The following is a 55,109-nucleotide window of genomic DNA, read 5'->3' as shown; positions in this document are numbered from 1 at the left end:
GCAACACCAGCGTCGCCGCATTCACGAAGCCGCGCAGTTCGAGATAGCGGTTGGTGATCGCCTGGAACACCCGGTCGGCCCCGCTGCTGGCGGCGGTGCCAGCGGCCATGCGTACCGAGTCGAGATAGCTTTGCAGTTCGGGCGCCGAAAGGCGGTCGAAAGAGGACGGCAGTTCGCGCGTCAGCTGGCTGCGCGTGAGGTCGTCGGCGAAGATGGCGTAGGCTACGGCGATCAGCAGCACAGGCACAACGGTGCACATCGCCACGTAGTAACCGTGATAATTGGGGCGCGAATGCATCCGCCCGATCGACGTCTCAAGCAGACGCTCCGCGCGGGTACGCCCGAGGAAGAAAGCTGCAGAACCGAAAACTGCGATCAGCGCGATCAGCAGCCAGCCCATCGGCAGTTGGCCAAGCTGTTGCAACATGACGAACCCTGTGGCCACTTAAGTGACCCCATAAAAGCAGCGTGCGACAGTTATGTGACAGTAACGTCACAATTCCGCATACCGCTGCAGTCCCTTGCGTAAAATACGCAACTCCCCCACTTTCAGACCCATGACAACGCAAGAAAATTCCGGCCTGGGCTGGCATGGCACGACCGTACTCGCCGTGCGCAAGGGCAACAAGATCGTGATGCTCTCAGACGGCCAGGTCTCGATGGGGGCCACCATCATGAAGGGCAACGCCCGCAAGGTGCGTCGAATCGCCGACGGCAAGATCCTCGCCGGCTTCGCAGGCGCCACCGCCGATGCGTTTACCCTGTTCGAGCGGCTCGAACAGAAACTGGAGCGCTTCCCCGGCCAGCTGCAGCGCGCAGCGGTCGAATTGGCGAAGGACTGGCGCACCGAACGCTACCTCCAGAAGCTCGAAGCCCTGCTGATCGTGGCCGACAAGACCAGCACTCTGGTCATCACCGGCGCCGGCGATGTGCTGGAGCCCGAGCATCCGGTGGTCGCCATCGGCTCGGGCGGCAATTTTGCCCTCTCGGCGGCGCGGGGCCTTTATGAATACGAACAGGATGCCGAGGTGATCGGCCGCAAGGCGATGGAGATCGCGGCCGACATCTGCGTGTACACCAACGCGCACTTCACTATGGAAACCCTCGATGTTTGAGCCGTCCGACATCCGCGCCGCCGTCGAGGCGGGCATCCTCACCCGCGATCAGGCCACGCGCCTTGAAGCCTTCCTCGCCAGCCGCGCAATCCGCGACCCGCGCACCGCGGTCGCCACGGACGAGAACCTGCGCTTCCTCAACAATTTCAACGACATCTTCATCACCATCGGCATCGTCATCCTCGCGATGGGCCTGACCGGAATCACCGGCCTCTTCTTCGGTCCGAAGTTCTGGTCGATGGTCACCGGCGGTAATGCCGGCGCCTTCGGGGCGGTCATCCTGATGCCGGTCGCCGGCGTGATGTGGTTGCTGGCCGAGTATTTCGGCGGCCGCCGCCGGATGCTCCTGCCGACCATGGCCGCCGTCTCGGTCTTCACCCTGTATTCCGGCCTGTCGGTCGGAATGCTGCTGAGCGGCCTGACCGGCGCCAATCCCGAAACCGTCAGCAGCCTGAGCCAGGCCTGGGAGACGCTGGGCAATACCGGGATCAGCACCTTCCTCGGTTGCGGCGGCGCGGCGCTGGTCGCCTGGCTGCGCTTCCGCCTACCCTTCTGCATGTTCCTGATGGCGGTCTCGACCGCCGCGGCCGCCTACACCTTCGCCGGTTTCTTCGGCAGTGCGGGCCTCGTCATCGGCGGCCTGCTGTCGGTACTCATCGGCTTTGCCACGCTGGCCGCCGCGATCTGGTTCGACCAGCAGGATCCCGGCCGCATCACCCGCCTGTCGGACAATGCATTTTGGTTGCACGTCGCGGCAGCGCCGCAGATCATCCTCGGCCTGCGCGGCATTGTCATGGGCGCTCCGACTGCGACGCCCAGCACACCTGAAGCGATGACCTTACTCGCCTGCCTCGTGGGGCTGGGCTTCCTGTCGCTGGCGCTCAACCGTCGGGCGCTCGTCGTCTCCAGCCTCCTCAGCTTCTGGCTGGCGCTCGGCCAGGTCGTCGAGGCCGTGGGCGGCGGCGGCATGAACACGTTCATCGCCACCACGCTCCTGCTCGGCACCGGCATCATCGCGCTGGGCGGCGGCTGGCATTCGGCTCGGCGCTGGGTGCTGGGCTGGATGCCGAAGACCGGGATCGCCGCCCGAATTTTCCCGCCCGAGCCGGCCTGAAAAACCGCCCAGAAACTGTCCACAAACCGGCCGCGTAGCCCCTCCCGATTTATGGACTTTTCGATATCAATCCGAGCCCTTTCATGACCCAGCTTACCCCCCGCGAAATCGTTGCCGAACTCGACCGCCACATCGTTGGCCAGAACGCCGCCAAACGCGCGGTCGCCATCGCGCTGCGCAACCGGTGGCGGCGCAAGCAAGCCCCGGAAAGCCTGCGCGGCGAGATCACCCCGAAGAATATCCTGATGATCGGGCCGACCGGTGTCGGCAAGACGGAAGTCGCCCGCCGCCTCGCCCGGCTCGCCAACGCGCCCTTCCTGAAGGTCGAGGCGACGAAATTCACCGAAGTCGGTTATGTCGGCCGGGACGTCGAGCAGATCGTGCGCGATCTCGTGGAAGCGGCCGTCAACATGGTGCGCGAGCAGAAGCGCGCCGCGGTCAGCAAGGCAGCGCAGGACAAGGCCGAAGAGCGCCTGCTGGACGCGCTGGTCGGCGAGGAAGCACAAAGCTCGACGCGCGAAGTCTTCCGGAGGAAGCTGCGCGCCGGCGAACTCGACGACAAGGACGTCGACATCGACTTTTCCGAATCCGGCAGCAACCCGATGCAGATGTTCGACCTGCCCGGCCAGCAGGGCTCGATGAGCATGATCAACCTGTCCGAAATGCTCGGCAAGGCGATGGGCGGCAAAACGAAGCGTGTACGGACGACCGTCAAGGACGCCTACAAGCCGCTGCTGACCGAGGAAGCCGACAAGCTGGTCGATGAAGACGCCGTGGTGCGCGAGGCGCTCGCCGCGGTCGAAGAGGATGGTATCGTCTTCCTCGACGAGATCGATAAGATCGCTGCCCGCAAGGATCGCGGCGGCGCAGATGTCAGCCGCGAAGGCGTGCAGCGCGACCTGCTGCCGCTGATCGAGGGAACGACCGTTTCCACCAAACGCGGCGCGGTGAAGACGGATCATATTCTCTTTATCGCGTCAGGCGCCTTCCACGTATCCAAGCCATCGGACCTGCTGCCCGAACTGCAAGGACGCCTGCCGATCCGCGTCGAACTGGACGCGCTCACCCGCGACGACCTTCGCCGGATCATGGTGGAGCCCGAAGCCAGTCTGATCAAACAATACCAAGCGCTGATGGCGGCTGAAAACGTGACACTTGTCTTTGAGGACGCGGCGCTGGACCGTCTGGCAGACCTCGCCGAAGCGGTGAACAAGTCCGTCGAGAATATTGGTGCACGGAGATTGCAGACAGTGCTGGAACGCCTGCTGGACGAGATCAGCTTCGACGCACCGGACAAGGCCGGCGAGATCTTCACCATCACCGCCGCCCATGTCGACGAAAAGGTCGGCACGCTCGCGGGCGACGCGGACCTGTCGAAGTTCATTCTTTGAGATTATGTCTCTTTGGGCGAGGCCTCAAGCCTTCGCCTCGCGGCGCACGGGCATATGTTTCTTGCCCCAGTCCTTCATGATGCGCAGGGCCGGGCGGAGTTCCTCGCCCTTATCGGTCAGGACATAGTTGTAGCGCTTGGGCGCGCTGGAATAGAGCCGGCGTTCGAGCACGCCCTCTTCCACGAGGCGCTTCAGCCGCTCGGCCAGGATATGGCGCGTCATCCCGCTGGACTCGGCAAACTCCTCGAACTTCGATTTGCCCAGATAGGCATCGCGCAGGATCAGCAGCGTCCACCGGTCCCCCACCACAGAGAGGGTCCGGGCGACGGGGCACCAGTTATCCGAGAGTTCTGACCATTTCATGCGTGACACCTCTAAACCAGTTTGCAATAAGTTCCAAAACAAAACGCAGGGAACAGGGCCATGGCTGATTTCTTCGAGTTTTTCTTCGATTACACAAGCCCCACAGCCTATCTTGCCATGCCAGTGGCGCTGGGTGTCGAGGCGCGCACCGGCAAGGAAATGCTGCTGCGGCCGATGTTCCTTGGCGGCGTCATGCAGGGCACCGGCAACAAGCCCCCCGGCACTGTGCCCGCCAAGGGGAAATACCTCGCCCGGGACCTGCAACGCTGCGCCGCGCATATCGGCATCCCGATGCACATGAACCCCGCCTTCCCCATCAACACGCTGGCCGTCTTGCGCGCAACCACGGGCATGACCGACAAGGCCGAACAGCGCCGCTTCGTGATCACCCTGTTCAACGCCGGCTGGGGCCGGCCGGATCCGGTGGATCTGGGCGACATGGCGCAGGTAGGCGCGCTGTGCGAGGCGAACGGGTTCGACCCCGCCGTCATTGCACAGCTCGCGACCGATCCGGCCAACAAGGAAAAGCTGAAAGCCACAACGGACGAGGCGATCTCACGCGGCGTCTTCGGTGCGCCGAGCTTCTTCGTCGAGGACGATCTGTTCTTTGGTCATGACCGTCTGGACTATGTGGAGCGGGCGCTCTCTTAGACGTAAATACCGGCCGCCTCGGCCAGCGCTTTATAGGATTGCTCCGGGCGCGGACCGAAATGCGAGATGACTTCTGCGGCCGCGATATGGCCTAGCCGAGCACAGGTCGCCAGCGGCAGGCCCCGCGCGAGGCCGAACAGGAAGCCCGCCGCATACTGATCGCCCGCGCCGGTCGTATCGACCACCTTCTTCACCGGCTCGGCGGCCACCACAATCGGCTCGCCCTCCCCGATCACCACCGAGCCCTTGGCACTGCGTGTGACAGCGGCCACCGCGCAATCGGCATGCAGGGCGGACAGGGCCGCGTCGAAATCCGAAGTCTCGTACAGCGACAGCAGTTCGGCCTCATTGGCGAACACGATGTCGGCAAACCCCCTCACCAGCTGGCGGAAGCTCGCCCGATGACGGTCGACACAGAAACTGTCCGACATCGTCACGGCCACCTTGCGGCCCGCCGCCTTTGCGATCTCGGCAGCATGGACGAAGGCCGTCTTCGCCTCTTCCTTGTCGAACAGGTAGCCCTCCAGATAGAGGATCTGACCATTACGGACCATCGTCGTATCGACATCGTCTTTCGAGAAAAGCACCGAGGCGCCAAGGAAGGTGTTCATGCTGCGGTGGCCATCCTCAGTCACAAAGATGATCGAGCGGGCGGTGGCCGGTCCATGGGTCAGCGGGCGGGTATGGAAGGGCACGCCGGTCGCCATCATCTCGCGCATGAACTGGTGGCCGAGTTCATCGTCCGCGATCTTGCCGATATAGCCGGCCGAGCCACCGAAGCTGGCGAGGCCGGCAATCGTGTTGGCGCCGGAGCCGCCGGAGGTGATGACGGGGTTACGGGCTAGTTCGGTCAGCTGCTGGGCGCGCGGCTCCTCGATCAGCTGCATCGCGTCTTTCTCGATGCCCAGATCGGCGAGGAAGGCGTCGTCGGCGATGGCCAGGATGTCCACGATGGCGTTGCCGAGACCGACCACATCATATTTTGCGCTGCTCATGCCTGCTCGTTCCCTTGCCGTTGCAGAAGCCCCGCGCCTTGCCAGAGCAGGGCTGTAGACACAAGACCCGGACCTCATTAGAGCGCGCCGGATGACGAAAATCGCCTATCTTGCCAGCCGCGTGACCATCCCCGGCTCCCTCGTGCGCCGCACCGATGCGTTCGAGCACGACTTCATGATGGACGCCCTGCGCGGCCCCTTCGCCGAACGCGGCATGACGGTCGAGGATATCTCCTGGGACGACCCGAAAGCCGACTGGGCAAGCTACAGCGCGGTGTTGATCGGCACGACGTGGGACTATTGGGACCGGCTGGACGAATTCCTCGAAACGCTGCGCCGGATAGAAAGCGTGACGCTCTTGTTCAATCCGATCTCGCTGGTCACCTGGAACATCCGCAAGACCTACCTGCGCGAGCTGGAAACCAAGGGGGCAAAGCTGATCCCCACCGTCTGGCTCGACGTCGCGGATGAAGCCTCGGCCCGGGCCGCATTCGACACGCTGGGCGCCGATGACCTCGTGTTCAAACGCCAGATCGGGGCCGGCGCCAAGGGCCAGCACCGCCTCACGCGCGGCGAGCCGATCCCGGAGATGCCGCACCCGATGATGGTGCAGCCTTTCCTGCCGATGATCCAGACCGAGGGCGAACTCTCCTTCATCTTCATCGACGGCGAATTCAGCCATGCGCTTGTGAAGCGCGCCCAGCCCGGCGATTACCGCATCCAGTCCACTTATGGCGGACGCGAGGAAAAGATCACGCCGTCCACGGACGATCTGGCCGCTGCCCGCGCGATCATCGCCGCACTGGACGCGCCGCCGCTTTACGGCCGCGTCGACATGCTGCGCGGACCGGATGGAGGCCTGTTGTTGATGGAACTGGAAGTGCTGGAGCCGTACCTCTATCCGATCGAAGGCCCGGAACTGGGCGAGCGGATGGCGGCGGGTGTTGCGCGGCGGATTGGGTTTTAGCGCCCCACCCGAGGCCCGAGTCCGGCCACCTTGCCCGGGTCCGGCGTCTTCGGTTTGTATGCACACAGATGACGGATCGCGCACTGCCAGCATTCCGGCGTCCGCGCTTTGCAGACATAGCGCCCGTGCAGGATCAGCCAGTGGTGCGCGCCCTTCTTGAATTCTGGCGGCGTGACGCGCTCGAGGATGGCTTCCACCTGGTCGGGCGTTTTGCCGGGGGCAAGGCCGGTGCGGTTCGAGACGCGGAAGATATGGGTATCCACGGCAATCGTCGGCTCGCCGAAGGCCTCGTTCATAACGACGTTGGCGGTCTTGCGGCCGACGCCCGGTAGCGTGGTGAGTTCCTCGCGGGTGCGCGGCACCTCGCCGCCAAAATCGTCGAGGATTTTCCGGCTGAGCGCGATGACGTTCTTCGCCTTGTTGCGCCAGAGACCGATGGTCTTGATATGCCGGGCGACACCGTCCTCCCCGAGCGCGAGTATCTTCTCCGGCGTATCGGCCACGGCGAACAGCTTCTTCGTCGCCTTGTTCACCCCCACGTCCGTCGCCTGCGCGGAAAGTGCCACCGCGACGACCAGCGTGAAGGGATTGACGAAATCGAGTTCGGTGCGCGGGTCCGGCCGGTCGGCGGCGAGCGCGGCGAACAGTTCGGCCGCCTGAGCTCGCGTCATTTTCGAGCGCGGCGCGGCAGTTTTGCGGGGCTTGGCGGCTTGGGGCATGGACTGAGGCATAGAGCGCCCTTTTCCGGACGCAAGGGCATGCTACGTATTTCTCCGAATGCGCACCGCCTTCCGCCCGCACCGGCGAGAACGGTCACCCGTGCGTGACCCGGCAAGCAAACGAGAGGACGGCCTTGGACCACGGCGAAACCATCTACCTCGATGCGACGCTGACACCCAACCGGTCGCTCAGCGAACGCGGCTTCGCGATCGCCATGGCGGTGATTGCGGTGGTCTTCTTCCTGACGGGGCTGTTGTTCTACTCGATGGGGGCGGTGCCGATCCTCGGCTTCTTCGGGCTCGACATGTTCGCCGTGTGGCTCGCCTTCCGCCTGTCGTTCCGCAAGCTGCGGGAGCAGACGCGGGTCGTGGTGACCGCGCGCAGCATCCGGATGCACCACATCGACCCCAAGGGCCGCGAGAAGGAGGCCGAGGTGCCGTCTGCTTTCGCCCGGGTGGAACTGGCCGAACCGGTCACCCATGCCAGCTGGCTGCGAATCGAACACGGCCGCACGGCCTTCGTGATCGGCCGGTTCCTGACCCCGGAGGAGCGCCAGTCCTTCGCCGGCGCCCTGCGCAAGGCCCTTGCCGCTGCCCGTGCCGAGCGCCTTCCGGCCTGAATACAGCCCGTCATCAAAAAATGACGCAGGCGTCATGGTTTTTTGAAATCAGGTGTGCTAAATAATTTGCCGAACGTTCATTCGCCCCGCAGATGGGCCCGACTCCGGAGGAAAAATAATGGCTGCCGACACCTTCTCGTTCGAGAACCATCCCGCAATGGAACGCCCGAAGGTCACGCCGCGCGAGCCGATGCACCCGGGCTACACGGAAACCTATGGCCAGGTGAAACCGGCTTCCGAGCTGGATCTGGCGACCCTCGACGTGGTTGACCCCGAAGTCTGGCGTCAGGGCAAGTTCTGGGACCGCCTGGAGCGCCTGCGCAAGGAAGACCCGGTCCACTACACCCCGGACAGCTTCGTCGGCCCCTATTGGTCGGTCACCCTCTACGAAGACATCATGGCGGTCGACACTGACCACAAGCGCTTCTCCTCCTCCTGGGAGTATGGCGGCATCACCCTCGGGCCGCCGCTTGAAGACTTCGAGATGCCGATGTTCATCGCCATGGACGAGCCACGCCACTCCGAACAGCGCAAGACCGTCCAGCCGGCCGTCGCGCCGAACATGCTGAAGGAATACGAGCCGCTGATCCGTTCGCGCACACAGGCCGTGCTCGACAGCCTTCCGGTCGGCGAACCGTTCGACTGGGTGGACCGCGTGTCGATCGAACTGACCGGCATGATGCTGGCCACCCTGTTCGGCTACCCGCAAGAACGCCGCCGCGAGCTGACCCGCTGGTCGGACATCGCCACGAACATGCACAACCCTGATATCTGCCCCGGCGGCGAGGAGCAGTGGAAGCAGGAAATGATGCAGTGCCTGACCACCTTCATGGGCATTTTCCAGGAGCGCGGCGCGGAAGCGGAAAAAGGCGACCTGATCAGCCTGCTCGCCCACGGCGACAAGACCAAGAACATGACGCCGATGGAACTGCTCGGCAACGTCATCCTGCTGATCGTGGGCGGCAATGACACGAGCCGCAATACGATGTCGGCCTCGGTCTATGCGCTCAACAAGTATCCGGAACAGTATGCCAAGCTGAAAGCCGATCCGGAGCTGATCCCGAACATGGTGTCGGAAACGATCCGCTGGCAGACGCCGCTGTCCTTCATGCGCCGCACCGCGCTGGAAGATGTGGAGATCCGCGGCAAGACGATCAAGAAGGGCGAGCAGGTTGCCATGTGGTACGTCTCGGGCAACCGCGACACCAACTTCTGGAAGGAAGACCCGGAACTCTACGACATCGAGCGCAAGAACGCCCGGGCCCACCTCTCCTTCGGCTTCGGCATCCACCGCTGCGTGGGCAACCGCCTCGCCGAACTGCAGCTGAAGATCCTTTGGGAAGAACTGATGGCCCGTTTCGACCATATCGAAGTGCTGGCTGAGCCGTCATTCACCTCGGGCGCTTTCGTGCGCGGCTATACGTGGATGCCGGTCCTGCTTCACCCGAAGTAAGGTCTGGCGCTCCGGCGTAACCTGATTAGACCTCCTGTCAGGAATGACGGGAGGTTTTTTCATGGACGTTTCAAAGGCAGTCGCGCAGCGCATTTCCACCCGGGGCTTCCTGCCTGATCCGCTGGCGCTGGACGAGGTGAAGGCCTGGCTCACCGCCGCGCAGCGGGCGCCCTCGGGCGGCAACACGCAGCCCTGGCGCGTGATCGTCGTGACCGGCGCCGAAAAGGACCAGGTGATCGAGATTGCGGCCGCCAAACTGGCGACCAACCCCGCCGGCGAGCCGACGGATCGCCCCATCTATCCAAAGGACCTCTGGGAGCCGCACGAAGCCCGCCGCCGCCGCGTTGGCGAAATGCTGTACGAAGCCCTCGAAATTCCGCGGGAAGACCGCGCCGCGCGCCTGCGCTGGTTCTCGAACAATTTCCAATTCTTCAGCGCACCGCTCGCCGTCTTCATCGTCATCGACGAACGCATGGGCCACGGCCAGTGGGGCCATACCGGCATGTACCTGCAGACGCTGGCCCTGCTCGCCGAAGAGCGCGGATGGGGCACCTGCATGCAGGAATGCTGGGGCATCCTGCGCCCGACCCTGAAAGCCCATTTCGGCCTCGGCCCGACCGAGATGGTCTGGTGCGGCATGGCCGTCGGCAAGCCCGACCCGAACGAAAAAGCCAACCGTCTCTACGCCGAGCGCGCATCGATCGACGAGATCGCCGAGTTCAGAGGGTTCTGATTTCGGACAAAATCCTGCCGCAAGCGCGCGCTTTGATCGGCGCATGTGGACACGCCGTGCCTTATTCGCTTCCGCGCTCGCCTGGCCTCTGCTGCCGCCCTTGCCCCTGGTCGAGGCGGAGAACGCTTGGCCACGCAAGCTGATCAAGGCCGCGCGCAGGCAGATCGGCGTCACGGTCAGCTATGATCCTGCTTATGTGCGGCTCGACTATCCGGGCGGCGACGTGCCGCGCGAGGTGGGCGTGTGCACGGACGTGGTGATCCGCGCCTACCGCGATGCCTTCGACGTGGACCTGCAGGTTCTGGTGCACGACGACATGGCCGCCAATTTCAGCGCCTATCCGAAGACATGGGGCCTGACGCGCGCCGACAAGAACATCGACCATCGCCGCGTGCCGAACCTCGAACGCTATTTCGAACGTCAGGGCTATGAACGCGATGCGCCCGGCACGCGCGACGACTGGCAGGTAGGCGACCTCGTGACCATGCGCCTCGGTGGGCGTCTGCCGCATATCACCATCTTCTCAGGCTACGACCCGCTGACCGGCGCAGCGATGTACATCCACAACATCGGCGGCGGCACACGCGAAGATGAGCTGTACGCGGACTATGAGCAGCCACGGCGATTCCGGTTCCCGCCGCTAGGGGTGTAGCGGGCTTTCCTGTTTGCCTCGGCCCTACTCGTCGTCCCGCCAAGTATGCATGGGTTGTTGCGGCATACGGGTTTCGTTGCGCAGCTTGCGGACGGCGGCCTGCACGGCGTCGCGGTCGAAGGCGTCGGGGGCTTCCATGGGCTTCGGCGCCGGGCGCGTATAGGCGAAGACGCTGACGGCGCCGTCGTCATCGTCGTCGTCGTCGTCCACCTCTGCTTCGGCCATGTTCGCCGGCTCGGCTTCGGCCGGCGCGGCGACAACTTCCTCTTCCATGAAGTCGGTCACGAAGGCTTCGACATCCTCGAGGCTGCCGAGATCGTCGATCAACGTGTCGTCTTCCGACAGCGCCTCTTCGTCCGGCATCTGGAAGCCCGACGGGATAACGTCCGTGAGCAGACCTTCGGCCTCAAGGTCGGCCTTGCCCGGCAGTGTGTCGAGGCTTTCGAGGCCGAAATGTTCGAGGAACTTGTCGGTGGTGCCATAGGTGATCGGCAGTCCGGGCGTCTTGCGGCGGCCGCGCACACGTACCCAGCCTGTTTCCAGCAACGTGTCGATGACCGACTTCGCGACTGCCACCCCTCGCACGGCTTCGATTTCGGCGCGCGTGACCGGCTGGCCATAGGCGATGATCGCCAACGTTTCGAGCGCGGCCTGGCCGAGCTTCTTCTGCACCTGACGCTCTTCGACAAACAGGTAGGACAAATCCTGCGCCGTCTGGAACCGCCATTTGCCGGCGACTTCAACAAGGTTCACACCGCGCTTGGCATAAAGCGCGCGCAGGGCCATCAGCACTTCGCCGGCCTCGATTCCCTGCGGCAGGATCTCGGACACCTGCTCCGCAGACAGCGGTTCGCCGGCCGCGAACAGAACGGCTTCCGCACGGCGCACGCCTTCGGCCAGGGCCGCATCGCGACCACCGAGCAGATCCATCTCGGCGCGGGCTTGCGCGTCCGATAGCTGGCTCAGGGCGTCCCGGTGCGTTTCCGGCGTGTCGTGGGTCATCTGGAATTTCTCAAGCGGTTGCATCGAGGGCCTCCCCGGCGCGAGCGGCATTGCGAAGGTAGATCGGGGCGAAATGCGCGTCCTGGCGCATATCGACCTCGCCGTCGCGGGTCAATTCGAGCGCCGCAGAGAACACGCTGGCGGTCACGGAACGGCCGGGCACGTCCGGCGTGTTTTCCGACATGGCGGTGCGGATATCGTCGAGGCTCGACCATTGCTCGAGCTGTTTGCGAAGGCCGCGCAGTGAGTTTCGGGCCATTTCGAGCGGCATGACCGGCTGTTGCACGATCCGGTGGGGCGCTTCCTTTTCTTTCCGGTCACGGATGGTTCCGAACGCGGAGGTGAGATCGTAGAGCGAGGCCGTGTATTCGGTCAGCTTGACGACCTTCGGCTGCACTGGCGCACCGCGAAGGAAGACGACATTGCCGAGCACCGGGCCGGCTTCCAGTTCACGCACAGCCTGGCGCATCGCCTCGAGCCGCTTCAGGCGGAAGGACAGGCGCGCGGCCATTTCTTCGCCGCTTGGCGCGTCATCATCGAGCGCTTCCGGCTTCGGCAGCAGCAGGCGCGACTTCATGAAGGCGAGCCAGGATGCCATCAGCAGATAGTCCGCCGCCAGATCAATACGCTTGGCGCGCGCATCCTCGATGAAGTGCAGGTATTGCTCGGCCAGCTGAAGCATCGAGATCTGCAGCAAGTTCACCTTCTGGCGCCGGGCCAGTTCGAGCAGAAGATGGAGCGGGCCTTCATAGCCAGGCACGTCGACCGAAAAGACATTCACGCCATCGGCATCGGCCACGTCGGCCGACAGGGCATCGATGGAGATCGCGTCATTGCTCATGCCATCGCCTCCAGCTGCGGGAAGAGGTCGTGGAACCGGCGCCAGCCCTTGGCGGCTTCAAACGGTTCGCTGCGGCGGCCGATGGCGTCCGCTGCGGCGGCGCGCGCTTCGGCCTTGCCTTTGAGGACGGGCGCAGCCTTGGCCACTTCGGTCATCTCGGCGAGGATTTCGGCAGGGTCTTTCAGGAAGCCCGAACAGTGCAGCAGGACATCGCAGCCCGCCGCGATCGAGGCGTCCGCCCGCTCGGTCAAGGTGCCGCCCAACGCCTTCATCCCCAGATCGTCCGTCATCAGGAGGCCATCAAACCCGATTCGGCCCCGGATGACGTCTTGAATCATGATCCGCGAGACGGTGGCGGCCTTGCCGGCATCGAAAGCGTCGTAGGAAATGTGGGCCGTCATCGCCATCGGCGCGTGGGCCACCCGGGCGAAGGCGTCGAAATCCTTGGCGAGTTCGTTGTCGCCGGCGGTGACGCGCGGCAGTTCCAGATGGCTGTCGGCATAGGCGCGGCCATGGCCGGGGATGTGTTTGATAACGCCGGCAACGCCGCCATCGGCCAGGCCCTTCAGCGCGGCGGCGGCGAGGTCTGCAATGGCGACCGGCTCGGTGCCGAAGGCGCGGTCGCCGATGATGTCATGGGCGCCCGGCACAGACAGATCGACCACAGGCGAACAGTCGGCATGGATAGAGAGGCCGGCCAGTTCCGACGCGATCAGCCGGTGGCCCAGCCAGGCCGCTTCACGGCCCTTTTCGGGATCTGCTGAATGGACCGCCGCGTAGTCGGCACCGCGCGGGAAGAGCGGCCATTCGGGCGCTTTGAGGCGGGCGACCCGGCCCCCTTCCTGATCGATGAAGATCAGCGTCTCGCGGCCTGTGGCGTCCCAGATGTCGGCCACCAGGCGGCGCACCTGCATGCGGCTCAAACAGGACCGGCCCATGAGGATCACGCCCCAAGGATGTTCAGCCCGGAAAAGAGCCGCTTCGGCCGGCAGAAGCACCGGCCCGGACACGCTGAGAATGCAGGCTTTGACCACTATCCGTTCACCACGATGCAGTTGGCACCGGCTTCCTTGATCGCTTCACAGAAGGCCGAAGCCTCCGATCTGTCGGCAAAGGCGCCGACGCGCAACCGGTAAAACACACCCTCCGAACCGAGGTCGGCCCGCTGGATCACCTTGGTGGCACCGTAGTAGAGTTCCGGCGCCGAATTGGTCACCCGTTTCCAGGCCGTCTCGGCAGCCTCTTCAGACCGCAGCGCGGCGATCTGGACCAGGTAGTCACCGTTGGCGGTGAAGGCGAAGCGGGCACGCGGGCCTTGCGGCTGCGGCGTGGCCACAGGCTCGGCCACCTCGACGGGCGCATTGGACGGGGTCAGCACAGTGGTCTCTGCCGGCGCCGGCATGCCGGGCGTCTGGGTCAGGTCGGTCACCGGCTCGACCGGGCCGCGGCGCAGCTGGGTCGGCTCGCCGTCGCTGACGGCGCCGGCCCCGGCCAGTTCCAGCGGTGCGGCGGGCGGTGGCTCAGCCACTGGCTCGCGCGCGGTGGCGTCCATCTCGTCATAGAACCGCTTGTCGGTATTGGGCACTTCCACGCCGCCGGGATTGGCCGGCACCTGCTTGAACGGTTCGGCCTCGGCCAGCACACTGGGCAGGCCCTCGCCGTCCGGACGCACGCCCTGGCGGTAGGTGTTCCAGACGACCGCGCCGAAAATCAGCAGCACGCCGATGGCCAGCGTCAGGATCAGCGGGCCGCGCGCCGTTTCGTCCTCGCGCACATCGAAACCGCGATAGTCGTCGTCGAAAGGGGAATAGTCCTCACCGTGTGAGCTTGCTCGGCTCATGGGTCGCTCCCTGCTTAGAATCCGTGAGGTTAACAACTAGGCCCGTTTCCTTAACGAGCCTTGAAGACCGGCGATTTCGCCAGTTTTCGCTGTGTTTTCAGAGGTCAGACGAGGCTGCGCGAATCGAACAGTCGGCGGTGTTCCTCAAGGGCGTACGTGTCGGTCATCCCGGCGATATAATCGCACACGACGCGGGCGCGCTGATCCTCCGGAAGAGGGATTGCCAATCCGCTCCAGGGCGGAGGCAGGGTCTGCGGTTCGGTGAGGAACACACCGAACAGGTCCTCCAGCACCCGCTTGGCCTTCGAACGCATCCGGTTGACCTTGTAGTGCTTGTACATCCGCGCATACAGGAAGCTCCGCAGGGCCCGTTGCGGCCCCTCCAGCGCGTCCGAAAAGGCGATCAGGGGAGCGTCCATCGCCCTCACCTCTGCGGCCGATTTCGGCTTGTGCCGCTTCACCCGGGCGCGGGTCTCGCCGACGAGGTCATTTATCCACAGGCCAATCAGGCGGCGCACGGCCTCGTAGGAGACCATCCGGTCGTCGATTTCCGGAAATTCCAGCCGCACACCCCGGAACACATCCCCCACGACCGGCAGCGGCATCAGGTCCTCGACCGTGAACAGGCCGGCGGCGATGCCGTCGTCGATGTCGTGATTGTTGTAGGCGATGTCGTCCGACAGGGCGGCCACCTGGGCCTCGGGCCCGGCGAACTGGTCGATTTCCAGAGCAGCGAGATGCGGGAAGTCCCGGAAGGCGGCCGGAAGGTCGTTGATCGAGGTGTCCGGACCGGTCAGCGGACCGTTATGCTTGACCAGGCCTTCGAGGGTCTCCCAGGTCAGGTTCAGCCCGTCAAATTGCGGATAGCGCCGCTCCAGCCGGGTCACGATGCGCAAGGACTGGGCGTTGTGGTCGAAGCCGTCATAAGGGCGCATGCAGGCGTCGAGCTGGTCTTCGCCGGCATGGCCGAAGGGCGGATGGCCGAGATCGTGGCAGAGCGCGAGGGTTTCGGCGAGGTCCTCGTCGAGGCCCAACGTGCGGGAAATCGTGCGGGCAATCTGGGCCACTTCCAGCGAATGGGTCAGCCTTGTGCGGAAATGATCCCCCTCATGGGCCACGAAAACCTGGGTTTTCTGCTTCAGGCGGCGAAAAGCGGTGGCATGGATAATGCGGTCGCGATCCCGCTGGAACGGCGTGCGGGTCGCAGAAGGCGCCTCCTCGAAGAAGCGTCCGCGGCTCGCTTCGTGCCGGGTTGAGAACGGGGCTCTCTTTTCCATGGCCGGTTTCGTCCTTATGTTCTGCCCATGACCGAAGTTTCTACCCCGGATGTGACCCTTACAGCCTCGGCTGCGAAGCGGATTAACGCGATTCTCGCCAAACAGGACGGCGCGGCATTCCTGCGTGTTTCCGTCGAAGGTGGGGGCTGTTCCGGGTTTTCCTACAAGTTCGATTTCGCCCCCGAGGCGAATCCAGACGATCTCGTGGTCGAGCACGACGGCGCGCGGGTAGTGATCGACGAGATGAGCCTCGAATTCCTGAAAGGCGCCGAGATCGACTTCACGAACGAACTGATCGGCGCAGCCTTCAAGATCAAGAACCCGAATGCGACATCGGGATGCGGCTGCGGCACCAGCTTTTCGGTCTGAGCCCGCAGCAGTGGCGCCATTGCGGCGGCCATCGGCCACGGTAGTGTGTGACAAAACCGTAATCGAGGCTTCGCTATGTTCGGCAAGAAGAAATGCAACGCCGCTCCGGCTTTCGCCCCCATCGTGGCTCAGAATGCAGAGCAGGCGCGACAGGCCGTGTCGGCCTTGGTTTGCCCATCGGGCGCCGAGCTGACGCCGGGCGGGCTGCTTCCCCCCAATGCGGCGGAACTCGTGAAAGCCGCGCAGCGGCCTGACGCCGTCTGGATGTATGGACAGACGCTCGATTGCAGCCGCTGCAAGAAATCCTGCTCGGTGACGATCAGCTTGCCGGATGCCGGCACGCCTCCGAACGCGCAGGCTGTGCGCGCCAAGGCGCGACCTGATTTCTACGCACTTCAGCACGCCTTCCTGCCGGAGTGGTTCCTGAACAGACCGGCTGAAGCCATCGAGATCCTGTCGACCAGGCTAGATGGCTGGCAGGCCCAAACAATGAAACAGATCGCCGGGGTCGTGGCTCGCACGCCGGGCGAACCGATGCCGATTACAAGCATTCAGGTTGTCACAACACCCGGCGAGACGACGTCGCTGCTTGTCGACTTCATCACGCCTTGTGCGCCGATTGAAGCCCACTACGCCCTGCTCGTTGGCGGAGCTTTGCCGCGCTATCTGCTTTCAGAAAAGACACACCTCGGCGAAGACAAACCTGTGCCGGACATCGCAGGCCTCACAGAGTGGGCATTTGCGAATACCGCGCGGACCGACATGACGCACAAGGCGATCGATCTGCTACCGGACACGTCACGCAGCGCGTTTCTCTCGGCGGCCGTGAATCTGCTGAAGCGCCAGCTGGCCTGACCTACGGGCACGATTGCGCTTGGATCGCAGCGGCCTAAACTGCGCGCCATGACTCAACCACATCCTTTTACCATCAACATCCCCGACGAAAAACTCGCCGCCATCCGCGCACGGGTCGAAGCGTACAGATGGTTCCCTGCCCCGGCCAATGAGCAGGGCTTCGCCTATGGCATGTCGACACCGGTGATGCAGGACCTCCAACGCTACTGGCTGGACACGTATGACTGGCGTAAAGCCGAAGACGAGCTGAACCGCTGGCCGCACTTCACGGCAGAAGTTGACGGCCTATCCATCCATTTCGTGCATGTCCTCGGCGAGGCGAAGGGCAAGCGGCCCTTGCTGGTCACCCATGGCTGGCCCGGCAGCATCTACGAGTTCTGGCAGGTTATCGGACCGCTGGCCTTTCCATCGGAATACGGAGGAAGGCCGGAAGACGCATTCGATCTCGTGATTCCGTCACTGCCCGGTTATGCCTTCTCCGGCAAGCCGGCCTCGCCGCTCGGCCAGCGCGCGACGGCGACGCTGTGGGACAAGCTGATGCGCGACGTGCTCGGCTACGAGACCTATCTGGCGCAAGGCGGCGACTGGGGCTCGATGGTCACGTCCTGGCTCGGCAAGAACCATGGCACCGTGGATGGCAAGGGCGGCACACGGGCAATCCATCTCAACATGATGGCGCTGAGACCGACGCCGGCCCTTCCTCAGACCCCGGAGGAAGCCGCCTGGGCACAGGCTGCGCAAGCCATGATGCAGGCCGAGGGCGCCTACCTGATGCAACAGGCGACCAAGCCGCAGACGCTGGCCATGGCGCTGATGGATTCGCCGATGGGAACGGCCGCATGGATCCTCGAGAAGTTCCATGGCTGGAGCGATTTGTCCGAACGCGGACTTCTCGATGTCTACACGCGCGACCAGCTCCTGACCAATGTGATGCTCTATCTGGTGAACGATGCGATTGCGACCAGCGTGTGGTATTACAATGCGTTGTTCCAGGAGGGCGGGAATGCCCTTGCAGAGGGCGAACGGTGCGAGACGCCGACGGCCTTTGCCAGTTATCCGGGCGAGCGCTACCTCCTCGCGCCGCCGCAAAGCTGGGTGCGGCGCACCTACAACCTGACCCGCTGGACCGATATGCCGCGCGGCGGCCATTTCGCCGCGATGGAAGTGCCGGAGATCTATGTCGAAGACCTGCGCGCCTGGGCGCGCGAGGTTTGACGCTGCGCGGGCGCCCGGACGCTGGGTTCGGTTCTGGTCGGTGTTTTCAGGGTGCTCGAGTTTTCGAACCTCCGCTCATCTCGGCGAAAGCCGGAAGGACGGGCTTGGCTCAAGTCTGGGTCCGGGCTTTTGTGTTCGCCGGGATGAGCGGCAGGGGTTAAGTTCAAGCGGGCATAAAAAAGCCGGCTGGGGGACCCGGCCGGCTTTTGTCTGGAATGGGAGCAGATGGGCTCAGCCGGCGATGTCGGCTTCTGAGAAGAACTGAGCGATCTCGATTTCGGCATTCTCGGCCGAGTCCGAACCGTGGACCGAGTTTTCGCCGATCGACTTGGCGAAGAGCTTGCGGATGGTGCCTTCGGCGGCGTCGGCCGGGTTGGTGGCGCCCATCACTTCGCGGTATTTCGCGACCGCGTCGTCGCCGGAAAGGACCTGAACGACGACCGGTCCCGAGGTCATGAAGTCAACAAGTTCGCGGAAGAAGGGGCGCTCGCGGTGCACGCCGTAGAAGCGCTCGGCCTGGGCGGTGGTCATCTGGATGCGGCGCTGGCCGATGATGCGCAGGCCGGCCTTCTCGATAACAGCGTTAATGGCGCCGGTAAGGTTACGCTCGGTGGCGTCCGGCTTGATGATGGAAAAGGTGCGCTGCGCGGCCATGGGGGCTTCCTGACTGATTGGGTTGTGGGATTTGGGGGGCCTATAGCGGTCTGCCCCCCTCCCTGCAACAGGGCAGAGGCGGTGACCTGTCTCCCGAATGCAACGCCCGCCGGAAGGATTTCGTCCCTGAGGCGGGAACAATTGACAGCACAGAAGACCTGTGCATTTTCAACGACTGTTGAAAATCCTCAACATATGTTGAGGCACATAAAAGCTCACACACGAGTCCCGGGAGGACAATCAATGGCTGCTCACTTCAACAAACTGCTGTTTGCCGCAATGGCGGCAAGCGCTCTGACGCCGCTGACGGCGTATGCCCAGGAAGACACCGGCGCGGCGCCCGAAGCGACCGAAGAGCGCCGCTTTGGCGCAGTCGTCGTGACCGCTCAGCGCCGCGAGGAAAACCTGCTCGACGTGCCGCTGTCGGTTTCGGCCTTCAATGGCGACCTCCTGGCCGATCTCGGCGTCTCGACGCTGGATGAAGTCGCGAAGATCTCGCCCAACGTGACGCTGGAAGTGTCGCGCGGCACGAACAACACCCTTTCGGCCTTCATCCGCGGCGTCGGCCAGCAAGACCCGGTGGCCGGCTTTGAATCCGGCGTCGGCATCTATGTTGATGACGTTTACCTTAACCGCCCGCAGGGCGCCGTGCTCGAAGTCTATGACATCGACCGGATCGAGGTGCTGCGCGGCCCGCAGGGCACGCTGTACGGCCGCAACACGATCGGCGGCGCGGTGAAATATGTCACCAAGGGCCTGTCCGAAGACCCGACCTTCAAGGCGCGCGGCGCCTATGGTTCGTACAATCAGGCCGACATCGTGGCGTCTGCCTCGCTGCCGATCTCCGAAACGTTCCGCGTGGGCGGCGGTCTTGCCTTCTTCACGCGCGATGGCTTCGGCGAGAACATCATCACCGGCGAGGAAAACTACAACAAGGACGTGGCAGCCTATCGCCTGTCGGCCGAATGGGACGTGACGCCGGACTTCCAGCTGCGCCTGGCCGGGGACTATCTCTCCGATGAGTCGAACGCCCGCCAGGGTCACCGCCTGATCCCCGACCTTTTCCCGCCCTCGACCTACCCCGTCCTGCAGGATGTCTATGACACCCGCGCTGGCCTCGATGTCGTCGAGCAGAATGCCGAAGGCAAAGGTGTGTCGCTGGTCGGCGAATACACGCTGAACGACAGTTTCACGATCAAGAACATCGTTGCCTACCGCGAGGATTCGAGCACGACGCCGATCGACTTCGACTCACTGCCGGAAGCGGACGTCGACGTGCCTGCGATCTACGAGAACGATCAGTTCTCGGAAGAGTTCCAGGTCCTGTACTCGGGCGACCGCCTGAACGGTATTGTCGGCGCTTACTATCTCGACGCCAATGCCAGCACGGTGTTTGACGTGTTGCTCGGCACGACCGGCACGCTGCTGAACCTGCCGGGCCTCAACGCCCAGACCTATGGCGAGGTTGGCACCAAGACCTGGTCGATCTTCGGCGACTTCACCTATGACCTGACTGATCAGGTGTCGGTCACCGTGGGCGGCCGTTACACCGAAGACGAGCGTTCGTCCTACGTACTGCGCCGCACCTTCATCGGCGGCTTCTCCGACTTCTTCGGCGGCTCGGGTGTTCCGATTGCGACCACGTCGAACTTCCGCGGTTCGGAAACCTTCGACGATTTCAGCCCGCGCGCCTCGCTGACCTACAAGCCGGTGGACGAGCACACGCTGTATGTGACCTACTCGCAGGGCTTCAAGGGCGGCTCCTTCGACCCGCGCGGCTTGTCCACGGCGGCGCCGGACTTCGACCAGAGCGGCACCGTAACCGCAGACGAAGTCAAATCGTTCATGCTGTTCGAACCGGAAGAGGTCGACAGCTATGAAATCGGCTGGAAGTCGAATCTGTTCGACAGCCGCCTGCAATCGAGCCTGGCCGCGTTCTACATGGACTACAAGGACGTGCAGATCCCCGGTTCGGTCGGTGTTGATACCAACAATGACGGCGTGGCGGACACGTTTGCCGGCGTCACCACCAACGCCGGTGCAGCGACCATCTGGGGTCTCGAGTACGAGGGCAACGCCCTCCTCGGCGAAGAGATGTTCAACGACTCCGACACGCTGACCGGCGGTCTGTCCGTCGGCTACATCAACGCCAAGTATGACGAGTTCATCAACAACGTGGGCGTCGATGTCGCCAAGCAACGCAAGGTGCAGAACACGCCGGAACTGACCGGCAGCCTGCGCCTGACCTATGACACGCCGTTCGACCTGATGCTGAAAGAAGGCCGCCTGAAGATCAACGCGATGAGGTCCTATCGCAGCAAGACCTACCAGTTCGAGATCCCGAGCGCGCTTGACCAGCCTGGTTATGCGCTCGTCGACCTCGGCCTGCGCTGGCAGGAAAACGATAGCCCGTGGGGCTTCACGCTGACGGCCAAGAACCTGACCGACGAACAGTACAAGGTGTCGGGCTACAACTTCCTCAACGCGGCCGGCGGATCGACGCTGGGTCTCGAAGGAGTTCTGACGGCCTTCTACGGCGATCCGCGCACCTTTACGTTCGGGATCGACTACAACTTCTAGGGGCGCCTGGCGCGTTTCCTCCCAGGTCCTGCCGCAACAGTGGCAGGACCGCCGGGAGCCTCAAGACTGGGGCGGTGTCCAAGGGGCGTCGCCCCTTTTTCTTGGCGTGGAAGGTGCGATCAGTGGGCTGAGCTTTTGACGCGCGCGGCCTTGGCACGGGCCGGCGGAACGGCTTTCTTAGCCGCCTCGAAACCGGCGGTGATGAAGGGCACCATATGCTCACAGGCGTCTGCGAGATCTTCAGACCGCACGAAGCCGCCCGAAAGCTTGTCGATACGGCCCGTCTGGGCGAGGGCCAGCGTGAGCGCGCCGGAGAAGCAATGATAGCCCCAGTAGAGATCCTTCGGATCGATGCCGGGAATCGCGAGGCGCAAGGCATCCAGGAACTTGCGGATGAGCGGATCGAAATGCTCACCCATCAGCCGGCCGCCCCAGCCCGGCGCGTTGTTCACGTAGGCGACGAGGGCGTAATAGTATTTCCAGCCCGGCTCGGCGAGGTGCGGGCCTTTCAGCAGCGGCTCCAGATAGGCCCGCACGATGGCTTCTACGGTGGGCGCCTTTGGCCGGGCGGCATCGATGGCCGCAATCAGCGCCTCTTCGCGCCAGTCGTTCAGCATCTTCGCACGCCGGTCGAAGACCGCGACGAAGAGATTGTCCTTCGAGTCGAAGTAATAGTGCGGCAGCGCGACATCGACGCCCGCTCGCTTGGCGATGGTGCGCAGCGTGACGCCGTCGAAACCATGAGCGCTGAATTCGGCTTCGGCAGCATCGAGGATCGCGGCAGCCCGATCTGTCTTGGGCGGCGTGGGGGGCTTGCGAGCGCTCAGAGGCGTATCCTCATAATTGTTCTTGTGGGTGTTATGGACCCTTGCAGGCCGGAGAGTCAAAGTAGGCTGGGCTTCAGAAGCTTGCACGATTGTTCGTTTCCTGCAAAGTCCTCAACAGGCGTTGAAACGGACCGGAAGTGTCCGGAGCCAGGGAGAGAGATGCGATGAACCTTGAGGCAGAGGACATACACTGGACGTCTGAGGACGGCCTTTCTCTCTACGCGCGAGCCTATGGTCCCGGGACCGCGAAACTGACCGTGCTGTGCCTGCATGGCCTGACGCGTAACCATCAGGATTTCGAACCGATGATCGCCGCCTTGCCCCGGTCGTTCCGCTTCATAGCGGTGGACGTGCGCGGGCGTGGACGCTCGGCGCATGACCCGAACCCCGACAATTACGATCCGCGCGTTTATGCCAAGGACATGCGCCGCCTGCTTGACCAGCTGGGCCTGACCCGCGTGGCGCTGGTCGGCACATCCATGGGTGGCCTGATCTCGCTGCTGATGATGCGACAGATGCCTGAGAGGATCGCCGGCGTGGTGCTGAATGATGTCGGCCCGGTCGTCGAGAAAACCGGGATCACGCGCATCGCCGGCTATGCTGGCAAGGTTCGCCCGGTGACCGGATGGGAGAGCGCCGCCGAGGCCGTGAAAACCATCCAGGGCGCGGCCTTCCCCGACATGCCGGAGGCGCGCTGGATGGACTTCGCGCGGCGCACCTATCGCGAACTGCCCGATGGTCAGGTAGTGCTGGACTATGACCCGAACATTGCGCGTGGACTGGGCAAGGTGAAGCCGGGCGTCCTGGCGCACTTTGCGCTGTGGCGCCTGTTCGCAAGCCTGAAGAAGGCGCCGCTGCTGGTGGTGCGCGGCGGGATTTCCGATCTGCTATCCGACAAGACGGCACGCGAGATGGTGCGCCGGCATCCGGACGCGAAGCTCGTGACCGTGCCGCGCGTCGGCCATGCGCCGATCCTCGACGAGCCGGAGGCGGTTGCCGCCCTCCCCGAATTCCTCACACGCCTGGAGACCAAGGCATGATCTCAACAACGATTCCGACTGCGGCGCCGAAGATTTCCGGCCGGGCCTGGGTGCTGGCGGTGCTGACGCTGACCTATACGTTCAACCATGTGGACCGGCAGATTCTGGTGATCCTGCTGGAGCCGATCAAGAACGAACTCGGATTGCAGGACAGCCAGCTGGGCATGCTGACCGGGCTCGCCTTCGCGGCCTTCTATGCAACGCTCGGCATTCCAGTCGCGATGTGGGCGGACCGTGGCAACCGGCGCAACATCATCGCTCTGGCGCTGACGATCTGGTCTGCGATGACGGCGCTGTGCGGCCTGGCGCAGACGTTCTGGCACCTCCTGCTGGCGCGGATGGGCGTCGGCGTGGGGGAAGCGGGCGGCACGCCGCCGGCGACCTCGATGATTGCCGATCTCTATCCGCCGCAGGAACGCGCCACAGCGCTCGGCGTCTATACCAGCGGTATAGGCCTCGGCATCATGGCCGGCTTTGCACTGGGCGGCTATGTGTACGAACTCTGGGGCTGGCGGGCGGCTTTCTTCGTGGCGGGTATTCCGGGATTGCTCCTTGCCCTGACGGTCCGCTTTGCCATTCCTGAGCCGGTGCGCGGACTGGCGGACCAGCGCAAGGATGACGGACCGGCGCCAACGTTGGCGGAGACCGTGAAGTTCGTATTCGGCCAGTCGTCTTACCTCTGGCTGCTGGCGGGCTGCCTCTTGATCTGCATCTCGGCGAACGCCTTCCTCGTGTTCACCTCCAGCCACCTGCAGCGCACCTATGGACTTTCGCCGGGCCAGGTGTCGCTGCCGCTGGGCGTGCTGATTGGCGGTGTCGGCAGTATCGGCGCGGTTGTTCTGGGCCGAGTGTGTGACACGCTGTCGAAGAAAGACCTGCGTTGGCGGCCGCTGATCATTGCGATCTGCGCGGCGATCGCCCTGCCCTTTGCCTGGATGTTCCTGCGCGCGCCGAACGTGGAGATGGCCTATGCGTGGAACGTGGTGCCAAGCTTCATCGGCCTGATCTATGCGAGCGTGGCCTATACCGCCTCGCAGGAACTGGTGAAGCTCCGTATGCGGTCGTTCGCGTCGGCGTTCATGCTGTTCTGCCTGACGCTGATCGGCATCGGCTGCGGTCCTTGGATCGCGGGCCTGCTGTCGGATCATTTTGCGTCCACCGGCGCGGCACACCCACTAGCCCGGTCGCTGGAACTGATCCTGCTGTTCAACCTGGCCAGCATCGTCTGCCTCCTGATGGCGACGAAGAATTACCGCCGGGACGCAGCGCGGGCGGCGGAATAGCGCGCCTCAATTGACGTTGCTGGAACATTGCGCGGCGTCAGGCTTGTCTGCGGAACACGGCGAACGTAAGTTCTGAAAAAGAACGGAGTTTGCCGATGACCTATACTTTGCCTGACAGCGAGCTGACGCCGGAGCGGTTCAACACACGTGGCGCCGGAGCCTTGCCTGGCCATATCGGCATAGTGGTGACCCATGCCGCGCGCGACCGGTTCGAGGCGTATTTCGACATCCGGCCACATCATCATGCGCCGAACGGCTTCCTCCACGCCGGCGGTCTCGTGACGCTTGCCGACTCCCTTTGCGGCTATGGCACGGTCGCCAATATCAAAGACGGCGCGACGGGCTTCACGACGATCGAATTGAAGACCAACTTCTTTTCGACCGCGCTGGAAGGTCGCGTGCTTGCGGTGGCGACGCCGGTGCATATCGGCGGCTCGACGCAGGTGTGGGACTGCGAGGTGACCAGCGAGAAGGGCAAGCGGATGGCGCTGTTCCGCTGCTCGCAGATGGTCCTGCGGCCAAAGGTCTGAGGCCTTGCGCGTAGGCCGCGCGGCCGTTAGGCCAGCCTGCATGACCGACCTGCCACCCTGCCCCGAATGCGAATCCGTCCTCACCTATGAGGACGGCCCCCTGTTTATCTGTCCGGAGTGCGGGCATGAATGGGCGGCGGCGGCCAGCGCCCCTGCGGGCGAGAAGGTGATCCGGGATTCGGTGGGCAATCCGCTGGCCGATGGCGACACCGTCACGGTGATCAAGGACCTGAAGGTGAAGGGTAGCTCATTGGTGGTGAAGCGCGGCACCAAGGCGAAGAACATCCGCTTGGTGGACGGCGACCACGACATTGACTGCAAGATCGACGGCATCGGCGCGATGGGACTGAAGTCCGAGTTTGTGAAGAAGGCTTAGACGTCAAAGCCCCGCCAGCTCTTCTCCGCCGTCCCGCCGGACGAGCGCGGCCGGCAAGTCAGCATCAAACCCCGGCCTCTTTCCATCCGCCTGCGGAGGTTTGCTGAAAGTAGCGGGTGACGAGGCCGGAGTCCTTGGCGGCCTTGAACTGTTCGCGGGCCTTGGCGCGGGCGGCCTGGTCGCGGTCTTCGAACAAGACCATACAGCGCTTGAACGGCGCCTCGATGGGCGAGTCCGTACCGTCCATCAGGACGAGCGCATCCGCGTTGTTGGCGTTCTTGAGCTTGGCGCTGAGCAGGACCGGCTGGCGCGCGGCGTCGAGGCCGGGGGCTTCAGCCTGTCCGTGGGCCAGGAAGGAGGCCTCGTCAAAGGCCCAGAGCGCGGCGTCGAGCTTGGCGAGGCGCTCCATGTCCGGTGAGACCGCGAGAACCCGCCACCCCGCCTCGAGGCATTTCTGCATCAGAGGCGGCGCGGCGGCTTCAAGCGCGGTGCGCGAAAGATGGTAGAACCACCATTCGGGCCGGACCGTTTCACTCATAATTTTCCGTGATCCACTTGGTCAGGAGGCGCGGGCCGAAGCCGGACGCCCAGCTCGGATCGGTCGGGGCTTTTTCGCCTTCGACCCAGGCCACGCCGGCAATGTCGATATGGGCCCAGCGCACGCCATCCTTGACAAAGCGCTTCAGGAACTGCGCCGCCGTGATCGAGCCGGCTGCGCGGCCGCCGATGTTTCGCATGTCGGCGAACTTGGACTTGATCAGGGAGTCGTATTCCGGGCCGAGCGGCAGGCGCCACACGCGCTCGCCTTCGGCGAGGCCGGCCTTGGTCAGCTCCTCAGCGAGGTCGTCGCTGTTCGAGAAGAGGCCGGCATGGTGGTGGCCGAGCGAGATGACGATGGCGCCGGTAAGGGTGGCCAGATCGACGATCGCTTTCGGCTTGAAATGTTCCTGCGCGTACCAGAGCACGTCGCACAGGACGAGGCGGCCCTCAGCGTCGGTGTTCTGCACTTCGATGGTCTGGCCCGAAGCCGAGCGGAGGATATCACCCGGGCGGATGGCATTGCCGTCCGGCATGTTCTCGACAAGGCCGATCAGGCCGACGACATTGACCTTGGCTTTCGCCTGCGCGAGGGCGCGCATGGTGCCGGTCACGGCGGCTGCACCGCCCATGTCGCCGCGCATCTCTTCCATGCCCGGACCCGGCTTCAGCGAAATACCGCCGGTGTCGAAGCAGACGCCCTTGCCGACGAGGATGACGGGATCCTCGCCCGGCTTGCCGCCGTTCCATCTCATGATGCCGAGCTGGCTTTCCTTGACCGAGCCCTGCCCCACGCCAAGCAGCGCGCCCATGCCGAGCTTGGCCATCTGCTTTTCGCCGAGGACTTCGACTTCGACGCCGAGCGAAGCCAATTCCTGGATCTTCTCGGCGAACGAGGCCGGATAAAGGTCGTTCGGCGGCAGGTTCACGAGGTCGCGGGCGAGATAGGTGCCGTCGGTGGCCGCATCCAGCGGCGCATAGGCGGCCTTGGCGGCTTTCGGATCGGTCGAAAGAATTGTGAGGCCGGACAGGCTGGGCTTCTGGTCGGGCTTCAGTTTGGTGAAGTAGGTATCAAAACGATAGGCAGCGAGCTTGGCGCCGACCGCAACGCGCGCGGCTGATTCGGCATCGCCGGCCACGATCGAGGCCGACTTGAAGCCGCTGGAGCCGACGGCCTTGACCAGATTGGCGCCGATATTCTCCAGCCCGCGGCTGTCACGCTTCTTCGGTTTGCCGCCGCCGAGCAGGACGGCACGGCGTGCATCGAGGCCTTTCGGCAGCACTACCACGGCCTGCTGGCCGGTCTTGCCGTCGAACCGGCCGCCTTCCAGCGCCTCGGACAGGAGGCCGCCGGACGCCTTGTCCAGCGCAGCGGCCGCTTCCGGCAGCTTGTCGCCCTCATCAACGATGAATGCGGCGATATCGGCCTTGGCGCTTTCTGCGAATGTAATCTTCATATGTGGAAACTCCGTTGTGAGCGGAAACTAAGCATCGACGCGCCAAGCGCAACTCGTTAGCAAGGGAATTCGCACGTCCTAACTGCCTGTTTTTTACACGATAGAGTGTCGCACCCATCCGGACATGACCAAAATCCAGGCCCATCTCTTCCGTCAGGTACTGCAGGCGGTGGTAATCATCGTCGGCGGTCTCGTCATGATGGCGCTGCTGGCCCAAGGCCTGTCACGCACAGACCTGATCCTTGAGAACCGGCAGTCCGCGCTGACCTACTTCTATATTGTTATGCTTGGCTCGCCGCAGGTCGTGGCGCTGCTGACGCCGCTGGCCATCTTCGTTGGCGCGGTCTGGTCGCTGAACCGTATCCACAAGGATTCCGAGATTGTGGTGGCGCAGGCCGCCGGGATGACGCGTTGGCAGGTCGCCTCGCCGATCATGCGCCTGGCGGTGATGTGCGCCGTGCTGCACCTGGGCGTGAACCTTTGGGTCCAGCCGGCGGCGCAGCGCACGATGCGCGAAGCGGTGGCGATGGCACGCGCGGACCTTGCGGCGGCGCTGATCCGGCCCGGCCAGTTCACCACGAATGGGGAGCGCCTGACTTTCTATGCCCGCGAACAGGTAGGCGGCGAGCTGCGCGGCGTCCTGATCTCGGACATGACCGATCCGGACTACCCGACAGACATCCTGGCGCGCAGTGCCGCGCTGGTCAGCGTCGAGGGCAAACCCACGCTGCTGCTGCGCGACGCCCTCAGCCAGCAACTGGACTCGAACCAGCAGTTGTCGATCCTCGAATTCGACCAGTACATGTTCGACCTGACCGAGTTCATGAAGGAAGATTCCGAGCTGATCCTGAAGGCGTCCGACAAATATCTCTACGAACTCGTGTTCGTGGACCGGAAGAACTACTTTGAAAACAAGGAAGCCGACTCGTTCATGGCGGAAGCCAACGCCCGCCTGACGACACCGCTGCTGAACATCGTGATGGCACTGCTGGCCATTCTTGCGATCCTTGGTGGGGATTTCAGCCGGCAAGGCTATGGCCGCCGGATCGGCTATGCGACCGGTGCCGCAGCGTTGGTGCTGGTGGTGCAGCTGGCTCTGCAATCGGCGGCGGCGGATGACCCGGTCTTGAACATAGCCCAATGGGCGGTGCCGCTTGGGGTCATCAGCGCGCTGTCCTGGATCTATTTCAGGCGAGGGCGCCATATCGGCGGACGCTCGACACCGGGCGGCAGCCTAATCGACTCCCGACGTGAGGCGCTCGCCTGATGTCGCGCATCCAGATCTACATCCTGAAGCAATGTCTATCCGGCCTGGCCATCGTGCTCGGCCTGCTGGTGCTGGCGATCCTGCTGATCGACGTGGTGGAACAGCTGCGCACAGTCGGCGGCGATGTCAGCCTCAGCCTGCTCAGCGCCCTGCGCCTGTCACTGATGAAACTGCCACTGCTGATAGAGCAGACCCTGCCCTTTGCGCTGCTGGCGGCCTGCATGCTGGCTTTCATGCAGCTGAACCGGCGCTCGGAGCTGTCGATCATTCGAGCGAGCGGCCTATCGGCCTGGCGATTCCTGACGCCCGTGATGGTGCTTGCAGGAGGATTGGGGCTGTTTTCGGCGCTCGTACTAAACCCATTTGCGGCGCGCCTGACCCAATCTTTCGAATTTGAACGCGCCCGCCTGTTGCAGATCGGGCAGGAAACTCTGGCTGTGGCGGATACCGGCATCTGGCTGCGTCAGGGCGACGATACGAGCCAGTTCGTGATCCATGCCCGCAAGGTCGAGGATGCCGGCCGGACGCTGCTCGACGTGAAGCTGATCGAGGAACAGCGCCTCTATGTCGGCCGCAGGCCGACCAGCGACTTTGCCTTCGTCCGCCGCATCGATGCCGAACGTGCGACGCTGAATGACGGGTTCTGGCAGTTCGAGAACCTGGTCGAGAACCTGCCGAACCAACCGCCCGAGCGGAAGGAGAACCTGGCGATTCCGACCACGCTGGACGCCGTAACACTGCTGGATAAGTTCGCCTCGCCCAACACGATCGGCTTCTGGGCCCTGCCTGGCTTTATCCACGAAACGCGCAATGCCGGGCTCGATGCCTCGCGCTACACGATGCGCTGGTATGCCCTCACCGCGACGCCCATCCTGTTCATCGCCATGTCACTGATCGGGGCGCTCGCGTGCCTGAGACTGCAACGACTGGGGGGCACATCGCGACTTCTAGCCACCGGCGTTCTGGCCGCTGTAGGCCTCTATTTCTTCACCCAATTTTCGGCCAGTCTTGGAGCCACAGGCGCGGCCCCGCCGCCGATTGCAGCCTGGTCGCCCCCCCTGTTCGTGCTGTTCGCCGCCCTGGCCTTCATTGCCTACCGAGAAGACGGCTGACTCTGCGACGGCCTTGACATGGCCTCCCCGCCCGGACCATTCCTGCCGCCCTTAAAGAGGGAAACCGCATGAAACTTGTCGTCGTAGAGTCGCCCGCCAAGGCCAAAACGATCAACAAGTACCTGGGGAAGGACTATAAAGTCCTCGCGTCCTATGGGCATATCCGGGACCTTCCCTCGAAGAACGGATCGGTCGATCCCGACAATGACTTCGAGATGGTGTGGGAAGCGGATTCGAAATCTGCAAAGCGCATTTCCGATATCGCCAACGCCCTGAAGGACGCCGACACGCTCATCCTGGCGACTGACCCGGATCGCGAAGGCGAGGCCATCAGCTGGCACCTTGTCGAGGCGCTGAAGAAGCGCCGGGCCCTCAAGAAGGATACCCCGGTCGAGCGCGTGGTGTTCAACGCGATCACCAAGAACGCGGTGACGACCGCGATGGAAAACCCACGCCAGATCGATGCCGAACTGGTGGACGCCTACCTCGCCCGCCGGGCGCTGGACTATCTGGTGGGCTTCAATCTTTCGCCCGTGCTGTGGCGCAAGCTGCCGGGCTCGCGTTCGGCGGGGCGTGTGCAGTCGGTGGCGCTGCGGATCGTCTGCGACCGCGAGAACGAAATCGAGATGTTCCGCCCGCAGGAATACTGGAACATCGAGTGCGAGCTGCGCGCGCCCGATGGCACCGCCTTCACGGCGCGCCTCTACAGCCTCGACGGCGAGACCCTAAAAAAATTCACCCTTGGCAACAAGGGCGACGCAGACCGCGCGCTGGAGATCGTCAAGACCGGCGGCTATTCGGTGTCGAGCGTCGAGGCGAAGCCGGTGAAGCGCAACCCGCCGCCGCCATTCATCACATCGACGCTGCAGCAGGAAGCCAGCCGCAAGCTGGGCTTCGGCGCGAAGCGGACGATGCAGGCGGCGCAGAAACTCTACGAAGAAGGCCGCATCACCTACATGCGTACCGACGGCGTAAACATGGCCGAAGAGGCTTATGCCGCCGCCCGCCAGATGATCCAGTCGAACTATGGTGCGCGCTACTTGCCGGAAAACACGCGGCGATATTCCTCCAAAGCGAAGAACGCGCAGGAAGCGCACGAGGCGGTTCGCCCGACTGACTTCAACCTTCGTCCGGAAGAGTATCACGGCGACGGCGACCTGAAGAAACTCTACACGCTGATCTGGCGCCGCGCAGTGGCCTCGCAGATGGAGACAGCGCTGTTCGAGCGCACGACCATCGACCTTGCGTCGAAGGACAAGCGCGCCGCTCTGCGCGCGACCGGCCAGGTGCTGGTTTTCGACGGCTACATCAAGCTCTACACCGAAGGCCATGATGCCGGGGAGGATGATGACGACGCCGAAGGCCGGCTGCCGAAGATGGCGGAAGGTCAGCATGCGGATCTTATGAAGGCCGAAGCCAACCAGTCTTTCACGACCCCGCCGCCGCGCTATACCGAAGCATCGCTGGTGAAGCGGCTCGAAGAGCTCGGCATCGGCCGCCCGTCGACCTATGCATCGACCATGTCGACGCTGGAAGACCGCGGCTATGTCCGGCTCGACGGCAAGGCGCTGGTGCCGGAGGACAAGGGACGCCTGGTCACGGCGTTCCTGGAAAACTTCTTCGCGCGCTATGTGGAATACGATTTCACCGCCGGTCTCGAAGAGAAGCTGGACGTCATTTCGGACGGCAAACTGAACTGGAAGGAATTCCTGGCCGAGTTCTGGAGACAGTTTGCCGCCGATATCGACGGCACGAAGGACCTGCGCGTTTCAGCAGTGCTCGATGCGCTCAATGAAACCCTCGGCGCGCACGTGTTCCCGCGCAAGGATGCCGATGGCAATCCGATCGAGACCCCGCGCCTCTGCCCGCTGTGCAAGGAAGGCGAACTGTCGATGAAGCTCGGCAAGTTCGGCGCTTTTGTCGGCTGCTCACGTCATCCGGAGTGCAAGTACACCCGGCAATTCTCGTCCGAGGGCGGCGACAGCGCCGCGATCAACCCGGATGGCAACGAGATCGGTATTCACCCTGAGAAGGGCGTGATGATCCTCTTGAAGTCCGGCCGGTTCGGGCCGTATGTCGAGATGGAAAATGGCGACAAGCCGAAACGCGCGAGCCTAGGCAAGCAGGACAGCCCGGACACGCTGACGCTGGCGCGGGCGGTGGAGCTGCTGAGCCTGCCGCGCGAGATCGGTCCGCACCCGGAAGATGGCGAGATGATCCTCGCGAACTTCGGCCGGTTCGGCCCGTATGTTCAACATGGCAAGACCTACGCGAACCTCAAGGACCCGACCGAGGTGTTCTCGATCGGGATCAACCGCGCTGTGGACCTGATCGCCGAGAAGCGCGCGAAGGCGGCGGCGGGCGGCGGACGCGGCGGTGTGGCGGCGCTGAAAAGCCTTGGTGAACACCCGGACGGCGGGCCGGTGGAAGTGTTCGCTGGGCGCTATGGTCCGTATGTGAAGTGGGGCAAGGTCAACGCGACATTGCCCAAGGACATGGCGCCGGAGACGGTGAACCTGGAAGCGGCGCTGGAGCTGGTGAACGCCAAGGCCGGGTCCGGCACCGGCAAGAAGAAAGCCGCGCCGAAAAAGGCAGCCGCCAAGAAGCCAGCGGCCAAGAAAGCCCCTGCAAAGAAGAAAGCCGCTGCCAAGAAGCCGTCCGAAGCCTGAGGACCAGCCACATGACAGGCTTGTAAGCGCGCGGACGGATTGTCCGCTTGCAATCTTCACGCTACGTTAGGGCCTGTCTCTCAAAAGGCCCGCCATGCTGACGTTCAAGCCCTATCACGCGCTAACGGTTGCGGTCGCCTTCATTGCGGCGGCCTGTGCGACGACACAGGCGGTGAAGCCGACCCCAGCCGAGGCGCCGGTTTCCGTCCCCGAGCCTGCACCGGTCGGGAACGTGTTTCCGCTGACAATGTCTGTCTGCCCGGGCATGACGGTCGCGAACCGTCCGGCCACGGACGCAGACCTGATGATCACCGCTTTTAGCCCCTTCGTCCAGGTCAACGGCAAGGTGACGCTGGCGACCGCGCCGGTGCAGGCCGCGTGCTTCTCATCCGGATTCGGCGCGCGCAGCTTCGGCAACCACAAGGGTATCGACTTCTACAGCCCCGATGCGGTCGACATCTATGCCGCCGCAGCCGGCGTGGTGCGGGAAAAGACGTACCGGGACGATTTCGGCAACATGCTGGTGATCGACCATGGTGACGGCGTTTTCACGCGCTATGCTCACCTCAAGGATTTCACCACCGGCCTTGCTCAAGGCGCCATGGTGAAACCGGGCGACGTGATCGGCCATATGGGCCACACCTCGAAATACAATGTCGCCAACCATCTGCACTTTGAAGTGCTGACCGGGGAATGGGGCTCACAAGCCGGCTCCTTCGCGCTGACGCCCGTCGATCCGATGAAGTTGCCTGCGGCGAGCGCAAAGGCAAAGAGCTGAGGCCAACTCCAGAAAAACCCCAAGCATTCCGGCGCGAACTCGCCTATATGCCCGGTCATGAGCTTTCCAGACCGACAGACCGTCCTTGATTTCCTGAAGGAAAACCCCGCCGCCACCTCCAAAGCCGACATAGCCAAGGGGCTGAAGGTGAAGGGGCGCGAACGCGCAATCCTGCGCGAGGTTCTGGAAGAGCTGGAACGCGAGGGCCTCCTTGAGCGGACCGGCAAGCGCAGCTTTGCGCAGGCTGACCGCCCGCCCCCGACCGGCCTTGTGGAATTCACCCGCGTCACCCGCGACGGCGACCTGATCGGCCAGTGCGTCGGCGACAATGGCCTGTTCGGGCCCGAGCTGGTCTATGGCGGCCCGTCGGGCAAGAGCCGCAGCCGAGCGCCGGCCAAGGGCGACCGGGCGATGTGCAAGATTGCAGGGCGCAATGATGGCGAGTGGCGCGCCTATGTGGTGACGCTGCTGGAGAAGCGCGTCGCCGACAAGATCGTCGGGCTGTACAACAAGACGCCGCATGGCGGGCGGGTGACACCGGCGAGCCGAAAGGAGCGGCGCGAATTCCTGATCCAGGAAGCGGATCGCAAGGGCGCGAAGGATGGCGACCTCGTGGTGGCCATTCCAAAGCCGCAAGGGCGCCGCCAATATGGCCCAGCGCTCGGAGTGATCACCGAGGTGATCGGACACATCACGGATGCCCGCTCGGCCAGCCTGATCGCGATCCACGCCAACGACATTCCCTACGAGTTCCCCGATGCGGTGATCGAAGAGGCAAAGACGAAACAGCCGGCAGATGTGCAACGCACCGACCTGACCCGTGTGCCTCTGATCACCATCGATCCGCACGACGCGCGCGACCATGACGATGCCGTGTACGCAGAGGAACTGGACGATGGCTGGAAGGTCATCGTAGCGATTGCTGATGTGTCGGCCTACGTGACCGAAGGCTCCGCGCTCGACAAGGAAGCCGAAAAGCGGGGCAATTCGACTTATTTCCCGGACCGTGTGGTGCCGATGCTGCCGTTTGAACTGTCGGCAGACGCGTGCTCGCTGAAGGAAGGCGAGCTGCGCCCCTGCCTTGCGGTGGAAATGATCTTCGCCAAGGACGGGCACAAAAAGAGCCACCGCTTCCTGCGCGCCACGATGCGCTCAGCGGCGAAACTGGCCTACGAAGAGGCGCAGGCTGCCATCGACGGCAAGCCGGGCGGCAAGGCCGGCGAGCTACTGGACAATGTACTGAAACCACTTTGGGGCGCCTATGCCGCCGTTTCCCGCGCCCGCGACAAGCGCAGCCCGCTAGATCTGGACCTGCCCGAGCGGCGTATCCAGTTCGACGACAAGGGCGAGATCGTCGGCATCCTGACGAAGGAGCGCCTAGAAGCGCACCGGCTGATCGAGGAGTTCATGATCCAGGCCAACGTGGCCGCCGCCGAAACGCTGGAACAGAAGCAGAGCCCTGTCATGTACCGCGTGCACGACACACCATCGGATGCGAAGATCGCGGCGTTTGCGGATTTCCTGCAGACGCTGGACTTGAAATGGGGCATCGGGGAACGTCCGCAGACGCACAAGTTCAACAAGTTGCTCGCAGAAATCCGCGGGGGCGACTATGAGGGCATGATCCAGCAGATGGTGCTGCGTTCGCAAGCGCAGGCAATCTATTCAGAAGAGAACCTCGGCCATTTCGGCCTGAACCTTGAGCGCTACTCGCACTTCACTTCACCGATCCGGCGGTATGCGGATCTCGTGGTGCACCGCGCGCTGATCTCGGCGCATGGCTTTGGACCGGACGGTCTGTCGGAACGCTCTGCCGCGCGGCTGGAAGAGATTGCCGAGCACATCTCCACAACCGAGCGCCGGTCGATGACCGCCGAGCGGGACGCCACAGATCGATATCTCGCGATCTTCCTGGCCGACCGTGTCGGCGCGGAATTCGAAGGCCGGATCACCGGCGTCACACCGGCGGGGCTTTTCGTTGCGCTGGCGGGGTCGGGCGCGGATGGCTTCGTGCCGATCTCGTCGCTGTCGGACGAATACTGGGTGCACGATGCCGCCGCGATGGCGGTGTATGCGCGCGGGTCGGGCAAGACCTTCTCGCTTGGGCAGATCGTCCGTGTGCGGCTGCTGGAGGTGACCCCCCTTCAGGGTGGACTGCTGCTGGAAATGTTGTCTGAACCCCTGCCCGCCCCCAAAGGTCGGCTGGAAGCCCGCAAGGCGCTCACCCGCGAGTCGGGTGGATCGCGCGGTTACCGTGGCGGTGGTGGTGGCGGCGGCCAGGGCCCGCCCCGGCGCGGCAAGCCGAAATTCGACAAGCGGTCCCTGCCGCCGGGAGCCACGAAGAAGAAGCGCCGGAAATAGCAGGCTTCACGCAACGTCACCTTCACTGACGTCTTGCTTTCGTGGTTTTGGCACCAAAGATGCCATCCATGTTGAAGAAAGCATTCGATAAAGAAGAAGACGGCGACGTGCTGATCTCCGGTGGGCGCAGCCCCCGGCCACGCGACGCCGCAACCCTGATCCTCGTTCGCCGCGATGGCGCGCAGCCGCGCGTGTTGATGGGCAAGCGCGCCGGCGGCAGCGCGTTCATGCCCGACAAGTATGTATTCCCGGGCGGGCGCGTGGATCCGCATGACGGAAAAGCCATCGCCTGGGACGAGCTGCGCCCCGAGGTGGAGGCAAAGTTGCGCATCCAGTCGCGGCGTAATCCGCGTGCCTTCGCGCTGACCGCGATCCGCGAGACGTTCGAGGAGACCGGGCTGATCGTCGGGCGATCCGCCGAGATGCCGGCGGCCGGCCCTGCCGGCTGGGAAGAGTTCCATGCGCTGGATGTGGCGCCGGACCTCTCGCCGCTTGTGTTCATCGGCCGGGCGGTGACGCCGCCGTACCGGCCACGGCGGTTCGATGCGCGTTTCTTCATGGCGGAAGCCGAACTCGCCCTGATCGATGAACGGCCACCGGTCGACGGGGCGGAGCTGTCAGACCTGCAATGGGTAACGCTGGCCGATGCCATGAAGCTCGACCTGCCGTCGGTCACGCGGTTCATGCTGGGCGAAATCGGCGAACGCCTGGAAAAGCCCAGTGCACCGCTCAGCCCGCCCTTCCTGCGCTGGACCAGAACCGGGCATCAGACGGACCGGCTTTAGCCAGCCTATTCGGCCTTGTGCGCTTCGAGTTCGATCTCGATCATGAACTCGGGCAGCGCCAGACCCTTGACCTCAAGCCAGCTCCCGGTCGGAAAACGGTTGGGATAGATTGTGCTACGATAACCGGAGACTTCTAGAAATTTCGCCATGTCGGTGGTGAAAACGTTTTCGACCACAACGTCATCGAACGTGTAGCCATAGTGGGCGAGCACCTTTCCAAGGTCGGCATAAGCATTCTTCATCTGCTGGTCCAGGTCGCCAACCGCTGTGGGATTTCCCGCATCATCCATGCTCACCGCGCCGGAGATCTTGAGGTCGGCGCCGTTTTTAATGCATGGGTGTAGCCGTAGGCTTGTTCGACTGCCGGACGCAGCTCGAAAAACTGGGGTGCTTCCGCCATTGTTCGTGCATGCTGCATCTTTGCGATCATCTCAGCCATGTGAGCTTCGTGCATTTCCGGATCATGCATTTTCGGGCTCGGGCTCTGCAGGCTCGCGCAGCCAGATAGCGCTGCGAGCGACAGACAGGCCAGCGCCGCCAATGTGTTGGGTCTCGTGTTCATGGTCGTTTCCTCCGCGCTGGCATCCTCCAGCGTTAACGTCCTTCGTACGCCCCTGCCCCGGCTCTGGACAGCGCAAATCGGAACATGCGCGATCGTGCAGGCGAATGGCTTGACTTTGCCGGTCTGCCCCGCCAATAAGCGCCCTTTCGAGATACACCCTTAGCCCAAGCGAGCCGTCCCATGGCAAAACCCGCCACCATCAAGATCCGCCTGAATTCGACGGCAGATACCGGCTTTTTCTACGTGACGAAGAAAAACCCGCGCACCATGACCGAGAAAATGGTGAAGCGGAAATACGACCCGGTCGCGAAAAAGCACGTCGATTTCAAAGAAGGCAAGATCAAGTAAGATTTTGTTCCTTTTAGGAATTTAGAGAAACCCGCGCACGCAAGGCGCGGGTTTTTCCGTTCACGTGATCCGGGTCTTCGCGTCCTGATCCTCGTTCAGGTGCCGGATATCCCGCAGGCGGGGGAAAATAGCCAATGAGGCCGCTGCGACACCCATTGCCGCGAATCCCCCCAGCACCACGGTCGCCACGGGCCCGATTGCGGCCGCCATGAAGCCCGCCCGCGTCTCGCCGAGTTCGTTGGAGGCGCCGACAAAGATCGAATTCACAGCATTCACCCGGCCCCGCACGTCATCCGGCGTCCAGAGCTGAAGGATTATCTCGCGCACATAAACTGAGACCATGTCGAACCCGCCGACGCACATCAGGGCCAGGATGGACAACCAAGCGAGCGTTGACAGGCCGAATACGGCGGTCGCGAGCCCGAAGAAGATGACCGAAACGATCAGGATCCAGCCCGCATGATCGCGGATCGGAAAGGCCGTGATCAGGGCGATCCCGATGATTGCGCCGACGCCGGGCGCCGCGCGCAGCAGTCCAAGACCAAGCTCCCCGACTTGCAGGATGTCACGGGCATAGACCGGCATGAGCGCGACCGCGCCGCCGAGCAGAACCGCAAACAGGTCGAGCGAGACCGCGCCGAGAACAACCTTTTCCCGCCAGATATAACGAAAGCCGCCGAGAATACTGGACAGCGTGGGCGGCTCGCGGTTGATCTTCTGGGCTGGTTTCGGGATCGAGAAGATCAGGGCAGCGGCGAGCACGAAGAGGCTCGTGGCAGTGCCATAGGCGGCCTGAGGCGCGAGCCCGTAGAGCAGCGAGCCGACAACCGGCCCCGCGATGCTGGCGAGCTGCCAGGACGACGTGATCCAACCCACCGCATTGGCGAAATCTTCGCGCGGCACGAGATTGACCGCGAGACTGGTCGCCGCCGGGCCGTAAAAGGCGCGGGCCGTTCCGAACAGCGTGAGAATGGCGAGCACGAGTGTAGGCTCGAACCGCTGGTTGAGGACGAGGAAGAGGATGCTGGCCGCACAACTCATCATCACGAGCGCGCCGCAGCCCATGACCAGCCGCCGGCCCAGCCGGTCGGCCGCGTTGCCGGTGACCACGACGAGCAGCAGCGCCGGCAGGAACTGCACCAGGCCGATCCAACCGAGCAGGGCCGGATTGCGCGTCTCGTCGTACATCTGCCACGCGACAGAGACCGAAACGATCTGTGCCGAAAAGGATGTCAGGAACCGGGACAGGAAATACCGGCTATAGGACGAGTGCCGGAAGGCCGCGAAACGGTTTGACATGGCGCCCGCTGTCGCGCGCGGCGGCGGGCCTGTCAATCAGGCCGCGATGCTTTCAACTCGGTTGCGACCGGCGGACTTGGCCTGATAGAGCGCGCTGTCAGCACGGCCCATCAGTTCGGCCATCGTGTCGTCCACCCCGTTCAGGCTGGAGACGCCGGCGCTGATGGTGACTGATACATGACGCGAATCGCCGAGCACGCTGAACGTGCCCGCAGCAACCGCGCGGCGCACACGCTCTGCCGCCGCGCAGGCCAGATCGCCCGATGTGTCCGGCAGGATAACAAGGAACTCCTCGCCGCCCGGCCGACAGACGACGTCCATCGGACGCACGTTCTGGCGCAGGCGTTCGGCGATTTCCTGCAACACCTCGTCACCAGCCTGGTGACCATAGGTGTCGTTGATGTGCTTGAAATGATCGATGTCGAGCATCATCACCGACAAGGGCTTGTTGCCGATCACCGCGCGATGCATGAACTGCTGCAGCTGGTTGTTCATGTAGCGGCGGTTATAAAGGCCCGTGAGCTGGTCGATCACCGAGAGCTCCAGGCCGCGGTCGACCCGCTCGCGCAGGATCTCGACATAGCGTGTGCGGCGCGTCTGTGTGCGCACGCGGGCAAGCAACTCCTGTTTGTCGATCGGGGCCATGATCACGTCGCTGGCGCCGATCTCGAGGCCCTTGACCGCCTTCGCTCGCTCAAGCGGATCGCAGATGAGAAGAATGGATACGGCGCGCGTCACTTCACTGGTCTTGAAGTGGGCGCACAGTTTCAGCGGATCGAAAGAGGTGCTCAAAAGGGAGATGAGCAGCACATCGGTGCGCTCCTTGGCGAGATCGCCCATGCTTCCCGATTCCAGAAGCGTCATCACCCGGTGGCCCTGTTCGCGCAGCATCCCCGCGATCCGGGACGAGCTGCGCGGATTGTCGTCGATCAGAAAGACCCGGGCTGAAACAGTCGCTTCATCAACCAACGCCGCTTCGACCGCGCCGGTCTTGAGCCCGCTCGCCTCGCGCTTGCGAAGCTCGGACGTGACAGCATTGTAACGCATCAACGTGCTGACGCGCGAATTCAGCAGGAAGTCATCGACAGGTTTGGTGAGAAAATCCTCCGCACCCGCATCAAGGCCGCGCACCCGGTCTTCCGCATCGCTAAGCGCCGTGACCATGACAACGGGAATGTGGCTGGTCGCCGGATTTGCCTTGAGGCGGCGGCAAACTTCGTAGCCGTCCATACCTGGCATCATCACGTCCAGCAGGATGATCTCTGGATCATGCGCATTGGCGATCTCGATGGCCTGCGGACCGCTGCTCGCAAGAAGTACAGAATGATACTGCGCTTCCAGCTTGGCCTGCAGGAGCCGCCGGTTCGCTTCGATATCATCGACAACCAGGATCCGTGCGCTCATGCCGCCTCTTTCGGCATCAGCGCTTCCACCGCCCGGATAAAGGAGGCGATCTGGATGGGCTTTGAAAGATAGCCTTCGCAGCCCGCTTCACGCACACGCTGTTCGTCCGTACGCATCGCAAAGGCGGTCACTGCGAGGACGGGGATGTGCGCGACTTTCTTGTCGTCCTTCAGCCAGCGGGTGATGTCGAGCCCCGACACTTCCGGCAGCTGGATGTCCATGATGATGAGGTCGGGCAGCTCCTTACGGGCGATTTCCACGGCCTTGGCGCCGTCGCGGCACTGGAAGGTCTTGAAGCCATAGGCGCCCAACAGGTCGCAAAACAGGCGCATGTTGAGTTCATTGTCCTCAACCACCAACACTGTTCTGGAACGATCTTTGGACATGATACTCGAGTTTGCTGACGATTCGCGCGGATACCGACCGCTGATTTTCAGTTATACTGTCAAAAGTTAACACGCATTTATGCCGGACCGGCGGCACGTTTGCGGCAATTCATCAAAAGGGCGGGAAAACCGAGCAATGACAACCCTCTGCCGCGATTGTCTCGCTGTAAAGACAGAGGATTTCGAGCGCTGCCCGACCTGTGGCCGTCTGCGTGTGGTCAGCCACCCAAGACTCGATTCGCTGGCCATCGCACATGTCGATTGCGATGCCTTCTACGCAGCGGTCGAGCAACGGGACAATCCGGCGTTGCGGGACAAACCGCTGATCGTCGGCGGGGGCACGAGGGGCGTGGTGACGACCTGCTGCTATATGGCCCGGCTGTATGGGGTGCGTTCGGCCATGCCGATGTTCAAGGCGCTGAAGCTCTGCCCCGAGGCAGTGGTGGTACCGCCCGATTTCCGCAAGTACCATGAGGCGGGCCGCGCCATCCGTGCGCGGATGGACGAGCTCACCCCGCTCGTACAGCCGGTATCGATCGACGAGGCGTATCTCGACCTCTCCGGCACCGAGCGCCTGCATGGCGTGCCGCCGGCCGCCAGCCTGGCGCGGCTGGCCATCGACGTCGAGCAACAGGTGGGTGTCACCGTTTCCATCGGACTGTCGGCCAACAAGTTCCTGGCCAAGACGGCCAGCGAGCTCGACAAGCCCCGCGGCTTTGCCGTGCTGGCGCCGGAAGATGCGGAGGACTTTCTCGCCGACAAGCCAGTCGGCTTCCTGCATGGCGTTGGACCCAAGTTCGCCGAGTCCCTGAACCGTGACGGGTTTCACGTCATTTCCGATCTTCAGCGTGCGGAGCTCAAGGACCTGATCCGACGCTATGGCGAAACCGGAGACTGGCTGAAGCGATGCGCCCATGGCCGCGACAATCGGCCTGTCAGCGCGCATGACGAACGCAAGTCGGTTTCCAGCGAGACAACCTTCTTCGAAGACACCAGCGACCTCTCCGTACTCGAGGATCATCTCTGGCGCCTCAGCGTAAAAACCGCCGACCGGGCCAAGGCCGAAGGCGTTGTCGGCGTGGTCGTGACGCTGAAACTGAAGACCTCCGATTTCAAACAGGTCACGCGCCGGATCTCGCTCCACGAACCGACCCAGCTGGCGCAGGAAGTGTTCCGCACCGCGCGGCCGTTGCTGGCCAAGGAGGCCAACGGAAAAGTCCGGTACCGGCTGATCGGCGTCGGCCTGTCCGGCCTCTCCGCCTACAAGGCCGACGGCGTTGACCTGATCGATCCGAAAGTCGCCAAACGCGCCGCTGCCGAACGCGCCTCGGACAAAGCGCGCGCGAAGTTCGGACGGGACGCTGTGATCACCGGGCGCGCGGCGAAGATGGCGCGCAAGGACAAGGGCTGACTTGCGGGGCCGCGCAGGCTAGGACGGTGCGCGAAACAGATCACGGAGCCTGCCCATGCCCACCCCCGAAGCAAAACTCGACGCCCTCGGCATTGTGCTGCCCGCGCCGATGAAGCCTGTCGCGACCTATGTGCCCTACGTGATCACGGGTGATCTGCTCTACGTCTCCGGCCAGGTCAGCGCGACGCCCGAGGGCCGCATTCTCGGCCGTCTCGGCGATGACATGGAGCTTTCGGCTGGCCAGCATGCCGCCCGTATCTGCGGCATCAACCTGATCGCGCAGTGCAAGGCCGCCGTTGGCGAGCTGTCGCGCATCAAACGGGTCGTGAAGCTTGGCGGCTTCGTGAACTGCGCACCGTCCTTTGTGGATATTCCGCAGGTCGTGAATGGCTGTTCGGACCTGATGGTCGAAGTGTTCGGCGAGGCCGGCAAGCATGCCCGCTCGGCCGTCGCCTGCCCCACGCTGCCTCTGGGCGTGGCCGTCGAAGTGGACGGCGTGTTCGAGATCGGCTGAGCCATGGCGACCGCGTTCGACCTCAAGGCCTATGCCTATGCCCACCGCGGCCTCTGGCTGAAGGACGGACCGCCCGAGAATTCGCTCGCGGGTTTCAGGGCGGCGGCAAAGGCCGGGCTGGGCATCGAGTTCGACCTGCGGCCCGCCTCAGACGGAACGGCGATGATCTTCCACGACTCGCTGCTCGACCGGATGACGACCGAGAGCGGCGTGTTTGAAACCTTCGGCGCGGACCGGCTGAAGACCATGCGGATCAATGGCGGCGATGAGCCGATCCCCACCTTTGACGATCTGCTGGACGTCTGGCCGGACGACCTGCCGTTGCTCTGCGAGATGAAAATCGACGGCACGACCGATCCGGCCCTATTCGCGCGAACCATCGCAGACCGTCTGGCGGGCTGGCGCGGCCCCGCTGCTGCGATGAGCTTTTCGGAAGAAGCCGTGCGCGCCCTGCCCTCGACAATCATGCGCGGGCAGCTGGTGCTGCCGGTGGTGCATGCGGGCGAGGCGCGGTTCGATGAGACCGTCCAAAACGCCATCCGCGACGAGATCAATTATCTTGCGGTCCACTACACCGATACGGCGCGGGCGGCTGCGCTGGCCGATGCGGCCGGCCTGCCATTCGTGGTCTGGACCGTGCGCAGCGAGGCCGATCTGGCGGCTGCGCGGCCTTACAATCCAGCAATCATCTTCGAGCATATCGACCCGGCGCTTGCGGCGCCCTAAGTTCAGGGCATGGACGCCGTCAATCCTCGCATCAGCCAGATCAACACCTTCGCGGCCGTGGACCCGGTCGCCTGGAACGCGGTCGCAAACCCGCCGGGCCTGCCCTACGATCCGTTCCTGACCTGGGAATTCCTTGAAGCGATGGAGCGCTCTGGCGCCGCCACGCCGCGCACCGGCTGGCGCGGCAGCCATATTCTCGTGCACGAACCGGGCGGACGCCTGCGCGCCGCCATGCCGATGTGGTTCAAGAGCCATTCGCGGGGCGAGTTCGTGTTCGACCAGTCCTGGGCCGAAGCCTGGGAGCGTGCAGGCGGCGCCTATTATCCCAAGCTGCTCTCCGCCGTGCCCTTCACGCCTGTCACCGGGCGGCGGCTTCTGGTCGCGCCCGGACCGGATGCGGAGATGTACAAGGCGGCGCTGCTACAAGGCGCCTTCCATGTGGCGATGGAGACGGATGTTTCCTCGATGCACATCAACTTCATCGAGGCGTCCGAAACGGCCGCGCTGGAAGCCGCCGGCTTGCTGGTCCGCACAGACCAGCAATTCCACTGGCAGAACAACGGCTACGCATCCTTCGACGATTTTCTCGCCACCCTCTCCTCCGACAAGCGCAAGAACCTGCGCAAGGAGCGGGCGAAGGCGCAGGACGGGCTCGAATTCCGCCACATCACCGGCGATGAGATCACCGAAGATCATCTCGACCGGTTCTTCGACTTCTATATGGATACAGGAAGCCGCAAATGGGGCTCGCCCTATCTCACGCGCGCCAGTTTCTCTTTGCTCCGGGAACGGATGGCCAAGGACCTGTTGTTCGTCTTCGTCTATGACGGCGACACGGCGATTGCCGGCGCGATGAACCTGATCGGTTCTGAAACGCTCTATGGCCGCTATTGGGGCTGCACCGACCCGCGCCCCATGCTGCACTTCGAGACGTGCTACTATCAAGCGATAGACTTTGCCATCGCCCACGGCCTCAAGACCGTCGAAGCCGGCGCGCAAGGCGGGCACAAGCTCGCCCGGGGCTATGCCCCGGTGCTCACCTATTCCGCGCACTGGATCTCACACCCCGGCTTCCGCGACGCCGTCGCCGAATATCTGGAGCGGGAACGCGCCGCCGTCGATGCAGATTTTATCTACCTAAAAGACCGAACACCGTTCAGGAAAGAATCATGACCCTTCACGCTTCCTACGACCCATCAAACATTTTCAACAAGATCCTGCGCGGCGAGATGCCGAGCGTGAAAGTGTTCGAAGACGATGTGGCGCTCGCCTTCATGGATGTCTTCCCGCAGGTCGAAGGGCATACGCTGGTGATTCCGAAAGACGTGGCGGCACGCAATTTTCTGGACATGCCGGAGAACAAGCTGGGCGACTACATGCTCCGTGTTCAAAAGGTCGCCCGCGCGGTAGAAGCAACCCTCAAGCCGGACGGTCTGCGCGTGATGCAATTCAATGGCGCCCCGGCTGGACAGACCGTCTATCACCTTCACTTCCACATCCTGCCGATCTTTGACGGTGTGAAAGTCGGCGCCCATGCAAGCGGCGGAATGAAGAGCGCCGCAGACCTGGAGCCGATTGCTGCGAAAATCCGGGCTTCGTTCTAGCGCGGTTTCAGAAGCCTCACCCTCCCCGCAAGCAGAAAGGGTGGGGCTCTTTCCAAAAGCGACCTACAGGCCCAGCTTCGCCTTCAGGATGTCGTTGACCGCTTTCGGGTTGGCCTTGCCGCCCGAAGCCTTCATCACCTGACCCACGAACCAGCCGAGCGTCTGCGGCTTGTCCTTCACCTTGACGACCTGTTCGGGGTTCGCCGCGATGATCTCGTCAACCACCTTCTCGATGGCGCCGGTGTCGGTGACTTGTTTCAGGCCATGCTTCTCGACGATCGCCGCCGCCTCGCCTTCGCCCGCAATCATCCGAACGAAGACGTCCTTGGCAATCTTGCCGCTGATCGTGTCGTCAGAGATGAGCGCGATCAGACCACCGAGCGACACCGCCGAGACGGGACTTTGCGACAGTTCCAGGCCTTCTTTGTTGAGGTAGCCGAAGAGTTCCTGCGTGACCCAGTTGGCGGCGAGCTTTGCATCGCGGCCCTTGGCGACAATCTCGAAATACTCGGCCTTGTCGGCATCCGAAGTGAGCACGCCCGCGTCATAGCGCGACAAGCCATAGTCCTTCTCGAAGCGCGCACGCTTCTGGTCCGGCAGCTCGGGCAGCGACTTGCGGATTTCCTCGATCCAGGCCTGTTCGAATTCGAGCGGCAGGAGATCGGGATCCGGGAAATAGCGGTAGTCGTGCGCATCCTCCTTGGACCGCATAGACCGTGTCTCGCCCTTCACCGGATCATACAGCCGCGTTTCCTGATCAACCGTTCCGCCGCTTTCGATGATCTCGATCTGGCGGCGCGCTTCGTATTCGATAGCCTGCTGGATGAAGCGGTACGAGTTCATGTTCTTGAGCTCGCAGCGCGTGCCGAGATGACTGAAATCCCCCGTTTCGCGGAATTTCTCGTAAGCGCCGGGCTTGCAGACAGACACGTTCACGTCGGCGCGCAGATTGCCCTTCTCCATATCGCCGTCGCAGGTGCCAAGCGCGATGACGATGGCGCGCAGCTTCTTCACATAGGCAGCGGCCTCGGCGGGCGAGCGCACGTCGGGCTTGGAGACGATTTCCATGAGGGCCACACCGGAGCGGTTAAGGTCCACATAGGTCGAGTTCGGGTCCATGTCGTGGATCGACTTGCCGGCGTCTTGTTCGAGGTGCAGGCGTTCGATACGGCAAGGGAAGGAATAGCCCTCCTTGCCGGGCACTTCGACGTCGACCTCGATTTCGCCTTCGCCGACAATCGGGTGGGCGAACTGGCTGATCTGATAGCCCTGCGGCAGATCCGGATAGAAATAGTTCTTTCGGTCAAAGCGGCTGTATGTGTTGATCTGCGCCTTCAGGCCGAGCCCGGTGCGGATCGCCTGCTCCACGCAGAACTTGTTGATCACCGGCAGCATGCCCGGCATCGCCGCGTCCACGAGCGAGACGTTGCAGTTCGGATCGGCGCCGAACGCGGTCGAGGCGCCGGAGAACAACTTCGCATTCGAGGCGACCTGGGCATGGATTTCCAGACCCATGACGACTTCCCAGTCGCCGGTTTCGCCTTTGATGCGGAAGGTGGGGCGTTCAGACATCGGTACTCTCGATCAAACCTGTTCAGACTCGGCCCCTTCTAGCCCCCAGCCCCCGCCCCTGTCGAGCCGCGTGGCACCGCGATATGTCGCTGCTGCAGGGCGCTCGGCGGGCTTTTCTTTTGCCGGAAGCGGCGCAACATGTGACCGTTGCGCACAGGAGCCCGGCCAGCCATGCTGTTCAAGATGATCCTCGACGCCGCCAAGGACGATGAACGCGCCATCGCGCGCGGATTCCTGAAGCATATCGTGGTGGGCATCGGCGCCGGTTTCGCCCTCGGCAGCGCGGTGCTGGTCGCCCTGTTCCTGATCTTTGCGAAGCTCGACCTGCACGTGCCTGTGGTCTTCATGGCGGCGGCCATCTTGCAGTTCGGGCCCATCGGGGGGCTGATCGGCGCGGGCATCCACCTGTCGCGGATCACGGACCGGTCGGCGCCGGAAGACGAAGGCGATGATGACGAACCGGACGGCGGCACGAAGGCCGCAGTGACGCCTGCGCCGCGCGCACCGCAGCGCCCGTTTACAGCTTCCCTTGCTCCTTCGCCCGCCTGACGCGCTCGGCGCGGGCGGCCATCTTTTCCTTGATCGACGCATCGGCGGCGACGCGCGTGGGCTTTTCGCCTTCAGCCACCGGAAGCGGCGGAGGCGGAGGGGCTTCCTCCGGCTCCAGCTTGCCTTCGTCGATCAGCTTGCGGCGGCGCGCGGCCAACTCCGCCTCGCGAGCACTGTGCACCTTGGTCCGGCCGGAGAACAGGGCGGCCAGCTTGCCCTGGCCCGCACCGCCGGGCGCGGGGCGCTCGCTGAGATCGTTCTCGCGGTTCTTCAGGATCGTTGAAACGCGCCAGGCAACATAGGCCGCCACAGCGACGGCCACGCCTACCATGATGCGCATTTCAGGATCGAACAGGCTGTAGCCATACTGCGACAGCACGGCCCCCATCAGCACAAGGCCGATGGCCGTGAGCAGCACGAACAAGATCAGATAGCGTGTCATTCCTGAGTCTCCTTGGGGCCAGCAGTTCCGTCGCCGTCCTGCGGTCGGTTGGCATAGGGAATGGCGTCAAACTCAGCTTTCAGCCGGTCCTCGGCACCATCAATATCGAACACGCCCGTTGCTGCAATGATCACACCGATGACGGCAATCCCGACAAGCAGGCCGAGCGGGACGAAGACGAGGGACTCGCCTTGCGTTTCGTTGGTGTAGGTGAACTGCGGCGCAAGATAGAGACCGATCGCCAAGACGACCAGGACCAGTCCGAATCCGATGCGCAGCCAACGGCTCATGCGGCGGAAACTACCACCACTTCTCCGGTTTGGCCACGAAGCCGGCTGCGTCTTCCAGAGCGCCGCCGACGCGGAAGCAGGCGCTCTCGTCGAGCGCCTTGCCGATGACCTGCAGACCGAGCGGCAGTCCGCTGGCCGAGAGGCCCGCCGGCACTGCAATGCCCGGAAGGCCCGCAAGGTTTGCCGTCACGGTGAACACGTCGTTGAGGTACATCTCGACCGGATCGCCGGACTTCTCGCCGAAGGCAAAGGCAGGCGACGGACAGGCCGGCGTCAGGATCGCGTCGCACTTTTCGAAGGCATCGACGAAATCCTGGAAGATCTTGGTGCGGACCTTCTGGGCGCGCAGGTAGTAGGCGTCGTAATAGCCTGACGAAAGTACATACGTACCGATCATCAGGCGGCGCTGGACTTCCTTGCCGAAGCCGGAGGCGCGCGTGCCCTCGTAGGTCTGCGTCAAGTCCCTGCCTTCGACGCGCGCGCCATAACGCATGCCGTCATAGCGGGCAAGGTTGGACGAAGCTTCGGCGGGCGCAACGATGTAATAGGCCGGCAGGGCATACTTCGTGTGCGGAAGGGAAATGTCGACGATCTCTGCGCCGGCTTCCTTCAGCCACTTGATGCCCTGCTGCCAGAGCGCGTCGATCTCGTCGGAGAGGCCCTCGATACGGTATTCCTTCGGAATGCCAATCTTCATGCCCTTCACGCCCCTGCGCACATCCTTTCGCCAGTCCGGCGTCTTGATGTTCAGCGAGGTCGAATCCTTCGGATCGTGGCTGCACATCACTTCGAGCAGGATGGCGCTGTCTTCGACCGTCTTGCTGATCGGGCCTGCCTGATCGAGCGATGAGGCGAACGCCACCATGCCGTAGCGGCTGGCGCGGCCATAGGTGGGCTTGATGCCCACCGTGCCCGTAAACGAAGCGGGCTGGCGGATCGAACCGCCAGTGTCCGACGCCGTTGCGGCAAGGCAGAGGTTGGCAGCGACCGATGAAGCCGATCCGCCCGACGAACCGCCAGGGGTCAGGCTCTGGTTGTCGCCCTTGCGGCGCCAGGGGTTGATCACGTTGCCGAAATGCGACGTCTCGTTCGACGAACCCATTGCGAATTCGTCCATGTTGAGCTTGCCGAGCATGACGGCGCCTTCGTCCCACAAATTCTGAGTGACCGTGGATTCGTAAGTCGGGGTGAATTCGCCAAGAATGCCGCTGCACGCCGTCGTGCGCACGCCCTTGGTGCAATAGAGGTCCTTGATGCCGAGCGGCGCGCCATCGAGCTTGCCGGCCTTGCCCTTGGCGCGGCGCGCGTCGGAGGCTTTCGCCATATCCAGCGCCTTTTCAGGCGTTTCGACGACATAGGCGTTCAGCACGCGGGCCTTCTCGATGGCCGCGTTAAAGGCTTCGGTCAGCTCGACCGACGAAAATTGCTTCGAGTCCAATCCGTCCAGCGCTTCGGCGAGGGTCAGGGCGGTCAGGTCGGTCATGGGATTTCCCTATCGTGGACGTCGCCTGCTAGCCCCGCTGCCGCAAAAGTTCAAGTTTCTGTGAGCGGCTTGCGGCTGCGCCCCGCCGGGCGCACTGTGCAAAGCACAAAGCCAGCCCATTCAGGAGCTTTCTGCCATGAAAAACCTCATCCTGGCCGCCTGTGCCGCCATTGCCCTCGGCGGGTGCGCGTCCGCACCGGGCGAACCGACCAAGAAAGGCATCGAGAAATACGCGGGCGATCCGCGGCTCGGCGAGGAAACCAACAAGATCTGCTTCACGTCGAACATCGACGGTTTCAGCATGAACGACCGCGATACGGTGCTGCTGCATGATGGCAACAAGCGCTACATGGTCGAAGTGACCGGCACATGCTTCGATCTGGAGAATGCCCAGTCGATCGCGCTGGACGATACCACCGGCTGCCTGACGCCGGGCGACTCGATCATCGTGGCCGAAGCATTTGGCGGCAGCTTCGGCTCAAAGCGCTGCATGATCCGCAGCATCTACAATTGGGACCGCAAGGCCGAGAAGCCCGCGGAGACCGCTGAACCGGACGCACAAAATCCCTGATCACCCGGATGGCGCGCGCTTCGGCGCGTGCTAGACAGGTGCCATGCTTGCACCAGACAAAAGGGGCCGCGCCGAGGTTCGCACCTCGCCCCTGCACGGACGCGGATTGTTTGCCTCCCGCCTGATCCCTGAGGGTGGCGTTATCGGCGTCTATCCACTGCTGGTGCTCAGCCACGAGGATACAGCCACGCTGAAATCTACGCGGCTGTACCATTATGTGTTCTATGTCGACGAGCGCGCGGACGGCGCCATTCGGGCCGCCGTCGCGTTTGGGGAAATCTCGATGTGCAACCACAGCCCGGCCGCGAATGCCGAGTTTGAGGTTGACGCCGTCGCGCAAACCGTGACCTTGACTGCGTCAGCCGACCTGCCGGCCGGCACAGAGATTCTGATTGACTATCAAGAGTTTGCCGAAGAAGCGCTCTAGCGCCGCAACACAATCCGGGAGGAAACACCATGCCCAACACGGTTCCAAAGACCGCGCTCCAGCTACGCAGCCTGGCGAAAGCCTCAGGCGAATTGGAGCTTTCGCTCGCCGAAGTGCTCGTCCCGGAGCCCGGCCCCGATGACGTGCTGATCCGGGTCGAGGCCACGCCGATTAACCCGTCGGACCTTGGCTTGCTCGTCGGCGGCGCTGACATGAGTACCGCCAAGGCGTCGGGCACGAAGGAACAGCCCGTCGTCACCGCCAACATCCCTCCGCCCGCTTTGCGTGCAATGACCGCCCGTCTCGACCAATCCATGCCGGTCGGCAACGAGGGCGCGGGCGTGGTCGTCAAGGCCGGCTCCTCGCCCGCCGCGCAAGCCCTGCTCGGCAAGATGGTCGCCGGCCTCGGCGGCGAGATGTATTCGCAATACCGGATGCTCAACGTCGCGCAGTGCCTGCCGCTGCCGGATGGCACGTCGGCCAAGGACGGCGCGTCTTGCTTCGTGAACCCTCTGACCGCTCTGTCATTCGTTGAAACGATGAAGATGCAGGGCCGCACCGGCATCGTGCACACGGCTGCCGCATCCAACCTCGGCCAGATGCTGGTGAAGATCTGCCAGAAGGACAACGTCCCGCTGGTCAACATCGTGCGCAAGAAAGAGCAGGCCGACATCCTGAAGGGTCTCGGCGCGAAATACATCGTCGACTCGACCTCGCCGACCTTCATGGAAGACCTGATCACGGCCCTCGCCGAGACCAAGACGACGCTGGGCTTCGACGCCATCGGCGGCGGGCCGCTCGCCGGTCAGCTGCTCGTGGCCATGGAAGCTGCCGCCGTTCGCAACATGAAGGAATTCAGCCGTTACGGTTCGGGCCAGCAAACGCAGGTCTACATTTACGGCCGGCTCGACATGTCGCAGACAACCGTTCCGCCCGGCGTGGGTTTCGCCTGGAACCTCGGCGGTTACCTGCTGACACCGTTCCTGCAACAGGTGGGTCCGGAAGTTCGCGCCCGCATGCGCCAGCGCGTCGTCGACGAGCTGAAGACGACGTTCGCCAGCCACTACACAGCCGAAATCTCGCTGGCCGAAGCGCTCGATCTGAAAACGCTGCAGGCCTACAACGCCAAAGCAACCGGCGAGAAATACCTGATCAATCCCAACAAATAGCCTGCCGGCTTGCCGGGCCGCGCCAAGCGCGTGGCCCGGTCAAGGCAGTATCGGAGCGTGTTCGTTCAGCGCGCTATCGCTTCAGGTGTTCCATACCCTTGAGCTCGCCCGGCTTCGCGACCGGTGCGCCCAGTTTCGGCTTCACCTTCTCCGCCTTGGGCTTGCGGACTTCCTTGTTGGATTTCTTTTGACCCTTGGCCATCGGTTCAGTCTTTCAGTGACTGAGGCGGAATCGCCCCGCCACAGAGGTGGGGTGTTTCGCAGACGAATGTAAGCGGGTGGGGGAAGTCTATTCGACGGCCTTGGGCACAACGAAGAAGCCGTGTTCGCTGCGCGGCGCGTTGGCCAGCACCTGGTCGCGGATGTTGCCATCGGTGACGAGATCCTCGCGCATCGGCAGCTTCGTCTCGACGACGGAAGTCATGGGCGCAACGCCTTCGACGTCCACTTCGTTCAGCTGGTCGATCCAGCCGAGGATGCCGTTCAGCTCGCCGGCCAGCTCGTCCAGGCGCTCTTCCGGCACCGCAATACGGGACAAGCGGGCTACTTTGCGGACATCGTCGCGGGTAACGCTCATGGGGCGGCTCCTCTGGTCCGGCCCGATTACGCCATAGGCAAAGCCGCTTCAAGGCGGTATGTGCCCGCGCATGTCGGTTGTTGATCTGTTCGACCTGCCTGCGAAAGGCGTGCTGATCGGCCTCGATCCCGGCACGAAGACGCTCGGCGTTGCCGCAACCGACCCGAGCCGCATCCTCGCGAGCCCTGTCGAGACCATAGCCAAGGTGAAGCTCGCCCCCTCGCTGGCCCGGCTGTTCGAGATCTATGACGCGCGCCAGGGCGTCGGTCTCGTCGTCGGCCTGCCACTGAACACGGACGGTACGCAGGGCCCCCGGGTCCAGTCTGTGCGCACATTGGTTTCAAACCTGCTCAAGGTGCGCGACATTCCGGTGGCCTTCGAGGACGAACGTTATTCCACCGTGGCCGCCGATGAACTGCTCCGCGACCTCTCCTTCACCGAGCAGCGCCGCGCCGACCGGATCGACGCGATGGCCGCCGCCATGATCCTTCACTCGGCGCTGAAGCGGCTGGAGACGCCGCGATGACAGCGTTTCTCATCGCGCTCGTACCGGTCGTACTGATCGTGGTGTTGGGTCAGTTCCTCGCGCGCCGCGGCATGATCACCGGCGACGCTTTTCGCGCGCTCGACCGGCTGTCCTTCCTCGTCCTGCTGCCCGCCCTGATCGTGCGCGCGCTGGCCAACGCCTCGTTCGACGAGGCGCCCTGGCTGATGCTGGGCACCCTGCTCCTCGCACAGATCGTGATGGCGCTGGTCGGCCTCTCGGCGCGCTGGTGGCCCGGCATCGAGCGCCCCGCCATCGGCACCATCGTGCAGTCCAACGTACGCTGGAACACGATCATAGCCTTGTCCCTCGGCGGGCTGCTGTTCGGCAATCATGGCATTGCGCTGGTCAGCCTTGTCGCCGCGGCGATGATCCCCATGGCCAACGTCATCTCGGTCTACGCCCTGATCAGCCATGCCGACCATCCGCCCGGCACCAAGCCCCGCCCCCTGCTCGCGATGCTCCGCAACCCGCTCGTGATTGCCTGCGTGATCGGCATCTCGCTCGCGAGCTTCCACGTGAAGCTGCCGGTGATCGCCGACGAAACCCTGAAGATGCTCGCCAACGCCGCCATCGCTGCGGGGCTTCTCAGCGCGGGCGCGGGCGTCGATCTCGGTGCCTTGAAACGTGCAGGCCTGCGCACGTTCTTCTGGTCGACAGTCCGCCTCTTCGGCATGCCGCTGATCACACTCGCCATCGGCCTCACGCTCGGCCTCTCGGGACTGCCGCTCGCCATCGCCCTGATTTGCTCGGCCACTTCGACCGCGCCCAATTCCTACGTCCTGGCCCGCGAACTCGGCGGCGACTCGACCCTGGCGGCTAACCTGATCGCCGTGCAGACGCTCAGCGCGGCCGTCACCCTGCCCCTCGTCTGGCTGCTCATCCTCGCCATCGGGGCCGCCTGAAGGCTTGCTCCGCACCGGAATCGCGCCTAAACCGCCGCAAATCGAAGGGGCCTTCATGGCAGCGGCGCACGCAGACTACACCTTCCGGCACGACCATTTGCTGGGAATCGAAGGCCTTCACCCCCTTGATATTGCTCACATATTAGACTTGGCGGACACTTATGCCGAGGCCACACGCAAGGGCCTTAGGCCCGAGCCGGTCCTCACCGGCAAGACCGTGGTAAACTTGTTCTTCGAGAACTCGACTCGTACCATGTCCAGCTTCGAGATCGCCGCCCGCCGTCTGGGCGCGGATGTGGTGTCGATGCCGGTCGCCAATTCGAGCGTGAAGAAGGGCGAGACCCTGATCGACACGGCGATGACGCTGAACGCGATGAAACCGGATGCGCTGGTCGTGCGCCACTCTGCCTCGGGCGGCGCGAAACTGCTCTCCCGCAAGGTCGATTGCGCGGTGATCAATGCCGGCGACGGCACGCACGAACACCCGACGCAGGCCCTGCTGGACCTGCTGACCATCCGCCGCGTGAAGCGCCGTATCGAGGGCCTCAAGGTCGTCATCTGCGGCGACATCGCCCACAGCCGCGTGGCGCGTTCCACCACGATGGCGCTGCACCTGATGGGCGCACGCGTCCATCTTTGCGGCCCACGCACACTGATCCCTCCGGGTACGGACACATGGGGCGCCGAAAGTGCGGGCACGGACTTTGACCAGGCCTTGCCCGGCGCAGACGTGGTGATGATGCTGCGCCTCCAGCTGGAGCGCATGAATGGCAGCTTCCTGCCGAGCCAGCGCGAATACTTCCGCTATTTCGGCCTCACGGCCGACCGTCTCGCCCTCGCCAAGCCGGATGGCATCGTCATGCACCCCGGTCCGATGAACCGCGGGGTCGAGATCGAAAGTTCCATCGCCGATGGCGAACGTTCGGTTATCACCCAGCAGGTCGAAATGGGTGTTGCCGTGCGCGAAGCGGTTCTTCACCTGCTCGCAGGAGGGCGCGCATGAGCCTCGAAATCGTGAATGCCCACCTCATTGATCCGGCCACCGGCACGGATGCACCCGGCGGCGTGCTCATCGACCGGGGCATTATCAAGGAATTCCGTACAGGAACGGGTGTGTCCTTCAGCGGCGCCTCCGAGACCATCGATGCCGGCGGCCTCTGCCTCGCGCCCGGCCTGATCGACCTGCGCGCCAAGACCGGAGAACCCGGCGGGGAGCACAAGGAAACGCTCGCCACCGCCTCACGCGCCGCCCTCTCCGGCGGCATTACCAGCCTCGTCGTGATGCCCGACACGCGCCCCGTCATCGACGATGTGGCGCTGGTGCAGTTCATTGCCGAGCGGGGCCGCGAAACGGCGTTCGCGCGTGTCTATCCGGCGGGCGGTCTGTCGGTCGGCCTCGCGGGCGAAGCGATGTCCGAGATCGGCATGATGGCCGAAGCCGGCGCCGTGCTGTTCACCAATGGCGACTGGCCGATCGCCAGCGCGCAGGTGATGAAGCGCGCGATGGCCTACGCCGCCAGCCGCGGCGCCATCGTGATGTCGCGTCCCGATGATCGCTCACTGGCCGGTGGCGGCGTGATGAACGCGGGCGAATTTGCGGCCCGAAATGGCCTGTCCGGCATCCCGGTCGAAGCCGAATGGATCGGCGCCATGCGCGACGTGACACTCGCCGAGCAGACCGGCTGCGCGCTGATCCTCGATCAGGTCACCACCCAGCGCACGCTCGACATCGCAGACATCGCACGCGGCCGGGGCGCAAAGGTCTTCACCACGGTCGCCGCCCATTCCCTGTTCTTCAACGAGCTCGATGTCGGCGACTACCTCACCTATTGCAAGGTCAACCCGCCCTTCCGCACAGAGCAGATGCGCAAGACACTGATCCAGTGCCTGAAGGAAGG

The 55,109-nt window shown here is 63.6% G+C and carries 59 protein-coding genes and 1 pseudogene (2 of these 60 cut by a window edge); 37 read left to right on the top strand and 23 right to left on the bottom strand.

All coding sequences use genetic code 11. The annotated features are described in order from the left end of the window. On the bottom strand, positions 1-445 hold the beginning of the coding sequence (gene pstC / locus GC148_RS10010) for a phosphate ABC transporter permease subunit PstC (RefSeq protein WP_291070603.1). Its footprint begins 989 nt before the window's first position; only the first 445 of its 1,434 coding nucleotides appear in the window; it begins with the start codon at positions 443-445; its stop codon lies beyond the left edge, outside the window. Between the two features lie 112 nt (positions 446-557). On the opposite strand from pstC, the gene hslV reads away from it, so the two are divergent. The 3 genes from hslV to hslU all read left to right on the top strand — a co-directional run bounded on the left by hslV (position 558) and on the right by hslU (position 3,620). Next, entirely contained in the window at positions 558-1,115 is a 558-nt protein-coding gene (gene hslV, locus GC148_RS10005) for an ATP-dependent protease subunit HslV (protein ID WP_291070595.1), read from the top strand. Then, positions 1,108-2,229 (top strand): hypothetical protein, encoded by a 1,122-nt coding sequence (locus tag GC148_RS10000; RefSeq protein WP_291070593.1) that lies wholly within the window; start codon positions 1,108-1,110, stop codon positions 2,227-2,229. The genes hslV and GC148_RS10000 overlap by 8 nt, the downstream gene beginning before the upstream one ends. Before the next feature lie 83 nt (positions 2,230-2,312). Continuing rightward, positions 2,313-3,620, top strand: a complete 1,308-nt coding sequence (gene hslU / locus GC148_RS09995; protein WP_291070591.1) for an ATP-dependent protease ATPase subunit HslU — start codon at positions 2,313-2,315, stop codon at positions 3,618-3,620. 24 nt (positions 3,621-3,644) lie between these two features. Here hslU and GC148_RS09990 read toward each other — a convergent pair whose 3' ends face one another. After that, on the bottom strand, positions 3,645-3,983 hold the full coding sequence (locus GC148_RS09990) for a helix-turn-helix domain-containing protein (protein WP_291070589.1): 339 nt from the start codon (positions 3,981-3,983) through the stop codon (positions 3,645-3,647). A 60-nt stretch (positions 3,984-4,043) separates the two neighbouring features. Here GC148_RS09990 and GC148_RS09985 point away from each other — a divergent pair, with 60 nt between their 5' ends. Next, the gene (locus GC148_RS09985) at positions 4,044-4,634 is read left to right on the top strand and encodes a 2-hydroxychromene-2-carboxylate isomerase (protein ID WP_291070587.1); all 591 of its coding nucleotides are present in this window, start codon (positions 4,044-4,046) and stop codon (positions 4,632-4,634) included. Here the strand turns inward: GC148_RS09985 and GC148_RS09980 are convergent. Continuing rightward, positions 4,631-5,629, bottom strand: coding sequence for an adenosine kinase (locus tag GC148_RS09980; RefSeq protein WP_291070585.1), 999 nt, complete (start codon positions 5,627-5,629; stop codon positions 4,631-4,633). The genes GC148_RS09985 and GC148_RS09980 overlap by 4 nt on opposite strands. A gap of 91 nt (positions 5,630-5,720) precedes the next feature. On the opposite strand from GC148_RS09980, the gene GC148_RS09975 reads away from it, so the two are divergent. Next, entirely contained in the window at positions 5,721-6,596 is an 876-nt protein-coding gene (locus tag GC148_RS09975; protein ID WP_291070583.1) for a hypothetical protein, read from the top strand. Here the strand turns inward: GC148_RS09975 and nth are convergent. Continuing rightward, the gene (nth, locus tag GC148_RS09970) at positions 6,593-7,267 is read right to left on the bottom strand and encodes an endonuclease III (protein WP_291070582.1); all 675 of its coding nucleotides are present in this window, start codon (positions 7,265-7,267) and stop codon (positions 6,593-6,595) included. The genes GC148_RS09975 and nth overlap by 4 nt on opposite strands. 182 nt (positions 7,268-7,449) lie before the next feature. Between nth and GC148_RS09965 the strand changes: the two genes are divergently transcribed. The 4 genes from GC148_RS09965 (at position 7,450) to GC148_RS09950 (ending at position 10,773) form a co-directional block, all read left to right on the top strand. Then, positions 7,450-7,935: a DUF2244 domain-containing protein gene (locus GC148_RS09965; RefSeq protein ID WP_291070581.1), complete on the top strand. Its 486-nt coding sequence runs from the start codon at positions 7,450-7,452 to the stop codon at positions 7,933-7,935. Between the two features lie 190 nt (positions 7,936-8,125). Continuing rightward, positions 8,126-9,388: a cytochrome P450 gene (locus GC148_RS09960; RefSeq protein ID WP_366063623.1), complete on the top strand. Its 1,263-nt coding sequence runs from the start codon at positions 8,126-8,128 to the stop codon at positions 9,386-9,388. Positions 9,389-9,449: 61 nt separating this feature from the next. Continuing rightward, on the top strand, positions 9,450-10,121 hold the full coding sequence (locus GC148_RS09955) for a nitroreductase (protein WP_291070578.1): 672 nt from the start codon (positions 9,450-9,452) through the stop codon (positions 10,119-10,121). Between the two features lie 43 nt (positions 10,122-10,164). Then, positions 10,165-10,773 (top strand): DUF1287 domain-containing protein, encoded by a 609-nt coding sequence (locus GC148_RS09950; RefSeq protein ID WP_291070577.1) that lies wholly within the window; start codon positions 10,165-10,167, stop codon positions 10,771-10,773. A 24-nt stretch (positions 10,774-10,797) separates the two neighbouring features. Here the strand turns inward: GC148_RS09950 and scpB are convergent, their stop codons facing one another. The 5 genes from scpB to GC148_RS09925 form a co-directional block, all read right to left on the bottom strand. Next, positions 10,798-11,799 (bottom strand): SMC-Scp complex subunit ScpB, encoded by a 1,002-nt coding sequence (scpB, locus tag GC148_RS09945; RefSeq protein WP_291070576.1) that lies wholly within the window; start codon positions 11,797-11,799, stop codon positions 10,798-10,800. Then, positions 11,786-12,616, bottom strand: coding sequence for a ScpA family protein (locus tag GC148_RS09940; RefSeq protein WP_291070574.1), 831 nt, complete (start codon positions 12,614-12,616; stop codon positions 11,786-11,788). The genes scpB and GC148_RS09940 overlap by 14 nt, the downstream gene beginning before the upstream one ends. Further along, complete coding sequence (locus GC148_RS09935; RefSeq protein WP_291070573.1) at positions 12,613-13,650, bottom strand: glycoside hydrolase family 3 N-terminal domain-containing protein; 1,038 nt, start codon at positions 13,648-13,650, stop codon at positions 12,613-12,615. Before GC148_RS09935 ends, GC148_RS09940 begins: the two co-directional genes overlap by 4 nt. Continuing rightward, positions 13,650-14,456 carry an SPOR domain-containing protein gene (locus GC148_RS09930; protein ID WP_291070572.1) on the bottom strand — a complete coding sequence of 269 codons (807 nt, stop codon included), beginning with the start codon at positions 14,454-14,456 and terminating at the stop codon, positions 13,650-13,652. The genes GC148_RS09935 and GC148_RS09930 overlap by 1 nt, the downstream gene beginning before the upstream one ends. 104 nt (positions 14,457-14,560) lie before the next feature. After that, a complete protein-coding gene (locus GC148_RS09925; RefSeq protein ID WP_291070571.1) occupies positions 14,561-15,733 on the bottom strand; it encodes a deoxyguanosinetriphosphate triphosphohydrolase in 1,173 nt (390 codons plus the stop codon). Between the two features lie 27 nt (positions 15,734-15,760). Between GC148_RS09925 and erpA the strand changes: the two genes are divergently transcribed. From erpA to GC148_RS09910, 3 genes are all read left to right on the top strand, one after another. Next, entirely contained in the window at positions 15,761-16,102 is a 342-nt protein-coding gene (erpA, locus tag GC148_RS09920; protein WP_291070570.1) for an iron-sulfur cluster insertion protein ErpA, read from the top strand. Between the two features lie 123 nt (positions 16,103-16,225). After that, positions 16,226-16,957 carry a hypothetical protein gene (locus GC148_RS09915; RefSeq protein ID WP_291070569.1) on the top strand — a complete coding sequence of 244 codons (732 nt, stop codon included), beginning with the start codon at positions 16,226-16,228 and terminating at the stop codon, positions 16,955-16,957. A gap of 48 nt (positions 16,958-17,005) precedes the next feature. After that, a complete protein-coding gene (locus GC148_RS09910; RefSeq protein WP_291070567.1) occupies positions 17,006-18,172 on the top strand; it encodes an epoxide hydrolase family protein in 1,167 nt (388 codons plus the stop codon). A 231-nt stretch (positions 18,173-18,403) separates the two neighbouring features. Here GC148_RS09910 and ndk read toward each other — a convergent pair whose 3' ends face one another. Beyond that, on the bottom strand, positions 18,404-18,826 hold the full coding sequence (gene ndk, locus GC148_RS09905; RefSeq protein ID WP_291070566.1) for a nucleoside-diphosphate kinase: 423 nt from the start codon (positions 18,824-18,826) through the stop codon (positions 18,404-18,406). A gap of 243 nt (positions 18,827-19,069) precedes the next feature. Here ndk and GC148_RS09900 point away from each other — a divergent pair, with 243 nt between their 5' ends. Beyond that, positions 19,070-21,406 (top strand): TonB-dependent receptor, encoded by a 2,337-nt coding sequence (locus GC148_RS09900; protein WP_291070565.1) that lies wholly within the window; start codon positions 19,070-19,072, stop codon positions 21,404-21,406. Positions 21,407-21,525: 119 nt separating this feature from the next. On the opposite strand, the gene GC148_RS09895 is transcribed toward GC148_RS09900, so the two are convergent. Continuing rightward, positions 21,526-22,293: a TetR/AcrR family transcriptional regulator gene (locus GC148_RS09895; RefSeq protein ID WP_291070564.1), complete on the bottom strand. Its 768-nt coding sequence runs from the start codon at positions 22,291-22,293 to the stop codon at positions 21,526-21,528. 104 nt (positions 22,294-22,397) lie between these two features. Here GC148_RS09895 and GC148_RS09890 point away from each other — a divergent pair, with 104 nt between their 5' ends. The 4 genes from GC148_RS09890 (at position 22,398) to GC148_RS09875 (ending at position 25,462) form a co-directional block, all read left to right on the top strand. Continuing rightward, positions 22,398-23,273: an alpha/beta hydrolase gene (locus GC148_RS09890; protein WP_291070562.1), complete on the top strand. Its 876-nt coding sequence runs from the start codon at positions 22,398-22,400 to the stop codon at positions 23,271-23,273. Continuing rightward, positions 23,270-24,556 (top strand): MFS transporter, encoded by a 1,287-nt coding sequence (locus GC148_RS09885; protein WP_291070560.1) that lies wholly within the window; start codon positions 23,270-23,272, stop codon positions 24,554-24,556. The genes GC148_RS09890 and GC148_RS09885 overlap by 4 nt, the downstream gene beginning before the upstream one ends. A gap of 95 nt (positions 24,557-24,651) precedes the next feature. Further along, entirely contained in the window at positions 24,652-25,086 is a 435-nt protein-coding gene (locus GC148_RS09880) for a PaaI family thioesterase (RefSeq protein WP_291070559.1), read from the top strand. Between the two features lie 40 nt (positions 25,087-25,126). Continuing rightward, positions 25,127-25,462 (top strand): zinc ribbon domain-containing protein YjdM, encoded by a 336-nt coding sequence (locus GC148_RS09875; protein WP_291070557.1) that lies wholly within the window; start codon positions 25,127-25,129, stop codon positions 25,460-25,462. 64 nt (positions 25,463-25,526) lie between these two features. Here GC148_RS09875 and GC148_RS09870 read toward each other — a convergent pair whose 3' ends face one another. Both GC148_RS09870 and GC148_RS09865 read right to left on the bottom strand, forming a co-directional pair. Beyond that, complete coding sequence (locus GC148_RS09870; RefSeq protein WP_291070556.1) at positions 25,527-26,000, bottom strand: DNA polymerase III subunit chi; 474 nt, start codon at positions 25,998-26,000, stop codon at positions 25,527-25,529. Further along, the gene (locus tag GC148_RS09865; RefSeq protein ID WP_291070555.1) at positions 25,993-27,456 is read right to left on the bottom strand and encodes a leucyl aminopeptidase; all 1,464 of its coding nucleotides are present in this window, start codon (positions 27,454-27,456) and stop codon (positions 25,993-25,995) included. Before GC148_RS09865 ends, GC148_RS09870 begins: the two co-directional genes overlap by 8 nt. A 124-nt stretch (positions 27,457-27,580) precedes the next feature. Here GC148_RS09865 and GC148_RS09860 point away from each other — a divergent pair, with 124 nt between their 5' ends. The 6 genes from GC148_RS09860 to GC148_RS09835 all read left to right on the top strand — a co-directional run bounded on the left by GC148_RS09860 (position 27,581) and on the right by GC148_RS09835 (position 36,428). Next, a complete protein-coding gene (locus GC148_RS09860; protein WP_291070554.1) occupies positions 27,581-28,723 on the top strand; it encodes an LptF/LptG family permease in 1,143 nt (380 codons plus the stop codon). Next, positions 28,723-29,835, top strand: coding sequence for an LptF/LptG family permease (locus tag GC148_RS09855; RefSeq protein ID WP_291070552.1), 1,113 nt, complete (start codon positions 28,723-28,725; stop codon positions 29,833-29,835). Before GC148_RS09860 ends, GC148_RS09855 begins: the two co-directional genes overlap by 1 nt. Before the next feature lie 68 nt (positions 29,836-29,903). Further along, positions 29,904-32,504: a type I DNA topoisomerase gene (topA, locus tag GC148_RS09850; protein ID WP_291070551.1), complete on the top strand. Its 2,601-nt coding sequence runs from the start codon at positions 29,904-29,906 to the stop codon at positions 32,502-32,504. A gap of 94 nt (positions 32,505-32,598) precedes the next feature. Then, a complete protein-coding gene (locus tag GC148_RS09845) occupies positions 32,599-33,282 on the top strand; it encodes a M23 family metallopeptidase (RefSeq protein WP_291070550.1) in 684 nt (227 codons plus the stop codon). A gap of 57 nt (positions 33,283-33,339) precedes the next feature. Then, positions 33,340-35,643, top strand: coding sequence for a ribonuclease R (gene rnr, locus GC148_RS09840; RefSeq protein ID WP_291070548.1), 2,304 nt, complete (start codon positions 33,340-33,342; stop codon positions 35,641-35,643). A gap of 68 nt (positions 35,644-35,711) precedes the next feature. After that, on the top strand, positions 35,712-36,428 hold the full coding sequence (locus GC148_RS09835) for an NUDIX domain-containing protein (RefSeq protein WP_291070547.1): 717 nt from the start codon (positions 35,712-35,714) through the stop codon (positions 36,426-36,428). Positions 36,429-36,433: 5 nt separating this feature from the next. Here GC148_RS09835 and GC148_RS09830 read toward each other — a convergent pair. After that, positions 36,434-36,858 (bottom strand): annotated as a pseudogene (locus tag GC148_RS09830) (RidA family protein). Positions 36,859-37,170: 312 nt separating this feature from the next. Here GC148_RS09830 and rpmG point away from each other — a divergent pair. Next, entirely contained in the window at positions 37,171-37,338 is a 168-nt protein-coding gene (gene rpmG / locus GC148_RS09820) for a 50S ribosomal protein L33 (RefSeq protein WP_291044473.1), read from the top strand. Positions 37,339-37,398: 60 nt separating this feature from the next. Here rpmG and GC148_RS09815 read toward each other — a convergent pair whose 3' ends face one another. Genes GC148_RS09815 through GC148_RS09805 form a run of 3 tightly spaced genes read right to left on the bottom strand, consistent with a single transcriptional unit; the run spans position 37,399 to position 40,427 of the window. Next, the gene (locus GC148_RS09815) at positions 37,399-38,637 is read right to left on the bottom strand and encodes an MFS transporter (RefSeq protein ID WP_291070542.1); all 1,239 of its coding nucleotides are present in this window, start codon (positions 38,635-38,637) and stop codon (positions 37,399-37,401) included. 36 nt (positions 38,638-38,673) lie between these two features. Continuing rightward, a complete protein-coding gene (locus tag GC148_RS09810; RefSeq protein ID WP_291070541.1) occupies positions 38,674-40,041 on the bottom strand; it encodes a PleD family two-component system response regulator in 1,368 nt (455 codons plus the stop codon). Beyond that, entirely contained in the window at positions 40,038-40,427 is a 390-nt protein-coding gene (locus GC148_RS09805; protein WP_291070539.1) for a response regulator, read from the bottom strand. Before GC148_RS09805 ends, GC148_RS09810 begins: the two co-directional genes overlap by 4 nt. Positions 40,428-40,563: 136 nt before the next feature. Here GC148_RS09805 and GC148_RS09800 point away from each other — a divergent pair, with 136 nt between their 5' ends. The 5 genes from GC148_RS09800 to GC148_RS09780 are packed head-to-tail and all read left to right on the top strand — an operon-like array spanning position 40,564 to position 44,682. Then, the gene (locus tag GC148_RS09800) at positions 40,564-41,838 is read left to right on the top strand and encodes a DNA polymerase IV (protein ID WP_291070537.1); all 1,275 of its coding nucleotides are present in this window, start codon (positions 40,564-40,566) and stop codon (positions 41,836-41,838) included. 55 nt (positions 41,839-41,893) lie between these two features. Beyond that, positions 41,894-42,352, top strand: coding sequence for a RidA family protein (locus GC148_RS09795; RefSeq protein ID WP_291070536.1), 459 nt, complete (start codon positions 41,894-41,896; stop codon positions 42,350-42,352). A gap of 3 nt (positions 42,353-42,355) precedes the next feature. Beyond that, entirely contained in the window at positions 42,356-43,078 is a 723-nt protein-coding gene (locus GC148_RS09790; RefSeq protein ID WP_291070534.1) for a glycerophosphodiester phosphodiesterase family protein, read from the top strand. Between the two features lie 9 nt (positions 43,079-43,087). Then, positions 43,088-44,251: a GNAT family N-acetyltransferase gene (locus GC148_RS09785; RefSeq protein WP_291070533.1), complete on the top strand. Its 1,164-nt coding sequence runs from the start codon at positions 43,088-43,090 to the stop codon at positions 44,249-44,251. Further along, the gene (locus GC148_RS09780; RefSeq protein ID WP_291070531.1) at positions 44,248-44,682 is read left to right on the top strand and encodes an HIT family protein; all 435 of its coding nucleotides are present in this window, start codon (positions 44,248-44,250) and stop codon (positions 44,680-44,682) included. Before GC148_RS09785 ends, GC148_RS09780 begins: the two co-directional genes overlap by 4 nt. Positions 44,683-44,745: 63 nt before the next feature. Here the strand turns inward: GC148_RS09780 and gatB are convergent, their stop codons facing one another. Further along, a complete protein-coding gene (gatB, locus tag GC148_RS09775; RefSeq protein WP_291070529.1) occupies positions 44,746-46,254 on the bottom strand; it encodes an Asp-tRNA(Asn)/Glu-tRNA(Gln) amidotransferase subunit GatB in 1,509 nt (502 codons plus the stop codon). Positions 46,255-46,425: 171 nt separating this feature from the next. Between gatB and GC148_RS09770 the strand changes: the two genes are divergently transcribed. Further along, the gene (locus tag GC148_RS09770) at positions 46,426-46,803 is read left to right on the top strand and encodes a hypothetical protein (RefSeq protein ID WP_291070528.1); all 378 of its coding nucleotides are present in this window, start codon (positions 46,426-46,428) and stop codon (positions 46,801-46,803) included. Here the strand turns inward: GC148_RS09770 and GC148_RS09765 are convergent. Genes GC148_RS09765 through gatA form a run of 3 tightly spaced genes read right to left on the bottom strand, consistent with a single transcriptional unit; the run spans position 46,772 to position 49,018 of the window. Then, complete coding sequence (locus GC148_RS09765) at positions 46,772-47,245, bottom strand: hypothetical protein (protein ID WP_291070527.1); 474 nt, start codon at positions 47,243-47,245, stop codon at positions 46,772-46,774. The two genes, GC148_RS09770 and GC148_RS09765, sit on opposite strands and share 32 nt — an antisense overlap. Next, positions 47,242-47,535, bottom strand: coding sequence for a hypothetical protein (locus GC148_RS09760; protein ID WP_291070526.1), 294 nt, complete (start codon positions 47,533-47,535; stop codon positions 47,242-47,244). The genes GC148_RS09765 and GC148_RS09760 overlap by 4 nt, the downstream gene beginning before the upstream one ends. 10 nt (positions 47,536-47,545) lie before the next feature. Next, positions 47,546-49,018 carry an Asp-tRNA(Asn)/Glu-tRNA(Gln) amidotransferase subunit GatA gene (gatA, locus tag GC148_RS09755; RefSeq protein ID WP_291070524.1) on the bottom strand — a complete coding sequence of 491 codons (1,473 nt, stop codon included), beginning with the start codon at positions 49,016-49,018 and terminating at the stop codon, positions 47,546-47,548. 136 nt (positions 49,019-49,154) lie between these two features. On the opposite strand from gatA, the gene GC148_RS09750 reads away from it, so the two are divergent. From GC148_RS09750 to GC148_RS09740, 3 genes are read left to right on the top strand one after another with little or no spacing between them, the layout of a single operon-like run. After that, a complete protein-coding gene (locus tag GC148_RS09750) occupies positions 49,155-49,589 on the top strand; it encodes a DUF6491 family protein (protein WP_291070523.1) in 435 nt (144 codons plus the stop codon). A gap of 43 nt (positions 49,590-49,632) precedes the next feature. Beyond that, entirely contained in the window at positions 49,633-50,016 is a 384-nt protein-coding gene (locus GC148_RS09745; protein ID WP_291070521.1) for an SET domain-containing protein-lysine N-methyltransferase, read from the top strand. A 29-nt stretch (positions 50,017-50,045) separates the two neighbouring features. Beyond that, a complete protein-coding gene (locus GC148_RS09740; protein ID WP_291070520.1) occupies positions 50,046-51,185 on the top strand; it encodes a zinc-binding dehydrogenase in 1,140 nt (379 codons plus the stop codon). Positions 51,186-51,258: 73 nt separating this feature from the next. Here GC148_RS09740 and GC148_RS09735 read toward each other — a convergent pair whose 3' ends face one another. Beyond that, the gene (locus tag GC148_RS09735; RefSeq protein ID WP_291070519.1) at positions 51,259-51,387 is read right to left on the bottom strand and encodes a hypothetical protein; all 129 of its coding nucleotides are present in this window, start codon (positions 51,385-51,387) and stop codon (positions 51,259-51,261) included. A gap of 87 nt (positions 51,388-51,474) precedes the next feature. Then, entirely contained in the window at positions 51,475-51,762 is a 288-nt protein-coding gene (gene gatC / locus GC148_RS09730) for an Asp-tRNA(Asn)/Glu-tRNA(Gln) amidotransferase subunit GatC (RefSeq protein ID WP_291070518.1), read from the bottom strand. A gap of 70 nt (positions 51,763-51,832) precedes the next feature. Here gatC and ruvX point away from each other — a divergent pair, with 70 nt between their 5' ends. The 4 genes in view from ruvX to pyrC are tightly spaced (at most 55 nt apart) and all read left to right on the top strand, a layout consistent with a single transcriptional unit that may run on beyond the window. After that, positions 51,833-52,288: a Holliday junction resolvase RuvX gene (gene ruvX, locus GC148_RS09725; protein ID WP_291070516.1), complete on the top strand. Its 456-nt coding sequence runs from the start codon at positions 51,833-51,835 to the stop codon at positions 52,286-52,288. Beyond that, complete coding sequence (locus tag GC148_RS09720) at positions 52,285-53,211, top strand: AEC family transporter (protein WP_291070515.1); 927 nt, start codon at positions 52,285-52,287, stop codon at positions 53,209-53,211. The genes ruvX and GC148_RS09720 overlap by 4 nt, the downstream gene beginning before the upstream one ends. A 55-nt stretch (positions 53,212-53,266) precedes the next feature. Further along, positions 53,267-54,214: an aspartate carbamoyltransferase catalytic subunit gene (locus tag GC148_RS09715; protein ID WP_291070514.1), complete on the top strand. Its 948-nt coding sequence runs from the start codon at positions 53,267-53,269 to the stop codon at positions 54,212-54,214. Continuing rightward, positions 54,211-55,109: the 5' portion of a dihydroorotase gene (pyrC, locus tag GC148_RS09710; protein WP_291070513.1), read on the top strand. Its footprint extends 382 nt past the window's final position; 899 of the gene's 1,281 nt are visible here — the first part of the coding sequence; its start codon is at positions 54,211-54,213; the stop codon falls past the right edge of the window. Before GC148_RS09715 ends, pyrC begins: the two co-directional genes overlap by 4 nt.

This window comes from Hyphomonas sp., assembly GCF_016125515.1.
Lineage (GTDB): Bacteria > Pseudomonadota > Alphaproteobacteria > Caulobacterales > Hyphomonadaceae > Hyphomonas.
The sequence above is the reverse complement of the archived record's forward strand: the minus strand, read 5'-3'. Positions and strand labels throughout refer to the sequence as shown.

Coding starts and splice junctions, on each gene's coding strand:
- hslV (WP_291070595.1), top strand. CDS start 558: ATGACAACGCAAGAAAATTCCGGCCTGGGCTGGCATGGCACGACCGTA.
- GC148_RS10000 (WP_291070593.1), top strand. CDS start 1,108: ATGTTTGAGCCGTCCGACATCCGCGCCGCCGTCGAGGCGGGCATCCTC.
- hslU (WP_291070591.1), top strand. CDS start 2,313: ATGACCCAGCTTACCCCCCGCGAAATCGTTGCCGAACTCGACCGCCAC.
- GC148_RS09990 (WP_291070589.1), bottom strand. CDS start 3,983: ATGAAATGGTCAGAACTCTCGGATAACTGGTGCCCCGTCGCCCGGACC.
- GC148_RS09985 (WP_291070587.1), top strand. CDS start 4,044: ATGGCTGATTTCTTCGAGTTTTTCTTCGATTACACAAGCCCCACAGCC.
- GC148_RS09980 (WP_291070585.1), bottom strand. CDS start 5,629: ATGAGCAGCGCAAAATATGATGTGGTCGGTCTCGGCAACGCCATCGTG.
- GC148_RS09975 (WP_291070583.1), top strand. CDS start 5,721: ATGACGAAAATCGCCTATCTTGCCAGCCGCGTGACCATCCCCGGCTCC.
- nth (WP_291070582.1), bottom strand. CDS start 7,267: ATGACGCGAGCTCAGGCGGCCGAACTGTTCGCCGCGCTCGCCGCCGAC.
- GC148_RS09960 (WP_366063623.1), top strand. CDS start 8,126: ATGCACCCGGGCTACACGGAAACCTATGGCCAGGTGAAACCGGCTTCC.
- GC148_RS09955 (WP_291070578.1), top strand. CDS start 9,450: ATGGACGTTTCAAAGGCAGTCGCGCAGCGCATTTCCACCCGGGGCTTC.
- GC148_RS09950 (WP_291070577.1), top strand. CDS start 10,165: ATGTGGACACGCCGTGCCTTATTCGCTTCCGCGCTCGCCTGGCCTCTG.
- scpB (WP_291070576.1), bottom strand. CDS start 11,799: ATGCAACCGCTTGAGAAATTCCAGATGACCCACGACACGCCGGAAACG.
- GC148_RS09940 (WP_291070574.1), bottom strand. CDS start 12,616: ATGAGCAATGACGCGATCTCCATCGATGCCCTGTCGGCCGACGTGGCC.
- GC148_RS09930 (WP_291070572.1), bottom strand. CDS start 14,456: ATGAGCCGAGCAAGCTCACACGGTGAGGACTATTCCCCTTTCGACGAC.
- GC148_RS09925 (WP_291070571.1), bottom strand. CDS start 15,733: ATGGAAAAGAGAGCCCCGTTCTCAACCCGGCACGAAGCGAGCCGCGGA.
- erpA (WP_291070570.1), top strand. CDS start 15,761: ATGACCGAAGTTTCTACCCCGGATGTGACCCTTACAGCCTCGGCTGCG.
- GC148_RS09910 (WP_291070567.1), top strand. CDS start 17,006: ATGACTCAACCACATCCTTTTACCATCAACATCCCCGACGAAAAACTC.
- ndk (WP_291070566.1), bottom strand. CDS start 18,826: ATGGCCGCGCAGCGCACCTTTTCCATCATCAAGCCGGACGCCACCGAG.
- GC148_RS09900 (WP_291070565.1), top strand. CDS start 19,070: ATGGCTGCTCACTTCAACAAACTGCTGTTTGCCGCAATGGCGGCAAGC.
- GC148_RS09890 (WP_291070562.1), top strand. CDS start 22,398: ATGAACCTTGAGGCAGAGGACATACACTGGACGTCTGAGGACGGCCTT.
- GC148_RS09885 (WP_291070560.1), top strand. CDS start 23,270: ATGATCTCAACAACGATTCCGACTGCGGCGCCGAAGATTTCCGGCCGG.
- GC148_RS09880 (WP_291070559.1), top strand. CDS start 24,652: ATGACCTATACTTTGCCTGACAGCGAGCTGACGCCGGAGCGGTTCAAC.
- GC148_RS09875 (WP_291070557.1), top strand. CDS start 25,127: ATGACCGACCTGCCACCCTGCCCCGAATGCGAATCCGTCCTCACCTAT.
- GC148_RS09870 (WP_291070556.1), bottom strand. CDS start 26,000: ATGAGTGAAACGGTCCGGCCCGAATGGTGGTTCTACCATCTTTCGCGC.
- GC148_RS09865 (WP_291070555.1), bottom strand. CDS start 27,456: ATGAAGATTACATTCGCAGAAAGCGCCAAGGCCGATATCGCCGCATTC.
- GC148_RS09860 (WP_291070554.1), top strand. CDS start 27,581: ATGACCAAAATCCAGGCCCATCTCTTCCGTCAGGTACTGCAGGCGGTG.
- GC148_RS09855 (WP_291070552.1), top strand. CDS start 28,723: ATGTCGCGCATCCAGATCTACATCCTGAAGCAATGTCTATCCGGCCTG.
- topA (WP_291070551.1), top strand. CDS start 29,904: ATGAAACTTGTCGTCGTAGAGTCGCCCGCCAAGGCCAAAACGATCAAC.
- GC148_RS09845 (WP_291070550.1), top strand. CDS start 32,599: ATGCTGACGTTCAAGCCCTATCACGCGCTAACGGTTGCGGTCGCCTTC.
- rnr (WP_291070548.1), top strand. CDS start 33,340: ATGAGCTTTCCAGACCGACAGACCGTCCTTGATTTCCTGAAGGAAAAC.
- GC148_RS09835 (WP_291070547.1), top strand. CDS start 35,712: ATGTTGAAGAAAGCATTCGATAAAGAAGAAGACGGCGACGTGCTGATC.
- rpmG (WP_291044473.1), top strand. CDS start 37,171: ATGGCAAAACCCGCCACCATCAAGATCCGCCTGAATTCGACGGCAGAT.
- GC148_RS09815 (WP_291070542.1), bottom strand. CDS start 38,637: ATGTCAAACCGTTTCGCGGCCTTCCGGCACTCGTCCTATAGCCGGTAT.
- GC148_RS09810 (WP_291070541.1), bottom strand. CDS start 40,041: ATGAGCGCACGGATCCTGGTTGTCGATGATATCGAAGCGAACCGGCGG.
- GC148_RS09805 (WP_291070539.1), bottom strand. CDS start 40,427: ATGTCCAAAGATCGTTCCAGAACAGTGTTGGTGGTTGAGGACAATGAA.
- GC148_RS09800 (WP_291070537.1), top strand. CDS start 40,564: ATGACAACCCTCTGCCGCGATTGTCTCGCTGTAAAGACAGAGGATTTC.
- GC148_RS09795 (WP_291070536.1), top strand. CDS start 41,894: ATGCCCACCCCCGAAGCAAAACTCGACGCCCTCGGCATTGTGCTGCCC.
- GC148_RS09790 (WP_291070534.1), top strand. CDS start 42,356: ATGGCGACCGCGTTCGACCTCAAGGCCTATGCCTATGCCCACCGCGGC.
- GC148_RS09785 (WP_291070533.1), top strand. CDS start 43,088: ATGGACGCCGTCAATCCTCGCATCAGCCAGATCAACACCTTCGCGGCC.
- GC148_RS09780 (WP_291070531.1), top strand. CDS start 44,248: ATGACCCTTCACGCTTCCTACGACCCATCAAACATTTTCAACAAGATC.
- gatB (WP_291070529.1), bottom strand. CDS start 46,254: ATGTCTGAACGCCCCACCTTCCGCATCAAAGGCGAAACCGGCGACTGG.
- GC148_RS09770 (WP_291070528.1), top strand. CDS start 46,426: ATGCTGTTCAAGATGATCCTCGACGCCGCCAAGGACGATGAACGCGCC.
- GC148_RS09765 (WP_291070527.1), bottom strand. CDS start 47,245: ATGACACGCTATCTGATCTTGTTCGTGCTGCTCACGGCCATCGGCCTT.
- GC148_RS09760 (WP_291070526.1), bottom strand. CDS start 47,535: ATGAGCCGTTGGCTGCGCATCGGATTCGGACTGGTCCTGGTCGTCTTG.
- gatA (WP_291070524.1), bottom strand. CDS start 49,018: ATGACCGACCTGACCGCCCTGACCCTCGCCGAAGCGCTGGACGGATTG.
- GC148_RS09750 (WP_291070523.1), top strand. CDS start 49,155: ATGAAAAACCTCATCCTGGCCGCCTGTGCCGCCATTGCCCTCGGCGGG.
- GC148_RS09745 (WP_291070521.1), top strand. CDS start 49,633: ATGCTTGCACCAGACAAAAGGGGCCGCGCCGAGGTTCGCACCTCGCCC.
- GC148_RS09740 (WP_291070520.1), top strand. CDS start 50,046: ATGCCCAACACGGTTCCAAAGACCGCGCTCCAGCTACGCAGCCTGGCG.
- GC148_RS09735 (WP_291070519.1), bottom strand. CDS start 51,387: ATGGCCAAGGGTCAAAAGAAATCCAACAAGGAAGTCCGCAAGCCCAAG.
- gatC (WP_291070518.1), bottom strand. CDS start 51,762: ATGAGCGTTACCCGCGACGATGTCCGCAAAGTAGCCCGCTTGTCCCGT.
- ruvX (WP_291070516.1), top strand. CDS start 51,833: ATGTCGGTTGTTGATCTGTTCGACCTGCCTGCGAAAGGCGTGCTGATC.
- GC148_RS09720 (WP_291070515.1), top strand. CDS start 52,285: ATGACAGCGTTTCTCATCGCGCTCGTACCGGTCGTACTGATCGTGGTG.
- GC148_RS09715 (WP_291070514.1), top strand. CDS start 53,267: ATGGCAGCGGCGCACGCAGACTACACCTTCCGGCACGACCATTTGCTG.